At 73.4% G+C, this 43,765-nt stretch carries 31 protein-coding genes; 12 read left to right on the top strand and 19 right to left on the bottom strand.

The genetic code is table 11. The features are described 5' to 3' along the window. The first annotated feature begins 150 nt into the window (after positions 1 to 150). A complete protein-coding gene (locus tag ACFWIC_RS21045) occupies positions 151 to 789 on the top strand; it encodes a DUF6114 domain-containing protein (protein ID WP_380357215.1) in 639 nt (212 codons plus the stop codon). Continuing rightward, a complete protein-coding gene (locus ACFWIC_RS21040; protein WP_380519697.1) occupies positions 786 to 2,309 on the top strand; it encodes a hypothetical protein in 1,524 nt (507 codons plus the stop codon). The genes ACFWIC_RS21045 and ACFWIC_RS21040 overlap by 4 nt, the downstream gene beginning before the upstream one ends. Before the next feature lie 94 nt (positions 2,310 to 2,403). On the opposite strand, the gene pyk is transcribed toward ACFWIC_RS21040, so the two are convergent. The 8 genes from pyk to ACFWIC_RS21000 all read right to left on the bottom strand — a co-directional run bounded on the left by pyk (position 2,404) and on the right by ACFWIC_RS21000 (position 16,321). Next, complete coding sequence (pyk, locus tag ACFWIC_RS21035) at positions 2,404 to 3,834, bottom strand: pyruvate kinase (RefSeq protein WP_355408526.1); 1,431 nt, start codon at positions 3,832 to 3,834, stop codon at positions 2,404 to 2,406. A gap of 94 nt (positions 3,835 to 3,928) precedes the next feature. Continuing rightward, positions 3,929 to 5,143 (bottom strand): acetate kinase, encoded by a 1,215-nt coding sequence (locus ACFWIC_RS21030; RefSeq protein WP_355408528.1) that lies wholly within the window; start codon positions 5,141 to 5,143, stop codon positions 3,929 to 3,931. Beyond that, positions 5,140 to 7,302 (bottom strand): phosphate acetyltransferase, encoded by a 2,163-nt coding sequence (gene pta, locus ACFWIC_RS21025; RefSeq protein WP_380357208.1) that lies wholly within the window; start codon positions 7,300 to 7,302, stop codon positions 5,140 to 5,142. The genes ACFWIC_RS21030 and pta overlap by 4 nt, the downstream gene beginning before the upstream one ends. A gap of 109 nt (positions 7,303 to 7,411) precedes the next feature. Then, on the bottom strand, positions 7,412 to 8,092 hold the full coding sequence (locus tag ACFWIC_RS21020) for a hypothetical protein (protein ID WP_380519696.1): 681 nt from the start codon (positions 8,090 to 8,092) through the stop codon (positions 7,412 to 7,414). Positions 8,093 to 8,239: 147 nt separating this feature from the next. Continuing rightward, entirely contained in the window at positions 8,240 to 10,762 is a 2,523-nt protein-coding gene (gene glgB, locus ACFWIC_RS21015; RefSeq protein WP_380519695.1) for a 1,4-alpha-glucan branching enzyme, read from the bottom strand. A 151-nt stretch (positions 10,763 to 10,913) separates the two neighbouring features. After that, positions 10,914 to 12,404: a phosphotransferase gene (locus ACFWIC_RS21010; protein WP_380357199.1), complete on the bottom strand. Its 1,491-nt coding sequence runs from the start codon at positions 12,402 to 12,404 to the stop codon at positions 10,914 to 10,916. A 240-nt stretch (positions 12,405 to 12,644) separates the two neighbouring features. Beyond that, entirely contained in the window at positions 12,645 to 14,369 is a 1,725-nt protein-coding gene (gene treS / locus ACFWIC_RS21005) for a maltose alpha-D-glucosyltransferase (RefSeq protein ID WP_329882976.1), read from the bottom strand. Beyond that, positions 14,366 to 16,321, bottom strand: a complete 1,956-nt coding sequence (locus tag ACFWIC_RS21000; RefSeq protein ID WP_355409016.1) for an alpha-1,4-glucan--maltose-1-phosphate maltosyltransferase — start codon at positions 16,319 to 16,321, stop codon at positions 14,366 to 14,368. The genes treS and ACFWIC_RS21000 overlap by 4 nt, the downstream gene beginning before the upstream one ends. A gap of 1,035 nt (positions 16,322 to 17,356) precedes the next feature. Between ACFWIC_RS21000 and glgP the strand changes: the two genes are divergently transcribed. Then, positions 17,357 to 20,131 carry an alpha-glucan family phosphorylase gene (gene glgP / locus ACFWIC_RS20995; RefSeq protein WP_380519694.1) on the top strand — a complete coding sequence of 925 codons (2,775 nt, stop codon included), beginning with the start codon at positions 17,357 to 17,359 and terminating at the stop codon, positions 20,129 to 20,131. Between the two features lie 110 nt (positions 20,132 to 20,241). Here the strand turns inward: glgP and ACFWIC_RS20990 are convergent, their stop codons facing one another. The 4 genes from ACFWIC_RS20990 to glgX all read right to left on the bottom strand — a co-directional run bounded on the left by ACFWIC_RS20990 (position 20,242) and on the right by glgX (position 27,405). Continuing rightward, a complete protein-coding gene (locus ACFWIC_RS20990) occupies positions 20,242 to 20,994 on the bottom strand; it encodes a class I SAM-dependent methyltransferase (protein ID WP_329952200.1) in 753 nt (250 codons plus the stop codon). Positions 20,995 to 21,115: 121 nt separating this feature from the next. Continuing rightward, positions 21,116 to 23,095, bottom strand: a complete 1,980-nt coding sequence (locus tag ACFWIC_RS20985) for an ABC transporter ATP-binding protein (RefSeq protein WP_380519693.1) — start codon at positions 23,093 to 23,095, stop codon at positions 21,116 to 21,118. After that, positions 23,092 to 24,918 (bottom strand): ABC transporter ATP-binding protein, encoded by a 1,827-nt coding sequence (locus ACFWIC_RS20980; protein WP_380519692.1) that lies wholly within the window; start codon positions 24,916 to 24,918, stop codon positions 23,092 to 23,094. Before ACFWIC_RS20980 ends, ACFWIC_RS20985 begins: the two co-directional genes overlap by 4 nt. A 225-nt stretch (positions 24,919 to 25,143) precedes the next feature. Further along, positions 25,144 to 27,405: a glycogen debranching protein GlgX gene (gene glgX / locus ACFWIC_RS20975; RefSeq protein WP_380519691.1), complete on the bottom strand. Its 2,262-nt coding sequence runs from the start codon at positions 27,403 to 27,405 to the stop codon at positions 25,144 to 25,146. Between the two features lie 777 nt (positions 27,406 to 28,182). On the opposite strand from glgX, the gene ACFWIC_RS20970 reads away from it, so the two are divergent. The 4 genes from ACFWIC_RS20970 to ACFWIC_RS20955 all read left to right on the top strand — a co-directional run bounded on the left by ACFWIC_RS20970 (position 28,183) and on the right by ACFWIC_RS20955 (position 33,230). Next, entirely contained in the window at positions 28,183 to 29,514 is a 1,332-nt protein-coding gene (locus ACFWIC_RS20970) for an Ig-like domain-containing protein (RefSeq protein ID WP_380519690.1), read from the top strand. Between the two features lie 244 nt (positions 29,515 to 29,758). Then, positions 29,759 to 31,048: an Ig-like domain-containing protein gene (locus tag ACFWIC_RS20965; protein WP_380519689.1), complete on the top strand. Its 1,290-nt coding sequence runs from the start codon at positions 29,759 to 29,761 to the stop codon at positions 31,046 to 31,048. 211 nt (positions 31,049 to 31,259) lie between these two features. Continuing rightward, entirely contained in the window at positions 31,260 to 32,555 is a 1,296-nt protein-coding gene (locus ACFWIC_RS20960; protein ID WP_380519688.1) for an Ig-like domain-containing protein, read from the top strand. 177 nt (positions 32,556 to 32,732) lie between these two features. Then, positions 32,733 to 33,230 (top strand): ATP-binding protein, encoded by a 498-nt coding sequence (locus tag ACFWIC_RS20955; RefSeq protein WP_329882967.1) that lies wholly within the window; start codon positions 32,733 to 32,735, stop codon positions 33,228 to 33,230. 356 nt (positions 33,231 to 33,586) lie between these two features. On the opposite strand, the gene ACFWIC_RS20950 is transcribed toward ACFWIC_RS20955, so the two are convergent. The 3 genes from ACFWIC_RS20950 to ACFWIC_RS20940 all read right to left on the bottom strand — a co-directional run bounded on the left by ACFWIC_RS20950 (position 33,587) and on the right by ACFWIC_RS20940 (position 34,910). After that, positions 33,587 to 34,069, bottom strand: coding sequence for a hypothetical protein (locus ACFWIC_RS20950; protein WP_329882966.1), 483 nt, complete (start codon positions 34,067 to 34,069; stop codon positions 33,587 to 33,589). Further along, positions 34,069 to 34,485 (bottom strand): helix-turn-helix transcriptional regulator, encoded by a 417-nt coding sequence (locus tag ACFWIC_RS20945; protein WP_329882965.1) that lies wholly within the window; start codon positions 34,483 to 34,485, stop codon positions 34,069 to 34,071. Before ACFWIC_RS20945 ends, ACFWIC_RS20950 begins: the two co-directional genes overlap by 1 nt. Positions 34,486 to 34,547: 62 nt before the next feature. Next, a complete protein-coding gene (locus tag ACFWIC_RS20940) occupies positions 34,548 to 34,910 on the bottom strand; it encodes a type II toxin-antitoxin system RelE/ParE family toxin (protein WP_329882964.1) in 363 nt (120 codons plus the stop codon). Between the two features lie 342 nt (positions 34,911 to 35,252). Between ACFWIC_RS20940 and ACFWIC_RS20935 the strand changes: the two genes are divergently transcribed. After that, on the top strand, positions 35,253 to 35,825 hold the full coding sequence (locus ACFWIC_RS20935) for a dihydrofolate reductase family protein (protein WP_329952193.1): 573 nt from the start codon (positions 35,253 to 35,255) through the stop codon (positions 35,823 to 35,825). 43 nt (positions 35,826 to 35,868) lie between these two features. Here ACFWIC_RS20935 and ACFWIC_RS20930 read toward each other — a convergent pair whose 3' ends face one another. The 3 genes from ACFWIC_RS20930 to ACFWIC_RS20920 all read right to left on the bottom strand — a co-directional run bounded on the left by ACFWIC_RS20930 (position 35,869) and on the right by ACFWIC_RS20920 (position 39,540). Beyond that, entirely contained in the window at positions 35,869 to 37,248 is a 1,380-nt protein-coding gene (locus tag ACFWIC_RS20930; protein ID WP_380357176.1) for a pyridoxal-phosphate dependent enzyme, read from the bottom strand. 159 nt (positions 37,249 to 37,407) lie between these two features. Further along, a complete protein-coding gene (locus ACFWIC_RS20925; RefSeq protein WP_329952191.1) occupies positions 37,408 to 37,983 on the bottom strand; it encodes a DUF4240 domain-containing protein in 576 nt (191 codons plus the stop codon). Between the two features lie 159 nt (positions 37,984 to 38,142). After that, positions 38,143 to 39,540: a helix-turn-helix domain-containing protein gene (locus ACFWIC_RS20920; protein WP_380519687.1), complete on the bottom strand. Its 1,398-nt coding sequence runs from the start codon at positions 39,538 to 39,540 to the stop codon at positions 38,143 to 38,145. Positions 39,541 to 39,753: 213 nt separating this feature from the next. Between ACFWIC_RS20920 and ACFWIC_RS20915 the strand changes: the two genes are divergently transcribed. Together ACFWIC_RS20915 and ACFWIC_RS20910 are read left to right on the top strand one after the other, a co-directional pair. Next, complete coding sequence (locus ACFWIC_RS20915) at positions 39,754 to 40,545, top strand: hypothetical protein (protein WP_380519686.1); 792 nt, start codon at positions 39,754 to 39,756, stop codon at positions 40,543 to 40,545. Between the two features lie 98 nt (positions 40,546 to 40,643). Then, positions 40,644 to 41,456 carry a S1 family peptidase gene (locus ACFWIC_RS20910; RefSeq protein ID WP_380519685.1) on the top strand — a complete coding sequence of 271 codons (813 nt, stop codon included), beginning with the start codon at positions 40,644 to 40,646 and terminating at the stop codon, positions 41,454 to 41,456. Positions 41,457 to 41,547: 91 nt separating this feature from the next. Here the strand turns inward: ACFWIC_RS20910 and ACFWIC_RS20905 are convergent, their stop codons facing one another. Then, on the bottom strand, positions 41,548 to 42,291 hold the full coding sequence (locus ACFWIC_RS20905; RefSeq protein WP_380519684.1) for a TetR/AcrR family transcriptional regulator C-terminal domain-containing protein: 744 nt from the start codon (positions 42,289 to 42,291) through the stop codon (positions 41,548 to 41,550). A gap of 160 nt (positions 42,292 to 42,451) precedes the next feature. Between ACFWIC_RS20905 and ACFWIC_RS20900 the strand changes: the two genes are divergently transcribed. Together ACFWIC_RS20900 and ACFWIC_RS20895 are read left to right on the top strand one after the other, a co-directional pair. Further along, positions 42,452 to 43,060: an NADPH-dependent FMN reductase gene (locus ACFWIC_RS20900; protein ID WP_380357157.1), complete on the top strand. Its 609-nt coding sequence runs from the start codon at positions 42,452 to 42,454 to the stop codon at positions 43,058 to 43,060. Positions 43,061 to 43,107: 47 nt separating this feature from the next. After that, the coding region (locus ACFWIC_RS20895) for an MFS transporter (protein WP_380519683.1) at positions 43,108 to 43,765 on the top strand (658 nt) is incomplete at its 3' end.

Here is a 43,765-nt window from a genome sequence, read left to right as displayed (position 1 = left end):
GGCCCACGGGGGGTGTTTCCGCTGGGTGGGGGGGGCGGGGGGGGGGCCCCCCGGGGGGGGGGTCCTTTGGGGGGGGGGGGGGGGGGCCCCCGCCCCCCCCCGGCCCCACGCCACTGTTTCTCCCTCGTAGAGACATCGAGGAGCTGCACCATGTCCAGCGCAACGGCCGACGCTCGGCCCGAACACCGGAACCCGGTCGGATGGCTCTGGCGGAACTTCCGCGAATTCCGCCGTACCCGGCCCTTCTGGGGCGGTCTGCTGGCCATGATCGCCGGCGTCCCGATCCTGTACTTCCCCTATGCGAACCTGTCGCTGGGCGGCGTCACCATCGCCATGTCGACCACGGCGGGCGCCGGTTCGCTGATCATCGGCGTGCTGCTGATCCTGCTCGGCTTCACCGCCTGGTTCCAGCCCGCCGTGCGGATCTTCGCGGGCGTCGCCACCACGCTGCTCATCCTCGTCTCGATCCCGGTCTCGAACCTGGCCGGCTTCGGCCTGGCCCTGCTGCCCGGGCTCATCGGCGGCGGGCTGATGATGGCCTGGGCGCCGGTGCCGGAGGCGGCGGTCGAGGCCGTCGACCCGGGTGCCGACCAGGGCGTCGCCGAGAGGACCGCCACCGGGACGGCTGCCGCCGGGGCGTTCGCCGCCGAGGGGACCGACGCCGAGGCCGCCACCGCGCCGCTCCCGGCCGTCCCCGCCCAGGGCGAACCGTCGGTCGGGGGCCCGGCCGGGCCCGCCGCCGAGGGAACCGTTCCGCCGCAGGCCGGCGAGCCCAAGGAGGTTCGGTGACCGAGCCCGACGAGCGGCAGGGGGATCCCGTCGTTCCCGCCCCGCGCTCCGCCCGGCACGCGGCGCCCCGGACACCCGTCCGGATCCGCCTGCGCGGCCGCGCGCTGGCGATGGCCGCGGTACCGACCGCCCTGCTGATGGCCGCCGCCTACACGCCGGGCTCGGCCATCGCCGAGACCTCGGCGAGCAAGCCGTGCGCCACCGCGCCGGACGCCGCGCCGCTGCCGCCGAAGGTGGCCGAGACGCCCGTCCCGAAGAGCGAGCTGCCGCCGCCGATCCCGGGCCCGTCGGTCCCGCTTCCCGAGGCGACCGCCCCGACGACCGCCCCGGCGACTCCACCGGCGAGTGTGCCGGCCACGGCCCCGACGGCCGTCCCCACGCCCGCCGTCCCCACGACGGCCGTCCCGACGGCCGTCCCGCCGACTGCCGCGCCGACCGCCGCGGCGACGAGTGCCGCGCCGTCGGCACCTCAGCCGAAGGCCGCGACCCCGCCGCCGGCCGCGACCGCCGGCACCGCGGGCGGGGCCACCCGGGCCGGGCTCATCGACGACATCGTCGGGGGCGTCATCGACCTCGTCCGCCCGGGCGGTGCGCCGAGCCCGACCGCGGCGCCGTCCGCCGGCCTCCACGCGGTGGCCCCGGCCGCTCCCGCGCCCTCGCCGACCGGACCCGCCCCGACCGCACCGGCGCCGACCGCCACCGCGCCTGCGCCCGTCACCCCGAGCGGTACGGCGAGCGGTGTCCCGAGCGGCACCCCGTCCGGAGCACCGTCCGGAGCACCGAGCGGTTCGGCCTCCGCCAAGCCCTCCACCAAGCCCTCCACCAAGTCCTCCACCAAGCCCACCGCCGGTTCCTCCGCGGGCTCCGGGGCGAGCTCCTCGCCGTCGGCCCCGGCCAGGTCCTCCGCGCCGGGTACCCCGACGCCCTCCGGTTCGGCCTCGGCCACGCCGACCAAGGACCCGAACTGCCTGGTCGACACCAAGGCGCTCAACCCGGCCGGCAAGCCGCCGGACAACCCGATCCTCGTCCCGGACCAGAACTGGACCCTGCAGACCTCCCGGCTGGTGCTGAACCACGCGGTGCTGCTCGGTGTGGTCAACGTCCAGACGCCCACCGGCACCAAGCGGGTGCTGAAGTTCGAGGTCGAGAGCGTCGACATCGAGAACCTGCACATGTCGACGCTGGAGGGCAACGACAAGACCTTCCACGTCAAGGGCGCGCCCGGCTCGGTCTCGACCATGCGCAGCGGCACCGTCACCATGTACGTGGAGCGGCTCTCCGGCCACCTGTCCAAGGTGCTGGGCCTGCCGATCCCGATCGACCTGGGGGAGCTCACCCTCACGCCGGACGGGCCCCTGCCACAGTGGCTGTACGACCTGATAGGTCAGCTCCAACTGCCGCTCTGGCTGGAGCTGACCGGCGTCACCGCCGTCCAGGCCGGTCAGTTCGGCGGCACCCTGACGATCCCCGGTATGCAGCTCTACAACGACGACACCCCGTACGTGGGCAACGCGAAGTAGCCCCGGGCGGGCTCCGGCCCGGACACCGGAACCGAACGCCCGTGGGGCGGCCCCTCCGACCGGAGGAGCCGCCCCACGGGCGTCGTGCGGGGGACTACTTGTCGCTGCGGGTACCGAGGTGGTGGACCTGGACCATGTTGGTGTTGCCGGGGACGCCGGGCGGGGAGCCGGCGGTGACGATGACGGTGTCGCCCTCGGCCAGCTCGCCGATGCGGAGCAGTTCGCCGTCGACCTGGGCCACCATCTCGTCGGTCGAGCCGACCTGCTCGGTCACGTGGGCCTCGACGCCCCAGCTCAGCGAGAGCTGGTTGCGGGTGGCGTTGTCCGGGGTGAACGCGATCACCGGGATCGGCGAGCGGTACCGGGAGAGCCGGCGCGCGGTGTCACCGGACTTGGTGAACGCGACCAGCGCCTTGCCGTTGAGGAAGTCGCCCAGCTCGCACGCGGCGCGGGCGATCGAGCCGCCCTGGGTGCGCGGCTTGCGGCCCGGGTTGAGCGGCTGGAGACCCTGGGAGAGCAGCTCCTCCTCGGCCTTCTCGCAGATCCGGCTCATGGTGCGGACGGTCTCGATCGGGTACTTGCCCACGCTGGACTCGGCGGAGAGCATGACCGCGTCGGTGCCGTCCAGGATGGCGTTGGCGACGTCGGAGACCTCGGCGCGGGTCGGGCGCGAGGCGTGGATCATCGACTCCATCATCTGGGTGGCGACGATGACGGGCTTGGCGTTCCGGCGGGCCAGCGTGATGAGCTGCTTCTGGACCAGCGGCACCCGCTCCAGCGGGTACTCGACGGCCAGGTCACCGCGGGCGACCATGATGGCGTCGAAGGCGAGGACGATCTCCTCCATGGCCTCGACGGCCTGCGGCTTCTCGATCTTGGCGATGACCGGCACCCGGATGCCGACCGCGTCCATGACCTCGTGGACGTCCTTGACGTCGGCCGCGTTGCGGACGAACGAGAGGGCGACCATGTCGACGCCCAGCTCCAGCGCGAAGCGCAGGTCGTCCTTGTCCTTCTCGGACAGCGCGGGCACGTTGACGGCCGCGCCGGGAAGGTTGATGCCCTTGTTGTTCGAGAGCACGCCGCCCTCGACGACCACGGTCCGCACCCGCGGGCCGTCGACGCTGACGACCTCCAGGGCGATGACGCCGTCGTTGATCAGGATCGGGTCGCCGGCCTTGACGTCGCCGGGCAGGCCCTTGTACGTGGTCCCGCAGATGTGCTGGTCACCGGGGACGTCCTCGGTGGTGATGGTGAACTCGTCGCCGTTGTCGACGGTCACCGGGCCGTTGGCGAAGGTCGCCAGACGGATCTTGGGACCCTGGAGGTCGGCCAGGACGCCGATGGCCTTGCCGGTGTCCTCCGAGACCTGGCGGACCTTGCGGTACCGCTCCTCGTGGTCCGCGTGGGTGCCGTGGCTCATGTTCAGTCGGGCGACGTTCATGCCCGCCTCGACGATGGCCTTCAGCTGTTCGTAGGAGTCCGTCGCCGGACCCAGGGTGCAGACAATTTTCGCTCGGCGCATATCGATCAGTCTATCCGTTCGTGTTATAGGTGCATTCGGCCCGAATCGAGAGGAATCGCCGACGAAGGATTCCGGGGAGCGAGACGACGGGGGGTCAGTTTTCGGACGACCGGTGCACCAGGGCGAAGGCCTGCCGGGCGATCTCCAACTCCTCGTCGGTGGGCACGACGGCGACCGCCACCCGTGCGTACTCGGGGGAGATCAGCCGGGGCTCGCGCGAGCGTACCGAGTTGAGTTCCGGGTCGACCGCGATGCCCAGCCCGTCCAGGCCGGCCGTGGCGGCCGCCCGGACCGGTGCCGCGTTCTCCCCGACACCCGCCGTGAAGGCGATCGCGTCCACCCGGCCGAGCACCGCGTAGTAGCCGCCGATGTACTTGCGCAGCCGGTGGATGTAGGCGTCGAACGCCAGCCGCGCGTCCTCGTCGCCCTCCTCCGAGCGGCGCATGATCTCGCGCATGTCGTTGTCGCCGCACAGGCCCAGCAGGCCGCTGCGACGGTTGAGCAGGTCGTCGATCTCGTCGATCGAGAGCCCGCCGACCCGGTGCAGGTGGAAGACCACGCCCGCATCGATATCACCCGAACGAGTGCCCATCACCAGGCCCTCCAGCGGGGTCAGCCCCATCGAGGTGTCCACGCACCGGCCGCCCGCGACCGCCGACGCCGAGGCGCCGTTGCCCAGGTGCAGCACGATCACGTTCACCTCGGCCGGGTCCTTGCCGAGCAGCCGCGCGGTGGCCCGCGAGACGTACTGGTGCGAGGTGCCGTGGAAGCCGTAGCGGCGCACCCGGTGCCGGTCGGCGACCTCCTTGTCCACCGCGTACCGGGCGGCGTGCTCCGGCATCGAGGCGTGGAAGGCCGTGTCGAACACGGCGACCTGGGGCAGGTCGGGCCGCAGCGCGCGGGCCACCTCGATGCCGGTGATGTTGGCCGGGTTGTGCAGCGGGGCGACCGGGATCAGCCGGCGGATCTCCCGGAGCACGTCGTCGGTGATCACGGTCGGCTCGGTGAACCGCAGGCCGCCGTGCACCACCCGGTGGCCGATCGCGGCCAGCTCCGGGGAGTCCAGCCCGAGGCCGTCGGCGGCCAGCTCCTCGGCGACCGCCTTCAGCCCCGCGCCGTGGTCGGGGAAGGCCTGGACGCTCTCCCGCTCGGCGCCGCCGCGCGGGGTGTGCACCAGCCGGCCGCCGGCCTCGCCGATCCGCTCGACCAGCCCGGAGGCCAGCCGGGCGCCGTCCAGCATGTCGATCAGCTGGTACTTGACCGACGAGGAGCCGGCGTTCAGCACCAGGACGCGGGTACCTTCACTCATGCCGTTGCTCCTTCGCGGCGTTCCTGGGACTGGATGGCGGTGATCGCCACCGTGTTGACGATGTCCTGCACCAGCGCGCCGCGCGAGAGGTCGTTGACCGGCTTGCGGAGCCCCTGGAGCACCGGGCCGACGGCGACCGCGCCGGCCGAGCGCTGGACGGCCTTGTAGGTGTTGTTGCCGGTGTTGAGGTCCGGGAAGATCAGCACGGTGGCCCGGCCGGCCACCTCGGACCCCGGCAGCTTGGTGGCCGCGACGTGGGCGTCGACCGCCGCGTCGTACTGGATCGGCCCCTCGACCAGGATGTCCGGGCGCAGCTCGCGGACGAGTTCGGTGGCCTTGCGGACCTTGTCGACGTCCGCGCCCGAGCCGGAGGTGCCGGTCGAGTAGGACAGCATCGCGACCCGCGGCTCGACGCCGAACTGGGCGGCGGTGGCGGCCGACTGGATGGCGATGTCGGCCAGCTGCTGGGCGTCCGGGTCCGGGTTGACGGCGCAGTCGCCGTACACCAGCACCTTGTCGGCCAGGCACATGAAGAAGACGCTCGACACGATGGCCGCGCCCGGCGAGGTCTTGATCACCTCGAAGGCGGGCCGGATGGTGGCCGCGGTGGAGTGCACCGCGCCGGAGACCATGCCGTCGGCGATGCCCTCCTGGACCATCAGGGTGCCGAAGTAGGAGACGTCGGTGACCACGTCCAGGGCCAGTTCGACGGTCATCCCCTTGTGCGCCCGCAGCTTCGCGTACAGCTCGGCGAACTGGCGGCGCAGCGGGCTGGTGGTCGGGTCGACGATCCGGACCTGGGCGCGGTCGGCGGCCGGGTTCTCGGCCGGGAGGTCGATGCTCAGGCCCGCTGCCTTGCGGCGGACGGCGTCGACCTCGCCGAGCAGGGTGAGGTCGCAGATGTTGCGGCGGAGCAGGATCTCGGCGGCGCGCAGTACCCGTTCCTCGGTGCCCTCCGGCAGCACGACGTGCCGGCGGGCGCCCCGGGCCCGCTCCAGCAGCGCGTGCTCGAACATCATCGGGGTCACCCGCTCGGACCGGCCGACCTCGATCAGGTTGGTCAACTCGGCCGTGTCCACGTGAAGTTCGAAAAGGCCGAGGGCGAGGTCGGCCTTCCGCGGGCTGGCTGCGGAGAGCTTGCCCTCCAGGTGGGTGAGCGCGGCGGCGGTGAGCCAGCTGCCCTCCGGCACGACCGCGACCGGGGTGCCGGGGGCCAGCCGCGCGGCGAGTGCCATCACGTTCGGCCCCGGGTGCTGGCCGAGGGTGAGCAGCACGCCGGCGATCGGCGGCGCGCCGGCGGCGTGCGCGGCCAGCGAGCCGATCACCAGGTCGGCGCGGTCCCCGGGGGTGACCACCAGGGCGCCCTCGGTCAGCGCGTCGAGGAAGGTCGGCAGCATGGCGCCGCCGAAGACGAAGCCGCGGACGTCCCGGGCCAGGCCCGCGGCGTCCCCGATCAGCACCTCGGCGCCGGTCGCCTCGACCAGCTGGGCGACGGTCGGCGCGGCCAGCGCCGGCTCCTCGGGGATGACGTACGCGGGGATCGGCAGCTTCTCGGTGAGCTTGCGCTGGACCGGCTGCTTGGCGCCCGGCGCGACCCGGTTGGCGACCATCGCCAGGGTCTCGCAGCCCAGGTCGGTGTAGGCCCGGTGGGCGTTGCGGACCTCGGCGACCACGGTGGCGGCGTCCTCGCCGTGCCCGCCGACCACCGGCAGGACGGCGGCGCCGAACTCGTTGGCGAGCCGGGCGTTGAAGGCCAGCTCGTCCGGGATGTTGGTGTCCGCGAAGTCGGTGCCCAGCACCAGTACGGCCTGGCAGCGCCGCTCCAGTGCCCGGAACCGGTCCACCAGGACCGAGACCAGCTCGTCCTGTCCCTGGGCGGCCTGGAGCGCGGCGGCCTCCTCGTACGTCAGCCCGTACAGCTCGCCGGCCGGCAGGTCCAGCCGGTACCGGGCCCGCAGCAGCTCGACCACGTGGTCCGACCCGGGCCCTCCCCCGGCCGGGCGGCCGGAAGCCGCTCCCACGGGCGCGTGCGCGTGTACCAGCGGACGGAACACCCCGACCCGGTCCACCTGGCGGGTGAGCAGCTCCATGACCCCGAGCTCCACCGCCTGTCGCCCGTCCCCCCGGTCGATCCCGGTCACGTACACGCTGCGCGCCACGTGGCTCTCTCCGTCCCGTCGTCTCAGAAAGTGGTCATATCGACCATACCTTCGCACCCTGAACGCCCGTCCGCGAGCAGAGTGGTCGTACCCCGGCAAGGGTCGAAGGTCACAGGGGCGAGAAGCGGTCCGGGCCGACGAGCTCGACCACGGCTCCCCGGTCGAGCTCGTCGAGGCGGAGCACGGTCACCCGCTTGTCCAGCAGCCAGCCGTGCCGGCGGCGGAGGGTGTCGTTCGGTCCGGGCCGCCAGCCGTCGGCGGCGAGCCGTTCGCGCACCCGGCGGCCCACCTCGGAGCCGGGCAGGCCCTCGGGGCTGCCGAGGGTGAGTTCGCGGACGCAGAAGTGCAGGGCGCAGCGGGGATCGTCGCCGCTGTCGTGTTCGACGGTGAGTCCGGCCGGCAGCGAGAACTCGGCCCGGGCGGGGGAGTACGGCTCGTGGACGGCCAGCTGGTAGAGGAGGCCGATGACGAGGCCGATCAGGCTGTGGGCGGCGGTGGCGAGGGTCGCGACGGCCACCGGGCGGCTGTACTCCGGGGACGGCCGGGGGCCGCACCGCCGCCGCTCGACCAGCGCACCGGCCAGGACGACCAGGCCGGCGGCCAGCGGATAGCCGGCCTCGGACTCGGCGGTGGCCCGGCTGTGGAACCAGCCGTGTTCCAGTCCGACCGGGACGGCCGCCAGGCCGGCGAGGACGGCGCCGACCGCCGCTCCGGTCGTGCGGGTGCGCGCCAGCACCGCCCAGCAGGCCGGGGGCAGCAGAACGTAGGCCCACCCCAGGAACGTTGCCACGCGCGAGGCCCCCCAGCCGCCGACGATCGGTAACCGCCCGGGGGAGCCTAGGGGCCACCGCCGCCAGGCACAACGGCCCCTGCCGCGGGGCGCGACCGCGCCGCGGGGGCGGGTGCCGGGCCCGCGGGCCGGCACCCGCCGGGAGCGTCAGACGGGGCGCAGCCAGAGGGTGGCGAGCGGGGGGAGGACCAGTTCGGCGCTGCGGGGCTGGCCGTTCCACTCGACGGGCTCGGACTTCACGGGGCGGGAGTTGGCGATGCCGCTGCCGCCGTAGGTCTCGGCGTCGGTGTTGAGGACCTCTTCCCAGAGCTGGTCGCGGCCGTCGAGGGCGGGCAGGCCGACGCGGCGGCCGTGGCGGACCACGGGGGAGAAGTTGCAGACGGCGACCAGCGGGGTGCCGTCCGCGGCGTACCGGACGAACGAGAGCAGGTTGTCCTCGGCGGCGCCGCCGTCGAGCCAGCGGAAGCCGGCCGGGGTGGTGTCCAGCTCCCAGAGGGCGGGGGCGTCGAGGTAGCGGCGGTTGAGGTCGCGGACGAGGCGGCGGACGCCCAGGTGGTCCTGGTGGGCGGGCCACTGCTCGTCGAGCACCCACCACTGCGGGCCCTGCTCGTGGTCCCACTCGGCGCCCTGGGCGAACTCCTGTCCCATGAAGAGGAGCTGCTTGCCCGGGTGGGCCCACATGAAGCCGAGGTAGGCGCGGTGGTTGGCGCGCTGCTGCCACCAGTCGCCGGGCATCTTGGAGACCAGGGCCTGCTTGCCGTGCACCACCTCGTCGTGCGAGATCGGCAGGATGTAGTTCTCGGAGTAGGCGTACACCATCGAGAAGGTGATCTCGTTGTGGTGGTACCTGCGGTGCACCGGTTCCTTGCCGATGTAGACCAGCGAGTCGTGCATCCAGCCCATGTTCCACTTGAGGCCGAACCCGAGGCCGCCGCTGTCGGTGGGCCGGGTGACGCCGTCCCAGGCGGTGGACTCCTCGGCGATGGTGATGACGCCGGGGCAGCGGCGGTAGACGGTGGCGTTCATCTCCTGGAGGAACGAGGCCGCGTCGAGGTTCTCCCGCCCGCCGTACTGGTTGGGGGTCCAGGCGCCGCCCTCGCGCGAGTAGTCGAGGTAGAGCATCGAGGCGACGGCGTCGACCCGCAGGCCGTCGATGTGGAACTCCTCGCACCAGTAGACCGCGTTGGCGACGAGGAAGTTGCGCACCTCGACGCGGCCGTAGTCGAACTCCAGGGTGCCCCAGTCGGGGTGCTCGGCACGCAGCGGGTCGGCGGGCTCGTACAGCGGCTCGCCGTCGAACCGGGCGAGGGCGAAGTCGTCCTTGGGGAAGTGCGCCGGCACCCAGTCGACGATGACGCCGATGCCGTGCCGGTGCAGGGTGTCGACCAGGTGCCGGAAGTCGTCGGGGGTGCCGAGCCGGGCGGTGGGCGCGTAGTAGCCGGACACCTGGTAGCCCCAGGAGCCGCCGAAGGGGTGCTCCATGACCGGCATGAGCTCCACGTGGGTGAAGTTCAACTCCTTGAGGTACCCGGGGAGTTCCTCGGCGATGGCGCGGTACGAGGTGAGGTCGGGGCGCCAGGACGCCAGGTGCAGCTCGTACACCGACATGGGGGCGCGGTGGTGTGCGGTGCGGGCCCGGCCGGCCATCCACTCGTCGTCCTGCCAGCGGTGGGCGGAGGTGGTGACGACCGAGGCGGTGCCGGGCGGGATCTGCGCGGCGCGGGCGAGCGGATCCGCCTTGTCGAGGATCCAGCCCTGCCGGGTGCGGATCTCGTACTTGTACTGGGTGCCCTCGCCGAGGCCGGGCACGAACAGCTCCCAGATGCCGGAGGAGCCGAGCGAGCGCATCGGGTGGCCGGAGCCGTCCCAGTGGTTGAAGTCGCCGATCAGGCGGACCCCGGCGGCGTTCGGCGCCCAGACGGCGAAGGCGGTGCCGGCGACCCCGTCGACGGTGCGCACGTGGGAGCCGAGGGCCTGCCAGAGCTGTTCGTGCCGGCCCTCGGAGATCAGGTGGAGGTCGAGGTCGCCGAGGGTGGGCGGGGTGCGGTAGCCGTCGTGCTGGCGGATCGGCTCGATGCCCGGGTAGCTGACCAGCAGCCGGTAGTCGACCGGGTCCGGCGCGGCGGGTCCGGCGCCGGGGAGCAGTCCGGTGAAGAGGCCGCTCTGCTGGTGGGTGAGCTCGGCGGGTCCGAGCGCGGTCTCGACGACGACGCGTTCGGCGAACGGGCGGAGCACCCGGATGGCGGTGCCGCCGTGCACGGGGTGGGCGCCGAGCAGGGAGTGCGGGTCGTGGTGCTGTCCGCCGACCAGCCGGTCGACCTCGGCGGGCGGCAGCGGCGCCTCGGGCAGCCGCAGTGCCCCGGACGGTGCGGCGGCCTCGGCGGCGGCACCCGCCCGGTCGGTGGTCCCGGTGTCGGCCGGGCGCCCGGCCGAGACCCCGGCTGCCGCGGCGGCGGTCCTGGTGCCGGCGGGGGCGTCGCGGGCCTCGGGGCCGGCGACCGGGGCCGGGGCGGCGTTGGTCGGGGCGGCGTTGGCCGGGGCCGGTACGGCCGGCGGCCGCGGCTCGGCCCGCCGGGCGGTCGCGGGCTCGCGCTGCGGGGAGTCCGGGCCGGCCAGGAAGGTGGCCGGCACGGTGCGGGTGGTGCGGCCTGGCGGGTCGAGCGGCGTCACTGCGAGGACCTCCTGGATCGGGGCCGGCGGGTTCGGAGGGGCGTCGGTGAACTCGCCGGCGGCTGGTTCCGGCGGATGAGGGCGGACTCGGGTGGAGCGGGGGACAGCGGGTGGCGACAGGTGGAGCCGGACGGAGCCGGACGGAGCGGGATCAGACGGTGAGCGCCAGGCGGTTGATGGCGGCGAGCGGGATCGGCAGCCAGCTCGGCCGGTGCCGGGCCTCGTACACGACCTCGTACACCGCCTTGTCGATCTCCAGGGCGCGCATCAGTTCGGGGGAGGCGGCCGGGTCGGTGCCGCCGCCGGCGGTGTAGCCGGCGCTGTAGGCGGTGCGGTTGCGCTGCGCCCAGGCGGCCGCGAGGTGGGCCAGTTCCGGGTCGGACGGTCCGCCGGCGAGCAGGTGGGCGGCGGCGTAGTCGAAGGAACGGAGCATCGCTGCCACGTCCCGCAGCGCCGTCTGCGGTTCGCGCCGCTCGGTCACCGACTTGGCGGGTTCGCCCTCGAAGTCGAGCAGCACCCAGCCGTGCGGGGTGCGCATGGCCTGGCCGAGGTGCAGGTCGCCGTGGATCCGCTGGACCGGCAGGCCGTCGGGGTGGGCGTCGGCCATCTGCTGGAAGGCGGAGCGCAGCGCGGCCCGGTAGCGCATCAGCCCGGGGACGGCGGCGACCGCGCTGTCGAGGCGGTCGGTCATCGCGGAGGCCAGCCGTCGGGTCTGCGCGCGGTCGAGGCGGGCGACGGGCATCGAGCGGGCCAGTACCCGGTGGACCTCGGCGGTGGCCCGGCCGAGCCGGTGGGCCTCGATGGCGAAGTTGCCGGGGGACGGGTCGCCCTTGAGGCGGCCGACCTGGTCGAGCGCGAGCTCCCAGCCGTCCTCGGCCTCGGGCAGGTAGCGCTGGAGCAGCCCGAGGGTGGCCGGCTCGGCGCGCTCCAGACGGCTCTCGAACCAGGCGGCGACCCGGGGGATGCGGGTCGAGCCGGCCCGGGAGAGCGCCAGCGAGAGTTCGAGGTCGGGGTTGGTGCCGGGGTGGATGCGCCGGAACAGCTTGAGGATGTAGGAGGTGCCGTAGATGACCGAGCTGTTGGACTGCTCGGCGGTGGAGGCGCGGCCCGGGAGGTTGGTGGGAAGCCCGGAGCCGGGGGTGCGGCGGAACGACAGCGAGCCGAACCGGTCGCCGGTGGCGAGGTGTTCGAGCAGCCGACCGGTGAGTTCGGGGTCGTGCACGGCGTCGTAGAGGGCCGCACCGTCGTACGGGCCCTGGGTGAGCCGGCCGAGGACGGCGGTCGGCTCGATGCCGGCCGGGCCCTGCGAGCGGATGCCGAGCAGCAGCTGGTACAGGTCGCCGTGCGGCGCGCCGGCGGTGGTGGCGTGCTCGACCCGGAGCAGCAGGTGCAGCAGGGCGGGGTCGCCGACCTGGAGGGGGGTGCCGACGAGGGGGGTGAGGCCGGTGATCGGCCGTCCCTTGCCGGCGTACCAGCGCTGGGTGGGGAGCCACTCGGCGATCAGGGGCAGAGCCGCCTGGACGAGTTCGCTGACCCCCAGGGCGGTTCTCCGGGCCCCGGTGCCTCGCGTGCCGACCGGCACGGCGGAGCCGGCGGGGGTGTCACGGTGCAGTGGAGCTTGAGAACGGGAGGTTTCGGACATGACTCCCTTTCCCCGGAAGAGGCGGGCGGACTGCCCGACGGGTCTGGCCGGGTCCGTCAGTCTTCCGGATTGCGGCGGCGCGGCGGCGACGGCACGCGAGCGTTGCGCCCGGGTGTCACGCCTTCGTGTGGGTGGCCGTTGGGCTGTTCTCCGTACGCGGTGGTGCAGAGAACTCCGGGGGCGCGGGTTCGAACTCGCGCCCCCGGAGGGTTCGATGAGCTTCCGGCGGCTGCCGGATCGTTACTTCGGATGCCTGGTTCCGCTCAACCGGGGGGGCCGGCGGAGCTGGAACCAGTAGAAGCCGTGCCCGGCGAGGGTGAGCAGGTACGGCCACTCGCCGATCGAGGGGAAGCGCACTCCGCCGATCAGCTCGACCGGGTAGCGTCCTCCGAACTGCCTCAGGTCCAGTTCGGTCGGCTGTGCGAACCGCGAGAAGTTGTTCACGCACATGACCAGGTCCCCTTCGTGCTCACGGACGAAGGCCAGCACCGCGGGGTTGCTGGAGGGCAGTTCGGTGTACGTCCCGAGGCCGAAGGCCGGGTTGAGCTTGCGGATCTCGATCATGCGACGCGTCCAGTGCAGCAGTGAACTCGAACTGCTCTGCTGTGCTTCGACGTTGGTCACCTGGTAGCCGTACACCGGATCCATGATGGGCGGCAGACTGAGCCTGCCCGGGTCGGCGGACGAGAAACCCGCGTTGCGGTCCGGGGTCCACTGCATCGGGGTCCGGACGCCGTCCCGGTCGCCGAGCCAGATGTTGTCCCCCATGCCGATCTCGTCCCCGTAGTAGAGCACCGGCGAGCCGGGGAGGGAGAGCAGCAGCGCGGTGAACAGCTCGATCTGGTTGCGGTCGTTCTCCAGCAGCGGGGCGAGCCGGCGGCGGATGCCCACGTTGGCGCGCATCCGCGGGTCCTTGGCGTACTCCGCGTACATGTAGTCGCGCTCCTCGTCGGTGACCATCTCCAGGGTCAGCTCGTCGTGGTTGCGCAGGAAGATGCCCCACTGGCAGCCGCGCGGGATGCTCGGCGTCTTGGCGAGGATCTCCGAGACCGGGTACCGGGACTCCCGGCGGACCGCCATGAAGATCCGCGGCATCACCGGGAAGTGGAACGCCATGTGGCACTCGTCGCCGCCGGAGGCGAAGTCGCCGAAGTAGTCGACGACGTCCTCCGGCCACTGGTTGGCCTCGGCGAGCAGCACGGTGTCCGGGTAGTTGGCGTCGATCTCCTTGCGGACCCGCTGGAGGAACTCGTGGGTCTCCGGCAGGTTCTCGCAGTTGGTGCCCTCGCGGGCGAACAGGTACGGCACCGCGTCCAGCCGGAAGCCGTCGATGCCGAGGTCGAGCCAGAACCGGAGCCCGGCGATCATCTCGTCCTGGACGCGCGGGTTGTCGTAGTTGAGGTCCGGCTGGTGCGAGAAGAACCGGTGCCAGTAGTACTGCTTGCGCACCGGGTCGTAGGTCCAGTTGGAGGTCTCGGTGTCGACGAAGATGATCCGGGCGTCGGGGTACTGCTTGTCGTCGTCGGCCCACATGTAGAAGTCGCCGTACGGGCCGTCCGGGTCCTCCCGGGAGGCCTGGAACCACGGGTGCTGGTCGCTGGTGTGGTTCATGACGAAGTCGATGACCACGCGCATGCCGCGCAGGTGGGCGGCGTCGACGAACTCCATGAAGTCGGCGAGGTCCCCGAACTCGGGCAGGACCGACTTGTAGTCCGCCACGTCGTACCCGCCGTCGCGCAGCGGTGAGGCGAAGAACGGCGGCAGCCAGAGGCAGTCGACCCCGAGCCACTGCAGGTAGTCGAGTTTGGACGTGAGCCCCCGGAGGTCCCCGACCCCGTCGCCGTTGCTGTCCTGGAAGGACCGCACCAGCACCTCGTAGAAGACCGCACGCTTGAACCATTCCGGGTCCAGGTTCTTCTTCGAGGTCTCGGGGAAGGTGTCGGGAACGGGCTCGTTCACTGTCACGCTGGGTTCCTCCGAACCGTGAGGAGGTGAGCCGGCTCGGTTGAGGGATCGAGCCGGACGTAGTTGTGCCGGCCCCAGGTGTAGGCGGCGCCGGTGAGCTCGTCGTGGACCGCGTACGGCCCCTCCCCGTCGAGGGTGACGGTGGCCTCCTGGGCGTGGTGCGGGTCCAGGTTCACCACGGTGATGACGTGGTCGGTGAGGCCGTCGGGCGTCAGGGCGGTCTTGGAGTAGGCGAGCACCTGGTCGTTGTCGGTGGGGTGGAAGCGCAGGGAACGCAGCTGCTGGAGGGCCGGGTGACGGCGGCGCAGCCGGTTCAGGACGGTGAGCAGCGGGGCGAGGGTGTCGGTGCGGCTCCAGTCCCGGGGGCGCAGTTCGTACTTCTCCGAGTGCAGGTACTCCTCGGAGCCGGGGTGTGCCGGCTCGTTCTCGTACAGCTCGTAGCCGGCGTACACGCCGTAGCTGGGGGAGAGGGTGGCGGCCAGTACGGCGCGCACCGCGAACGCGGCCGGACCGCCGTGCTGGAGGAAGTCGTGCAGGATGTCCGGCGTGTTGGGGAAGAAGTTGGGCCGCATGTAGGCGGCCGCGTCACCGGAGAGTTCGGTGAGGTACTCGATGAGTTCCTGCTTGGTGTTGCGCCAGGTGAAGTACGTGTACGACTGGTGGAAACCGATCTTCCCCAGGGTGTGCATCATCGCGGGGCGGGTGAACGCCTCGGCCAGGAACACCACGTCCGGGTCGGTGCGGGCGATGTCGGCGAGCACCTTCTCCCAGAACGCCACCGGCTTGGTGTGCGGGTTGTCGACCCGGAAGATCCGCACGCCGTGGGCCATCCAGAACCGGAGCACCCGGATCGTCTCCTTGACGATTCCGTCCATGTCCTGGTCGAAGTTGATCGGATAAATATCCTGATACTTTTTCGGCGGGTTCTCGGCATAGGCGATGGTGCCGTCGGTGCGGTGGCTGAACCATTCCGGGTGCTTGTTCACCCACGGGTGGTCCGGCGAGCACTGCAGCGCGAAGTCCAGCGCCACCTCCAGGTGCAGCGCCGCCGCCTCGGCCACGAAGTGGTCGAAGTCCTCGATGGTGCCGAGGTCCGGGTGGACGGCGTCGTGGCCGCCCTCCGGCGAGCCGATCGCCCACGGCGAGCCGACGTCGTGCGGACCGGCCGTCAGGGTGTTGTCCGGCCCCTTGCGGAAGGCTCGCCCGATCGGGTGGACCGGCGGCAGGTAGACCACGTCGAAGCCCATCGCGGCGACCGCCGGAAGCCGCTCGGCCGCCGTCCGGAGACTGCCGGACCGCGGCGGCTCGACGCCCGACGGGTCGACCACCGCCCCCTCCGAGCGGGGGAAGAACTCGTACCAGGAGCCGAACAGCGCCCGCTCCCGGTCCACCTGGAGCGGGAGCGGGCGGGAGGCGCTCAGCAGCTCGCGCAGCGGGAACCGGGCCAGCAGCTCCTGGACGTCCGGGGCGAGCGCGGCGGCCAGCCGGGAGAGCGGCGGCAGACCCGGGTCGCGCAGCGCGTCGACCGCGGCCAGCACCTGGGCCCGGCCGTCCTTCTTCGGCACCCCGGAGGCGGCCCGCTCCAGCAGCTGGGCGCCCTCCTCCAGGACCAGCGCGGTGTCGATCCCGGCCGGCAGCTTGATCGACGCCGTCCGGCGCCAGGTGGCGACCGGGTCGGACCACGCCTCCACCAGGTACGACCAGCGGCCCGGCGCGGTCGGGGTGACGTGCGCGCCCCAGCGGTCGGTGCCCTCGGCCAGCTCGCGCATCGGCGTCCACGGGCCGCTGCGGCCGCGCGGGTCGCGCAGGACCACGTTGGCGTTGACCGCGTCGTGGCCCTCGCGGAAGACGGTCGCGGTGACCAGGAAGGTCTCGCCGGCCACCGCCTTGGCCGGGCGGCGGCCGGCGTCTACGAGGGGGCTGACGTCCAGGACGGGGATGCGGCCGATCACGGTGTCGCTCTCTGTCGTCTTGCGGGCGGCGGGCTTGCGGGCGGCGGGTTTGCTCGTGACGGGTTTGCCGGCGGCGGGCTTGCGTGTCGCGGCGCCGCGGCCGACCGGCTCGGTGCCGGTCCCGGCCTTCGCGGTGGCGGGCTCGGCGGCGGTCGCGCTGCGCCGTGTGGTGGTGGTGCGCTTGCGCGGTGCCGCGGGTCGGCTCTCCTCGGCCCCGGGTTGTCGGGCCGGTTCGTCCGCTCGCTCCGTACGGATAGCCCCGGCTCCCCGGGGACCCGGCATCGACGCGTCTGTCCGGATGTCAGAATCCATCCGTCCGGACGATTCCGCGACCGCTGCGTCGGGGCTGTCGGCCACCGGTGTGGACTGGTCCCGCGTGTCGCCGTGCATGCCAAACTCCTGCCCGAGATCGGCGGCAGCTCCCGCGGGCCGGCGGGGCCAGGGGAGTACCGGGAGGACTGCTGGGTGGGGAGGACGTGCGACCGGAAGCCTGCCCGCGCCGCCGTCCCCGGCAACCTGCCCCGCTCCCGCCGAGCCCGTGGCGGGACCCTCGAGAGCCCGCGCGCGTCCCGGCGCACGCCTCTCGGGGCACACCCCTGGGTGACCCAACCCACCCGTGAACGAGCAGGCCGAGTCCGAGGACACGCGTCGGTGCGCGGTGAGCGCCGAATGGACCAAGGAAGAAGGGGAACGGTCAACGCGAAAAGGATTCGGACGTGCTGCTTCTCGGGGGAGCGCCACCCGTCTCCGCACACCCCGAAGCATCAACGACCTTGGCTCATCGTCGCATCGGCGACACGACTTTCGCAGCGGTATGACAGTAGTTTCGGGCGTGATCGGGGTCGGAACCGTCACCGGAAAAGGATCTTTTCCGCCGTGTTCACGTATTGGTGGCGCGGCCCCCGGAAAAGTGCGCCTCGTGCGCCCCCCGTGCAGCCCAATGCGCCGAATGCGATCTCATCAATAGGCCGAACGGAGGTCGAATAGACCAACTGACGCACCATCATGCCAGTGGCCGCGGCTACGCTTCACGCCGTGAAGGCAATCCGCAGATTCACCGTCCGCACCGTCCTGCCCGAACAACTCCAGCCGTTGCACGAGCTGGCCCTCAACCTGCGCTGGTCCTGGCACCCCGAGACCAGGGACCTCTTCCGGTCCGTGGACCCGGAGGTCTGGGCCGCGACCGGCGAGGACCCGGTGCGACTGCTCGGGGAGGTCCCGGCCGCCCGGCTCGCCGCGCTCGCCACCGACCGGCGCTTCCTGCGCAGACTCGGAGACCTCGCCGACGACCTCCGGGAGTACCTGGCCGGCCCGCGCTGGTACCAGTCGGCCGGGCAGGCGGCCGACGTCCCGCTGCCCGCCGCCGTCGCCTACTTCTCGCCCGAGTACGGCATCGCCGCCGCGCTGCCCCAGTACTCCGGCGGCCTCGGCATCCTCGCCGGGGACCACCTCAAGGCCGCGAGCGACCTCGGCGTCCCGATCATCGGCGTCGGGCTCTTCTACCGGCACGGCTACTTCCGGCAGTCCCTCGACCGGGACGGCTGGCAGCAGGAGCGCTACCCGCTGCTCGACCCGGACGAGCTGGCCGTCACCCTGCTCCGCGAGACCGACGGCACCCCCTGCCGGATCGACCTCGCGCTGCCCGGCGGCCGCACCCTGGCCGCGCACGTCTGGAAGGCCCAGGTCGGGCGCGTCCCGCTGCTGCTGCTCGACTCCGACATCGAGGCCAACTCGCCCGCCGAGCGCGACGTCACCGACCGCCTCTACGGCGGCGGGAGCGAGCACCGGCTCCTTCAGGAGATGCTGCTCGGGATCGGCGGTGTCCGCGCCGTCCGCGCCTACGGCCGGCTCACCGGCCACCCCGCCCCCGAGGTCTTCCACACCAACGAGGGCCATGCCGGCTTCCTCGGCGTCGAGCGGATCCGCGAGCTCGTCGCCGACGCCGGACTCGACTTCGCGGCGGCCCTGGAATCGGTCCGGGCCGGCACCCTCTTCACCACCCACACGCCCGTCCCGGCCGGCATCGACCGGTTCGACCGCGACCTGGTCGCCCGGCACTTCGGCGGGGACACCGCCCTGCCCGGCGTCCCGGTCGAGCAGGTCCTCGCACTCGGCGCCGAGAGCTGGCGCGGCGGCGACCCCAAGCTGTTCAACATGGCTGCCATGGGTCTGCGGCTCGCCCAGCGCGCCAACGGCGTCTCCACCCTGCACGGCGAGGTCAGCCGGTCCATGTTCAGCGGTCTCTGGCCAGGGTTCGACACCGCCGACGTCCCGATCACCTCCGTCACCAACGGCGTCCACGCGGCGACCTGGATCGACCCGGCGGTGGTCCGGCTCGGCGCCGCCGAGATCGGCGCCGACCGCGCCGAGGCGGCCATGACCACCGGCGACACCCAGCGCTGGACCGGCCTGGAGCGGATCGGCAACACCGAGATCTGGGAGCTGCGCCGCACCCTGCGCGCCCAGCTGGTCGACGAGGCCCGCCGCCGGCTGCGCGCCTCCTGGCGCCAGCGCGGCGCCGGTGAGGCCGAACTCGGCTGGGTCGCCTCGGTGCTCGACCCGGACGTCCTCACCATCGGGTTCGCCCGCCGGGTGCCCTCGTACAAGCGGCTCACCCTGATGCTCCGCGACCCGGAGCGCCTGCGCGCCCTGCTGCTGCACCCGACCCGGCCGGTCCAGATCGTGGTGGCCGGCAAGGCCCACCCGGCCGACGACGGCGGCAAGCGGCTGATCCAGCAGATGGTGGCCTTCGCCGACGACCCGGCCGTCCGGCACCGGATCGTCTTCCTGCCCGACTACGACATGGCGATGGCCCGGCACCTCTACCCGGGCTGCGACGTCTGGCTCAACAACCCGCTCCGCCCGCTGGAGGCCTGCGGCACCTCGGGGATGAAGGCGGCGCTCAACGGCTGCCTCAACCTGTCCGTGCTGGACGGCTGGTGGGACGAGTGGTTCGACGGCCAGAACGGCTGGGCGATCCCCACGGCCGACACCGGCGACGGGGTGCTCGATCCGGAGAGCCGGGAGGCCGAGCGGCGGGACGACATCGAGGCCGCCGCGCTGTACGACCTGATCGAGGAGCAGGTGGCCGCCCGCTTCTACGACCGGGGCGGCGACGGGCTGCCGCACCGGTGGATCGCGATGGTCCGGCACACCCTGGTGACCCTCGGTCCCAAGGTGCTGGCGGGCCGGATGGTCCGCGAGTACGTGGAGCGGCTCTACGCCCCGGCGGCGGTCGCCCAGCGCGAGCTGGCGGCGGCCGGCCCGGCCGTCGGGGCGGCAGGGATCGTCGGGGCGGCAGGGGTCGTCGGAGCGGTGGCGGAGACGGGCGTCGTCGGTGAGGCGGGGGGCTTGGAGACCGGGCCGACCGCCGTCCCGCACGCCGGAGCGCGTGAACTGGCCGCCTGGAAGGCCAGGGTCCGGGAGGGCTGGCCGGCCGTCCGGGTGGAGCACGTCGAGGCGGACTGCCCGGACGAGGCGCAGGAACTGGGGAGTTCGCTGGCGTTGCGGGTGCAGGTCGCGCTCGGTCCGCTGGAACCCGCGGACGTCGAGGTGCAGGCCGTCTCCGGCCGGGTCGACGAGTCGGACCGGATCTCGGACGGCTGCCTGCTCGCCCTCAAACCGGTCGGCGGGCCCGACCTCGACGGGCGGACGAGGTACGAGGGTTCCCTGGAGCTCTGCCGCACCGGTCCGTTCGGCTACACCGTCCGGGTGCTGCCGGCCCATCCGAGGCTGGCCTCGCCGGCCGAGCTGGGACTGGTCGCGCTGCCCCCGGAGGCGTCCGGGATGGACGCCGGGCTGCTGCGCTGAACCCGCCGGGTGTCGCGCGCCGCCCCGCCGCCCCGTCCGCGGTGGCTCACCGCCGGGCCGGGGGCCGTGGCCGACGGCCCCCGGTGGCCGGGGACCCGCCGTTCGCGGCGTCAGCGGACCGCCGCGACCAGGGCGTCACTGACGGAGCGCCACGCCACCCCGGCCTCGCGGAACCCGGCCTCGACCAGCCGCCCGGTGTGCCAGCCGGCCGGATGCGACGCGCCGTCGGCGTGCGACCCGTACATCGCGTTCCGCGCGGCCACCTGCTCGGCGAGCAGCGGGTCGGCCGCGGCGGCGATCCACCAGCCCTCCCAGTCGAGGACGCCCTCGGCCGTCTCGCGCTCCTGGCGCCGGTGCCGGAGGGCCGCGTCGGCGGCGCTGAGCAGCGGGATCGACGCCTCGGGGGTGTGGTCGGCGTTGAGGAAGACGCCGCCGGGCCGGACCAGCCCGGCGAGATCGCCGTAGAGCCGGACCAGGTCGTCGGTGGGCAGCCAGTGCAGGGCGGTCGCGGTCACCACGGCGTCGAACGACCCGGGCGGCAGCGCCCGGGCCCACTCCGGGTCCTTGAGGTCGGCGGTCACGAGGGTGAACCGCCGGTCGTCGCCGAGGACACCGCGGGCGATGGTCATCAGCGCCGGGTCCTGGTCGACGCCGACGCTGACGGCGCCGGGCAGCCGGGCGAACAGCCGCTCGGTGATGCTGCCGGTCCCGCAGGCGAGGTCGAGGACGCGGGGCTCGGGGCCGGTCACCGCCTCGACGACGTCGAGCATCACCCGGAACCGCTCCTCGCGGTCGGGCAGGTACCACTCCTGCTGGCGGTCCCAGCTGCGCTGCCACTGCTCCCAGTGCTGTCGGTCGACCATGGTCGCTCCTTCGGTCCCGAACACGGATCGGTAAGGCCCGGAAAAGACTCTAGACCCTTTCGGTAATGGATGAAAGGGTCCAGAGTCTCTTACGGGCTTCGAAGGGGGCGGCAGGTCGGAGTCAGACCAGGCTGTCCCGCCAGGCCTGGTGGAGCTCCGCGAAGCGGCCGGCGCCGTCGATCAGTTCGCGCGGCGTGCCGTCCTCGACGATCCGGCCCTGATCCATCACCAGGACCCGGTCGGCGATCTCCACGGTGGAGAGGCGGTGCGCGATGATCACGGCCGTCCGGCCCGCCAGCACGGTGCGCATCGCCCGCTGCACCGCCTGCTCGCCCGGCACGTCCAGCGAACTGGTCGCCTCGTCCAGGATCAGCACCGCCGGGTCGGCGAGCAGGGCGCGGGCGAAGGCGACCAGCTGGCGCTGGCCGGCCGAGATCCGCCCGCCGCGCTTGCGCACGTCGGTGTCGTAGCCGTCCGGCAGCTCGGCGATGAAGGCGTGCGCGCCGATCGCCCGGGCGGCCTCCTCGACCTCGTCCCGGGTGGCGCCGGGCCGGCCGATCGCGATGTTCTCCGCGACCGTGCCGGAGAACAGGAAGGACTCCTGGGTCACCATCACCACCCCGCGCCGCAGCTCGGGGCCGGCCAGGTCGCGCAGGTCCACCCCGTCCAGGGTGATCCGGCCTTCGGTCGGGTCGTAGAACCGCGCGAGCAGTTTGGCCACCGTCGACTTGCCGGCCCCGGTCGCGCCGACCACGGCGACGGTCCGGCCGGCGGGCAGCACCAGGTCGAAGGGCGGCAGCACCTCCTTGCCGGTGCGGTACGCGAACCGGGTCTTCTCGAAGTGCACCTCGCGGCCCAGGGAGGACGTCGCGGGCAGCTCCTTCGGCTCGGTCGGCTCCGCGACGGTCGGCTCGTGGGCCAGCAGTCCGGCGATCTTCTCCAGCGCGGCGGCGGCCGACTGGTAGCTGTTCAGGAACATCGCCAGCTGGTCGATCGGGTCGTACAGCCGGCGCAGGTAGATCACGAACGCGGTCAGCACGCCCAGCGCCACACTGCCGTCGGTCACCAGGTAGGCGCCGAGCAGCACCGTCCCGGCGGTCCAGACGTTGGCGGTACCGCGGGAGAGGCCGACGTACCGGGCGATCTCCAGGAGGCCGTCCGCGGTGGCGGTCGCCGACTGGCGGTTCACCACGCCGAAGGCGGCGTCGTTGGCCCGCTCGCGGCGGAACGCCTTCACCGGGCGGATGCCGTTCATCGTCTCGGTGAAACGGACGATCAGTGAGGCCGCCGAGGTGCGCGAGCGGCGGTAGACCCGGCGCGAACGGCGCCGGAACGACCGGGCGACCAGCCAGAGCGGCAGGAACGAGGCCAGCGTGACCAGGCCGAGCCGCCAGTCGAGCACCAGCAGGATGACCGAGATCGAGCAGACCGAGAGGAAGACGGTGAGCAGCTCCTGGAGCCCCTCGGAGAGCAGCTCGCGCAGCGCGTCCACGTCGCTGGTGGCCCGGGAGATGATCCGCCCCGAGGTGTAGCGCTCGTGGAAGTCGAGGCTGAGCCGCTGGGCGTGCCGGAAGATCCGGCCGCGCAGCTCCAGCAGGATGTCCTGGTTGACCCGGGCGCTGATCTTGATGAACGTCCACTGGAGCACGGTGCCCAGGAGCGCGCAGCCCAGGTACGCGCCGATCACCGCGATCAGCGGTCCGGCGTCGTCGTCGCGCAGCGCGGGGATGCCGCGGTCCATCGCGACCGCGACGAGCAGCGGTCCGGCCTGGAGGGCGGCCTGCTGGAGCAGGATCACCGCCATGGCGGCGACGACCCGGCCCCGGTGCGGGCCGAGCAGCGAGCGGAGCAGCACCCCGGGTGCGCCCGGCGGGACGGGGATGTCCTCCTCGTCGGCCGGTGGGGGCGGCAGCTCCTCCTCGTCGCCCGGGGCGCCCGGACCGGCGGACTTCGTGCCGGCGGACTTCACGTCCACCGACTTCGCGTCCACCGACGTCCTGCCGGGGGCCTCGGCGTCGGTCGGGTTCGGGTCGGCGGCCTTCGGATCGGCCGTCCCGGTATCGCCCGCCTTCCGGCCGGCGGGTTCGACGGTGGTGGTCATCGGGCGGTGCTCCCCTCGGGGACGAGGGCGGCCTCGCCCGACATCAGTTCGCGGTAGTGCGGGGAGCCGTGCAGCAGCTCCTGGTGGGTGCCGACCGCCTCGATCCGGCCGTCGACGAGCACCGCCACCCGGTCGGCGAGCATGACGGTGCTCGGCCTGTGGGCGACCACCAGGGCGGTCGCGGAGCCGAGGACCTGGCGCAGCGCGCGTTCGACCAGCGCCTCGGTGTGCACGTCCAACGCGGAGAGCGGGTCGTCCAGGACGAGGAAGGCCGGATCGCCGACCACCGCGCGGGCCAGGGCGAGCCGCTGGCGCTGGCCGCCGGAGAGGCTCAGGCCCTGCTCGCCGACCTCGGTGCCGACGCCCTCCGGCAGCTTCTCGACGAAGCCGGCCTGGGCGGTGGCGAGCGCGGCGTGCAGCCGGTCGTCCCCGGCGCCCGGAGCACCCATCAGCACGTTCTCCCGGACGGTGGCGGAGAACAGGGTGGGTTCCTCGAAGGCCACCGCGACCAGCTCGCGCAGCCGGGTCCGGTCGAGCTCGCGGATGTCCCGGCCGTCCAGGGTGATGGTGCCGCCGGTGGCCTCGTACAGCCGGGGGAGGAGGGCGGTGAGCGTGGTCTTCCCGCTGCCGGTGGCGCCGACCAGGGCCATCGTCTCGCCGCTGCGGATGTGCAGGTCGATGCCGCGGAGCAGGTCGGGGGTGTCGGCGGGGGCGTCGGGGTAGCGGAAGCGGACGCCGGTGAGCCGGATGCCGTCGAGTCCGGCGGCCGTGGCGGCGGCCGTGGTGGCTGCGGCGAGGTCGGCCCCGGGGGCGCCGGCCTCGGTCTCGGGTTCGTCCATGACCTCGAAGAACCGGTCGGTGGCGGTCGCGGCCTCGTTGGCGTACGCGAGCAGCCAGCCCAGCGACTCGACCGGCCAGCGCAGCGCGAGCGCGGTCGAGAGGAAGGCGACCAGGGTGCCGGCGCTCAGCTCGTCGTGGGCGACGAGGTAGGCGCCGGCGGCGAGGGCGCAGCCGAGGGCCAGCTCGGGCAGCCCGACGATGAGCGCCCAGAGGTTGGCGAGCAGTCCGGCCTTCTTCAGCTCGGTGCGGCGCAGGTCCCGCGAGTGGTCGCGGAAGCGCTCGGCCATCGAGCGGTGGCGGCCGAAGGCCTTGAGGATGCGGATGCCGAGGACGGACTCCTCGACGACGGTCGCGAGGTCGCCGTTCTGGTCCTGCGCGAGGCGGGCGGCACCGGAGTAGCCGGACTCGAAGCGGCGGGTGAGCAGGAACAGCGGCACCACGGGGACGAGCGCGATCAGGGCGAGCCGCCAGTCCTGGGTGAACATCAGGCCGGTGCCGGCGAGGAAGGTGACCGAGTTGACGATCAGGAAGACCAGCGGGAACGCCAGGAACAGCCGCATGGTGTACATGTCGGAGGTGGCGCGGGAGAGCAGCTGGCCGGAGCCCCAGCGGTCGTGGAAGGAGACCGGCAGCCGCTGGAGCTTGGCGAAGAGGTCGCCGCGCATCGCCGTCTCCACCCTGGACAGCGGTCTGGCCAGCACCACCCGGCGGGTGTAGAAGAGGGCCGCTTCGGCGAGGCCCAGCACGAGCAGCAGGCCGACCAGCGGCCAGAGCCCGCCGAGGTCGTGCTCGGCGATCGGCCCGTCGACGATCCGTCCGAGCACGATCGGGACGAGGAGCACGCTGAACGCGGCGAGCAGTGCGGCACTGACCGAGACGGCCAGCCGGGCGCGGATCGGGCGGACGTAGGGCCACAGGCGCAGCAGTGAGCGCACCGTCGACCGGTGGGCGGGCGCGGAGTCGGGAGTCTGGTTCTCGGCCATCGCCGTGAGGGTAGGCCGGGTGGCCGTCATTTCTCATCCGGTTTTTCGGACCTGTCGTCGAATACCGGCCACGGACCCGGCGGCGGCGGTGTTCCGGCCGTGGTGCTCCGGCGGCTCCGGTGACGGGGTGACGGGTGACCCTCGGTGGGCCTCCGCGGCTCTCCGCGGCTCTCCGCGGCTCTCCCCGGCTCTCCGTGGCCTCCGGGGGCGGTGGGGCGTCCGGGGTCAGGCGCCGTCGGGCGGCCCGGACGGGCGGCCGCCTCCGTCCGGTGTCCGCAACAGCCGCAGCGAGCGTCCGGCCAGGACGACCGCGTCCTGCGGGAGGTGCGTGCCGGTGTCGTCCGCCGCCGTCTCCACGACCGTCTCGTACCGTGCGCCGGGCGCCGCCCAGGGCTCCCCGGGAAGGGTGAAGGTGACCGGTTCGGGCCCGGAGTTGAGCAGCAGGAGGAAGCTGTCGTCGCGCAGGGGCCGGCCGTACCGGTCCCGCTCGGACATCGCCGCGCCCGAGAGCAGCATGCCCAGGCCGGCGGTCGGGGTGAACCAGTCGGCCTCGGTCATCTCCTTGCCGAGCGCGGTGAACCAGGCCAGGTCCGGCTGGCCGCCGGGGGCGGGGGCGCGGCCGGAGAAGAACGCCCGCTGCCGCAGCACCGGGTGGGCGCGCCGCAGCCGGACGAGGCGCGCGGTGAACTCGTACAGCCCGCGCCAGGCCGGGTCGGCCAGCAGCGACCAGTCCACCCAGCCGACCTCGTTGTCCTGGCAGTAGGCGTTGTTGTTGCCGCCCTGGGTGCGGCCGAACTCGTCGCCGGCGGTGAGCATCGGGACGCCGGCCGAGAGCAGCAGGGTGGCCGTCAGGTTGCGCAGCTGGCGTTGCCGCAGGGAGTTGACGGCCGGGTCGGCGGTCTCGCCCTCGGCGCCGTGGTTCCAGGACCGGTTGTCGTCGGTGCCGTCCCGGTTGGCCTCGCCGTTGGCCTCGTTGTGCTTGCGGTCGTACGAGACGAGGTCGCGCAGGGTGAAGCCGTCGTGGGCCGTCACGAAGTTGACCGAGGCGTAGGGCCGCCGCCCGCCGCGCTGGTAGAGGTCGGAGGAGCCGGTGAGCCGGTAGCCCAGCTCCCGGACGTCCGGGCGGGCGCCGCGCCAGAAGTCCCGCACGGTGTCCCGGTAGCGGTCGTTCCACTCGGCCCACAGCGGCGGGAAACCGCCGACCTGGTAGCCGCCGGGGCCGACGTCCCAGGGCTCGGCGATCAGCTTCACCCGGCTCAGGACCGGGTCCTGGGCGACGGCGGCGAGGAAGGGGTGGTCCATGTCGACGGCGTCGCCGCCCCGGGCCAGCGCGGCCGCCAGGTCGAATCGGAAGCCGTCCACGCCCATCTCGGTGACCCAGTACCGCAGCGAGTCGGTGATCAGCCGGATCACCTGCGGTCGGCGGGTGTCGAGGGTGTTCCCGCAGCCGGTGTAGTCGGCGTAGCCGCGCGGGCGGTTGGGCGGCAGGCGGTAGTAGCCCGAGTTGTCGATCCCGCGCAGCGAGAGCGAGGGGCCGAGCTCGGCGCCCTCCGCGGTGTGGTTGTAGACCACGTCGAGGATCACCTCGATCCCGGCCGCGTGCAGCGCGCGCACCATCCGTTTGAACTCGCCCACCTGGCCGCCGCGCGAGCCTGCGGCGGAGTAGCCGGCGTGCGGGGCGAAGTAGGCGGCGGTGTTGTAGCCCCAGTAGTTCACCAGCCCGCGGGCCTGGAGGTGGTCCTCGCTGACGTGCTGGTGGACGGGCAGCAGTTCGACCGCGGTGACGCCCAGGCCGGTGAGGTGGGCGACGGCGGCCGGGTGCGCCAGACCGGCGTAGGTGCCGCGCAGTTCGGGCGGGACCCCGGGGTGGCGGAGGGTGAAGCCCCGCACGTGCACCTCGTAGAGGACGGTCTCGGCCCACGGGGTCTTCGGGCGGTGGTCGTCGTACCAGTCGTCGTCGTCCTGGACCACGACGGATCTGGGCACGTACGGGGCCGAGTCGCGGTTGTCCCGGACGGTGTCGGCGACCTCCGCCTCGGGCCAGCCGCGGGCGGCGGCGCAGGCCGCGTCGTGGGAGGTGTAACAGCCGTCGACCGCGCGGGCGTACGGGTCGAGCAGCAGCTTGGCCGGATTCCAGCGGGCGCCGGTCCACGGGTCCCAGCGGCCGTGCACGCGGAAGCCGTACCGGGTGCCGGGGAGCACGCCCGGGACGAAGCCGTGCCAGACCTGGAAGTCCTGCTCGGTGAGCCGGTGCCGGGTCTCCCGGTCGTCCTCGTCGAAGAGGCAGAGCTCCACGGCCTCGGCGCCGGCCGCCCAGAGCGCGAAGTTGGTGCCGCGGAGGCCGTCCGGCTCGGTGCGGAACCGGGCGCCGAGCGGTTGCCAGCTGCCCGGCCACGGCGGCCCGTCGCCGTGCGCCGCGCCGTGTGCCGCTCCGCGCGCCGTGCCGTGTGCGCGCGCGGCGGTTTCCAGCTCCTGCCCTGACGCCATGGCGGTGCCCTCCCTGGCCGGGGTGTCCCGTACCCCGTGAGGGGTCTCTTTCCCTGATCGCACCGGGTGGATGCGGCTGAACGGTTTCTTACCGGCGGATGGCGGGCGGGCGCACGGAAAGTCGGCGGGTCCGACTTCCCCCGCAGCAGCCACCCGCGTCGGCCGCCTCCGCGGTGCGAGCGGACCGGCCGACCCGCCGTGACCGGCGGGCGGGGACCGGCGGGAAGGGGCACGGCCCGCGTCCACGGGCCCTGCGCGCGTATGCGTCGGGACCCCTCTCGGAGGCCGCCCGGTCCTCGTCGAGGAGGACGGGTTCGAGCACGCGAAGATCGGCGTCGAACGCCGCGTCCCCGAAGAGGAGGAGGAGTAGGAGCCGGAGCACGGAATCCCGGCATCCGCCCACGACAGCGGACCGGGAGGTCGGCGAGGCCGACTTCCCGTGCGGGGAAGCGGGTCGGCCCTCACCGGGAGGCGCGGGGAGGAGGCAGACGCGTCGGTCGTTCCACGTGCCCGGCGTCAAGGCTCGGTGTGCTCTCGGCCACCGGGGTGGGATTCTCCGGCGTGTCCGCGTGTCCCGCCGGGACTGCCCTCGTTGTGGGAGGTATCGGACGGAAACGGCGGGAGGCCCCGGGTATGCGGCCCCGAGGACTGATGTGGGCGCGGCGGGCGGCGGCGTCGTGGTGCTGCCTGGTCGTGCTGGCCGGTTGCTCGGGCGGCGGTGCACCGAGGACCCCGAGCGGCGACGCCGCCCCGCCGGGCGCGGGGGGTCCGCCGCCCGTGTCCCGCGCGGTGATCACCGCGCTGCCCGCCGACAACGCCCAGAACGTCCCGCCGGAGGGCCCGGCCCGGGTGACCGTCGCCCAGGGCCGGCTGGTCTCCGTCCGGCTGGCGGACACCCGGGGCAACGAGGTGGCGGGCGCGATCGCCGAGGACGGCACGAGCTGGGCGCCGTCCGGCCCGCTCCCGCTGGCCACCGCCTTCACCCTGGACGCGGTGGCCGAGGACGACCAGGGCCAGAAGGCCGCCCAGCACTCCGACTTCTCGACGATGGCCCGGGCGCACACCTTCGTGGCGTTCTTCACGCCCGAGGACGGTTCGACGGTGGGCGTCGGCATGCCGGTCTCGCTGCGGTTCAGCAGGACGATCACCGACCGGGCGGCGGTGGAGCGCGCGGTGGTGGTGACCGCGGACCCGCCGGTGGAGGTGGCCGCGCACTGGTTCGGCGGCCAGCGCCTGGACTTCCGGCCCAAGGCCTACTGGGCGGCGGGGACCAGGGTGTCGGTGGCGCTGCGGTTGAAGGACGTGCAGGGCGCGCCGGGCGAGTTCGGCACCCAGACGAAGGACGTCCGGTTCACGATCGGCCGGGCGCAGGTCTCCACCGTGGACCTGGACGCCCACACCCTCACCGTCCGGGCCGGCCAGGGCGGCAAGGTGGTGCGCACGCTCAAGGTGTCCGGCGGCGACGCCAAGCACACGACCTACCGGGGCGTGCTGGTGGTGTCGGAGAAGTACCGGGTGACGAGGATGAACTCGCAGACGGTCGGGATGGGCGACGAGTACGACATCAAGGACGTGCCGCACGCGATGCGGCTGACCAACTCGGGCACGTTCGTGCACGGCAACTACTGGGCGAACCCGGGGGTGTTCGGTACCGCGAACACCAGCCACGGCTGTATCGGGCTGGCGGACGTGAAGGGCGGTGCCAGCAAGGAGAGCCCGGCGGGCTGGCTGTTCGAGCACACCGTCCCGGGGGACGTGCTGGAGGTGAAGGCCTCGACGGGGGACACCGTCCCGCCGAGCAACGGACTGAACGGCTGGAACCTGCCCTGGGCGCAGTGGGTGGCGGGAAGCGCCCTCCAGCCCTCCGCGAGCCCCTCCGGTGCCGCGGCCGCCCCTTCCGTCGGGCCGTCCCCTGCCGCGGGCGCGCCGACCGGTGCGGCCGGGGTGACCGGTGCGCCGACCGGTCCGTCGTCGGCCCCGGCGGCCGGCCCGTCCACGAGCCCGTCGACGAGCCCGTCCGTGAGCCCCTTCGCGTCTCCCGCCGCGAGCCGTCCGGCGAGCCGGTCCGCGGGGCCCTCGCTGTCCGGGGCGCCGGTCACCGACCCGTAGGTCACGGACCTGCGGGCCGTCGGGCCGAAGGCCGTCGACGGCGCCCGGCCACGTGTGGCGATCCTGTGCAGGGGATCTTCACCCGCATTCACCCGCATTCACCGGGATCCTCCCCGGGGTTCACCCGTTCGGCCGAGCTATCCTGCTTGCCGCGCCGAAGCCCGGCGCGGAAGATCACCGGTCCGGTGCAACCCACCCGGGCGGAAGCGCGTCCATCAGGGTGGACACCGGGAGGGGAGAAACCGTGAAGCCGGTTAGGGCGGCCGACGCCGCGATACGTACCACCACCAGCCGCCGTCTGCGTCGCAGTGCGGTGGCGCTGGCGATGGGCGGGGTACTGCTGCTCACTGCGGCCTGCAACGACGACAAGAGCGGCGGTGACAAGGCGGCCGGGGGAGGCGACGCTGCCGCGACGGCCGGCGCCGACGGCGGGGCCGGCGGCAACGGCGGGACGCCGTCTCCCGCGCAGACCTCGACGGCGCCGAAGACCTCGACGGCGGTGCTGACCGTCGAGCCCAAGGACGGCGCCCAGGACGTCGCGCCGACCAACGCGCTCCAGGTGTCGGTGGCCAACGGCAAGCTCACCACGGTCGAGGTGACCGACAAGGAGGGCAAGCCCGTCGCGGGCGCCATCACCCCGGACGGCCTGGGCTGGAAGCCGGCCGGCGCGCTGGCCGTCGGCATGGCGTACAAGGTGAACGCGCAGGCCGCGGACGCCGAGGGCCTGGTGGCCGCGTCCACCACCTCGTTCACCACACTGACGCCGGACAAGAAGGTCTCCACCAACGACAACATCGCCGACAACGCCACCTACGGCGTCGGCATGATCGTCTCGGTGGTCTTCAACAAGGACATCAAGAACAAGGCCGAGGTCCTCAAGGGCATCTCCTTCGAGACCAACAACGGCACCGAGGTGAAGGGCCACTGGTTCGGCAGCCGCCGGGTGGACTTCCGCCCCGAGAAGTACTGGACGCCGGGCACCAAGGTGACCATCAAGTACCGGCTGAAGAACGTCGAGGTGGCCCCCGGCGTCTACGGCGACGTCGAGAAGGACGAGCCGTTCGTCATCGGCCGCGCGCAGGTCTCCGTGGCGGACTCGGCCTCGCACCAGATGACGGTGACCCGGGACGGCGTGAGCCACACCGTGCCGGTGACCCTCGGGGACGAGAAGAACCCGTCCTGGAACGGCACCATGGTGGTCTCCAGCAAGGAGAAGGTCACCCGGATGAACTCGCAGACCGTCGGTCTCGGCGGCGAGTACGACATCCCGGACGTGCCGCACGCGATGCGGCTGACCACCTCCGGCACCTTCGTGCACGGCAACTACTGGGCCAACCCGTTCGGGAAGAGCAACGCCAGTCACGGCTGCATCTCGATGCAGGACGAGAAGGGCGGCAGCGACACCTCGGTGGCCGGCAAGTTCTTCAACGACTCGATCATCGGTGACGTCATCACCGTGAAGAACTCCAAGGAGAAGACCGTCGCCCCCGACAACGGGCTGAGCGGCTGGAACATCCTCTGGCCCAACTGGTAGCTCCTACCCGCCGGTAGACCGGTGCAGTCCCGGTTCGGCAACCGACCGGCCCGATCCTCACTCGTTGGGGTCGGGCCGGTCGTGTTTTCCGGGCCGATCGCCCCCCGAACGGCGCAACCTTTCCGGTGGCTGCCGCGTGTATCTGTCGGGTCCCCCGACACCCCGGCACCGGGGCGGGGTCGCGCGCGCGGGACCGAGGGAGGGAGCGACGGTGAGGTCGATACGCAGGACGGTGGCCGCCGGTCTGGTCGGCGGTGCGCTGGTGCTGACCAGCGCCTGTGGCGGCGGGGGGAACGGGAGCGCGGCCAGGGCCGAGCTGGGTGTCGGCGGGGCCGCGGGGGCCTCGTCGGCGGCGGCTCCGGCCTCGGGCGGTCCGGACGCCGGGGCCGCCCCGGCGGGCACGGGGACGCCGGGTGCGGCTGCGCCGGGCACCGGGACGCCGAGCGCCACGCCGAAGGTCTCGCAGGCGGTGGTGGACGTCCAGCCGAAGAGCGGGTCCGTGGACGTCGCCCCGGACGGCGCGCTCAAGGTCGCGGTGGCCGGCGGGAGGCTCACCACCGTGAAGGTGAACGACCGGACCGGCAAGGAGGTGGCCGGTGTCATCGCCGCCGACGGGTCGAGCTGGAGCCCGTCCGGTCCGCTGGCGGTCGGCACCGCGTACCAGGTCAGCGCGCTCGCGGTGGACGCCGGCGGCGTGGTCGCGTCGGCGGACAGCAGCTTCAGCACGTTGACGCCGGAGCGCGAGGCGAAGGCCGGCGACAACATCGTCGACGACGCCACCTACGGCGTCGGCATGATCGTCTCGGTGACCTTCGACAAGGACGTCAAGAACAAGGAGGCGGTCGCGAAGGGCATCACCTTCAAGACCGACAACGGCACCGTGGTGAAGGGCCACTGGTTCGGCAACCGCCGGCTGGACTTCCGCCCGGAGAAGTACTGGACGCCGGGGACCAAGGTCACGGTCCAGTACCGGCTGAAGAGCGTGGAGATCGCCGCGGGCGTCTACGGGGGCGTCGACCGGGACGAGCCCTTCACTATCGGGCGATCCCGCGTCTCGACGGTTGACGCCAAGTCCCACCGGATGACGGTGGTCCAGGACGGTCAGAGCTCGGTCGTCGACATCACCTCCGGCTCGCCCGAGCACCCGACCTGGAACGGCACCATGGTCGTCATGTCGAAGGAGGGCGTGGTGCGGATGCAGTCCAGCAGCATGCCCGGTATGACCGGCGACCCCTACGACCTGCAGGTGCCGCACTCCATGCGGCTCACCGACTCCGGTACGTACGTGCACGGGAACTACTGGAGCAACGCCTTCGGCGCCGACAACGTCAGCCACGGTTGCGTGGGCCTGAAGGACGTCAAGGGCGGCGGTGCGGGCACCTCGGCGGGCACGTTCTACGACGGCTCGCTGATCGGGGACGTCGTGTCGGTGAAGAATTCCTCGCGCGGTCAGGTCGCCCCGGACAACGGCCTCAGCGGCTGGAACCTGGACTGGAGTGCCTGGTAGGAGGCGGTACGCGGCAACCCGGGCTTGACGTCCGCCGGACCCGGGTTGCTCGCGGCATATGCCCGGCGGGTAGTGATCGTTTGGTCATTGTCCGTACGCGGCCGCTTGCGTTCCGCAATGATGGACCGCATGGCGGGTTGGGGCGAAACAGATCAGTCATCACTTCTCGCGTCCAGCTTGATTGCTGACGCGTCGTGGGCGTGCTTCCAGGACGCGCTGGCGGCCCTGGAGCGGCTCAGCTCGGAGGAGCTGGAGCGGATGTACGTCGGCAGGCTGTGCGACCAGTCGGCGTCCGGTGAGGTGCGGTTGCCTTCCCGGCCGGAGTCCGGCCCGGTGGCGCGCCGGCTGGTGCTCTCGGTGCTGGAGACCTGGGAGCTGCACCAGCAGCTGGAGGTCGGCGAGTTACTGACCAGCGAGCTGGTGGCCAACGCGGTGCGGCATGCCGCCGGGCGCACCATCGGACTCCAGGTGTCGCGGAAACCCGGCTGGCTCCGGGTCGAGGTGCGGGACTCGTCGCGGGCGTTGCCGTGCATGATCCTGGCCGAGCCGCTGCCGATCAACGAGCGCGGGCGCGGACTCAAGGTGGTCGACGACCTGGCGGACCGCTGGGGTGCCGACCTGATGCCGCGCGGCAAGGGCGTCTGGTTCGAGCTGAAGGTGCGCGAGCGGCACTGAGGGCCGGGGTTCGAACGGACCGGGGGCTCGAACGGCCCCTGCGGCTCGAACGGGCCCGGGAAACACGCAGGGCCCCCGATTCACCGTGGTCCGGTGGCTGGGGGCCCGTGCAGGTCATCGCGCCGGCCAAGGGGGTGCGTGCCGCGCGATGGGCGACGGCTGCGCCAGGTCGGGCCAGCCGTGGTCTCGGTGTGCCTGCGGCGAGTTGTCGTCGCCCGCCGTCGGACATGTCGACTATCGCACGGATCTCAGCATGTGGGCAAACCGAGTGGCTTCGATTGCAAGGTTTGTAACTTAGTTCACCTTGGGAATTTGCATAGGTTCACGCTGGCGCCTGAGATTATTCACGATCGGAGCTATTCACGGCCGGAGTGACCCGTGTGTGCGGCGTGTGCGGGATGTGCCGACGGCCACGTGCTGCGCACCGAGAGCAACGGGGTGTCGATTCCCAGCTTGGCGGCCGTGCTGTGCACCGACTCCCGGAGGTACGGGTAGAGCACCGTCACGCCGATCTGGTCGACGAACCACTGCTGCGCCTCGGCCCCCAGCTCGAACGGCCCGCCGAGCGAGAACGCCGCCACCGCGTCGACGACGAAGTCCGCCTGGGCGGCGGCCAGCTCCAGCCGGCAGCGCACCTCCAGGGTGGCGCCGTCGTCGCCCTGCCGGAGCCAGACCGACAGCGCGGTGCGCAGCTCCTCCTCCGGCCGGGGCTCCGGCCGGTCGAACAGTCGCCTCCCGCCCACCTCCAGGAAGACGACGTCGTCCAGCTGGGCGGCCTCGGCGAGCTCCTGGAAGCTCCCGAACCGCCGGACCGGGCGGCGGGCGGCGGGCGGCGTCATCAGACGGTCACCGACCGGGCGTCGCCGTCCGTCCAGACCGTCGTCCGGGGTCGTCGAGCGCCCTCGCGGGTCGCCACCCGGACCTGCACCCGCACCTCGACGGGCGCGGGCGTCCAGACCGGCGTCAGGTCGGCGGAGGTGTGGTCGACCAGCGTGTGGAGCCGGGCGCCGACGGCCCGGGCGTAGCGCTGGAGCGTCGAGTAGCGGGCGTCGCCGCCGGCGCGCTCGAACTCGGAGACCGTCGACTGGGAGGTGCCCATCAGCTCCGCCACGTCGCGCTGGGTCAGCCCGCACTTCCGGCGGGCCACCACCAGGGTCTCGATCAGCTCGGCGTAGGCCGTCGCGTCGTCCAGCGCGGCTGCGGTGCGGGGATCGTCCGGGTCGATGCCGAGAAGATCATGCAGTGTCGATGCCATGGCCGCCTCCCCTCCGAGTGCTCCCACAGTATCGCCCAAAACCGATACCGAGAACCGGGAACTCATCCGTTCGGTGACCTCCGCCGCCACTCCCGGAGTCGTTTCGAGGCGGTGCCGCGCTCGTTCGACGGGGTCTTCTGGGACTTCTTCTGGAAGAACGACAGGGCGAGCAGGACGAGGCCCCCCGACTCCTCCGCGTAGAGCAGGCGGAAGGTGCGGTGATCGCCGGTGAGGCGCACCTCCAGCAGGTCGTCGCCCAGGTCCTTGACGTCGCCCGGCAGCGTCTGCCGCTCCTTGACGCGGTTCAGCAGGACGAACAGCCGGGCGCGCTCGTGCGGGGCGAGATCGGCCTTCTGCAGTTCCTTCTGCACCGGCGCCGATCCGTCGACGCCTTGGTAGAACGCCCAGTCCCGTGCCGTCGACACCCCGCCCCACCCCCTCCGTCCGCCCTTCCGGGCAGTCTAGGCGGCGGGCCGATCAACGTCTGTGCGCCGGTTCCCGGTTGAGGGCGGCCCGGACGCGCCCGGGCGCGTCCGGCACGCCGGCACGCCGGCACGCCGGTACGGGCGGACCGCCCTGCGCCGGTCCGCGAATCCGGCGAAGACTCCCGGCGAAGGCTCCCGGCGAAGAAACACCGTGCGGACCGATGACTTCGTCCCTGATCGGCAGTCATAGATCATGACCGGTAAGCCGACGGCCGCCGACGCCGTCGGGGCGCACCGGTCGGACATGCCGGGAAGCGGACACGAGTCACCGAGGACCTTCAGATGCGAACCCTGATCAGCACCGCCTTCATCTCGCTCGACGGCGTCGTCGAGGCTCCGGGCGGCGAGCCCGGATACCGGAACTCCGGCTGGACCTTCAAGGACGTCGAGTTCCTCCCCGACGCCTTCGAGATCAAGGGCCGGGAGCAGCAGGAGGCCGCCGCGATGCTGCTGGGCCGGACCAGCTACGAGGCGTTCAGCGCGGTGTGGCCGGACATGGCGGACTTCGCCGAGTACAAGGTGATGCCGAAGTACGTCGTCTCGACCACGCTCACCGAGGACGGCCTGGTCACCGGCTGGGGCGAGACCACGATCCTGCGCTCGGTCGACGACGTGGCCGCGCTCAAGGAGACCGAGGGCGGACCGATCATCATCCACGGCAGTGCCTCCCTGACCCGGAGCCTCTCCGACGCCGGTCTGATCGACCGCTACCACCTGCTGGTCTTCCCGCTCCTGCTCGGCGCCGGGAAGCGGCTGTTCAGCGCCACCGACAAGGACGTCCAGAAGCTGAAGCTGGTCGAGCACGAGGTCTACGCCAACGGCCTGCAGAAGAACGTGTTCGACGTCGTCCGCTGACCGGGGACCCGGCCACGACCGGGCGGTCCGCGCCGGGCCCGTCCTATCCGCTGCCGAGGGCCGACCTCGGCAGCACCCCGGCCGCCCGGCCGTCCACCAGGACCAGCACGCCCGGATGCGCCTCCCCCAGCGCCGCGCGGGCCTCGGCCGCCGACTGCCCGACGCCCACCGTCGGCAGCGCAGGCCCGATCAGTGCGCCCAAGGGGGCGTCCGGCTTGGCGGTGCCGTCCGCGAGCGCCGCCGCCAGCACCTCCCGGGACACCGAGCCGACCACCTCCATCACGCTCACCCCGTACGGGCGCGTCGCCCGCGCCAGGACGGCCGGGGCCACGCCGTCCGGCACCGCGCGCAGCGCCCGCGCCGCCTCGCCGACCGTCGCCGCGGCGTCGACCGTGACCAGCGGCCCGGCACCGGCCAGGAGCGGCCGCAGGCCGTCCGGCTCCTCCAGGAAGCCCCACTCCCGCATCCACGCGTCGCTGTGCACCTTGGACAGGTACGAGCGGCCCGAGTCCGGCAGCAGCACCACGACCAGGTCGTCCGGGCCCAGCCGCCGCGCCACCCGCAGGGCCGCCGCCACCGCCGTGCCGGACGACGGCCCGGCCAGGATGCCCTCCTCGCGGGCGAGTCTGCGCACCGTCAGCAGCGACTCGCGGTCCGGGACGCGTTCGAAGGAGTCCGCGACGTCCGGCCGGTAGGCCTCCGGCCAGCGGTCCTCGGCGGTGGCGGGGTGGACGAAGTGGCCGATGCTCTCGACGAAGTACGGGCTGCCGTCCCCGCCTCCGTAGACCGAGGACTCGGGGTCGGCGCCGACGACGGTCACCGCGCCGCCCGAGACCTCCTTGAGGTACTCCCCGGTACCGGTGATGGTGCCGCCGGTGCCGACCCCCGCGACGAAGTGGGTCACCCGGCCGCCGGTCTGCTCCCAGACCTCCGGCCCGGTGGTCCGCACATGGGCGTCGGGATTCGCCGGGTTGTCGTACTGGTTGGCGAACCAGGCTCCGGGAATCTCCTCGGCGAGCCGCCGGACGACGTTGAACAGGTGCGCCGGGTCCTCCAGCGGCAGGACGGTCGGCGCGAGCACCACCTCCGCGCCGTACGCCCGCAGGATGTCCGACTTCTCCGGCGCGGCCTTGTCGGCCACCCCCACGATCACCCGGTACCCGCGCTGTTGCCCGATGAGCGCCAGGCCGATGCCGGTGTTGCCGGAGGTCGCCTCGACGATCGTCCCGCCGGGCTTCAGCAGGCCCTCCCGCTCGGCGGCCAGCACCATGGACAGCGCGGCGCGGTCCTTGACGCTGCCGCCGATGCCGAGGAACTCGACCTTCGCGTAGACCGGCGCGGCGAGTCCGGCGCCGAGTCGGGCGAGACGGATCAGCGGTGTCCCGCCGATCGCGTCGAGTACGGATTCGTGCACTGCGGCCATCGCCGGCTCCTCAGCTCGTTCTGCGACCGTCGTCGACCCGACGTCCGACCGAGCCTGCCCAGCCCCGCGCACCGTTAGGCCGCTTCCCGGCGATCGTTCGATCGCCGCAGGGAACGGCCGGTGGGCGGACGGCGGACGGCGGCGGTCCGAGGGCGGACCCTAGGCCAGGAACAGTGCGGCCAGGCCGGGGAGCCTGCGGCCGACCTCGTCCTCGTCGTCGAAGTCGAACCCCTCGCCCATGTCGGGTGCGGTGCGCCCGGAGGGCGGTCCGCCGGCGGTCAGCGCGTCCCGGTCCTCCTCGCCGGGGGTCCGCTCGAACGCGCGGTGCGCCGCGTAGTTGGCCTCCTCGTCGAAGAGCAGCTCCTCCAGCTCCTCCGGGTCGCTGCCGCGCGCCACCGGGTGCCCGGCGAGGCTGTCGGGGGAGGCGAGCACGCGCTCGTACCAGTCCCGGCCGAGCGAGATCACCCCGGCGCGGAAGTCCGTGAACGCGTCGTCGGAGCAGCCGCCGCCGATGACGTAGGCCGCGCCCCACACGTCCCACCGGTACAGCGCCCCGTGCAGCTCGCCGAACCGCCGCTCGAACGCGGCGATCTCCGGGCGGGGCCGGGAGGCGAGCAGCGCGGCGAGCCGGCCGGCGAACGGCCGCTCCGCCGAGGCCCGGGCGGCGGCGGTCTCGACGATCGCCCAGAAGTCGTCGAGCGGCATGGCGGGGAGCGGTCGTGCACCGGTGGTCATGGCCGCACTCAACCAGGGAGGTCCGACAGTCACGGACGGAGCGGAGGGGGTTGACGGAGCGGAGGCGGCTGACGGAGCAAAGAGGGCGGAGGGAACGGAGGGGGAGCGGGGACGGGGGGTGGCAGGCCGGTCCCGTCCGGCGTTCTGCTCCCGGCGGGCTCAGTCGTCGGTGGGCGTGCGGGTCCAGCCACGGGTGCCGTCGGCCCAGAAGTAGCCGGGGGCACCGCGCAGGCCGACCGTGCGGAAGGGCTTGCCGTGGTCGTTGACGGTGAGGGTGCCCTGGCGGTCGCCGCTGCTCCACACCACCTCCAGGTACCAGCTGACGTCCTGGCCGGCCGTCGAGGCGTCGACGTTCAGCACCTGCGGGTCGGTGGACGAGACCCGGAACGGGAAGTCGGAGGACTTTCCCCTCGTGTTGCCCTCCGTCGCCGGGACGGGCACGGGCCGGGGCGCGGCCGCGTCCAGGTCGACGGCGAAGGCCGCCGGGGTGAGGCCGCCGCCGCAGCCCGAGCCCATGGTGTAGGCGTTCCACCTGGGCGCCGGGCGGGTGCCGACCACCTGCACGTAGAGGGCGTGCAGGACGACGGGCTTGTCCTCGGAACCCTGCGCGGTCAGCTGCAGCCGCAGGTGCCCGCCGGGGACGGCGTGCTGGGAGGCTGCCCAGGAGTCCGTCCGCCGGCCTCCCGGCGGCGCGGGCGTCGTGCCGGGCGGCTGGGCGGACAGGAACCACTGGCCGCAGGGGCTGCCCCAGTTGTCGGTCAGCACGTTCACGTGGAAGGGCGGCGCGTCGTCCTCGGTGGGCGTCGGCGTGGGCGTGGGCGTCTGCGCGGGCGCGGGTGTGGACGGCGGGGCCGTGGTGGGCGGGGGCGTCCCCGCCGGGTCGGCCGGAGGGACGGCGGCTGCCGACGGTCCGGGGCCCGCCGCAGGGGTCCCGGACCGTCCGGACAGGACGACCACCGGGACCAGCGCGGCCACGACGGCCACGGCGGCTGCGCTCAGCAGGATCCGGGCGACGCGTCGGCGGCGTCGGGGCTCCTGTGGGGGTTCGTCCCCGGCCCTCTCGTCCCCGGCCCGCTCGTCCGGGGCCCGCTCGTCCGGGGCCCGCTCGTCCGGGACCGGAGCCTCCTGGCTGCTCGGCGCGGAGGCCGGTCGGATCGCCGGAGGCCGCGGGCCTCCGCCGGGCCCGGGCGCGGACGGCGACTCCGGCAGAGCCGCCTGCCCGGTCTCCGGCTCGGGCTGCGGCTGCGGTTCAGGCAGCGGCTGCGGCACCGGCGCGGGCACCGGCCGGGCGGCCGGGGCTACGGGATCCCGGCGGCGGGACGCGTCCGCCAGGATCCACCGGCGGTGCAGCTCGACGAGCTCGTCGGTGCTCGCCCCGCAGACCCGGGCCAGCCGCTCCACCGGCGCGTACTCGTTGGGTACGGCCGCGCCGTTGCAGTAGCGGTGCAGGGTGGAGGTGCTGACGTGCAGCCGGGCGGCGAGCGTGCCGTAGCTGCGCCCCGAACGGTCCTTCAGCTCCCTCAGCAGCTCCGCGAACCGCTCCGTCTCGACACTCATCCGGTGCCCCCCTTGTCCCGTGACGGCGTTCCAGGCCCCGCCGAACGCGCAGCTCACGGTACCCGTAGGCGTTCCGGCGTCCCGAATCGCCCGGAAGCTCTGGCGGCCGGGACAGGACCCGGGCGAGTCTGCGGTCCGGCGGCAGACCGACGCCCCGGCCGAGCGGATCCGCCCGACCGGTCGACGCCCTCCGGCGGAGAAGAGGACCCACCCGTGACCGTCCACCGCATCCTGATCCCGTGCACCCTGGCCGTCCTCGGCGCGGTCGCCCTCACCGGGTGCTCCGGCGATCGACCGGCCGGCGGGACGACCGCCGCGGCGACCGCCCCGCACTCCGCGGTCACGCCGAACGCCACGGCCACGGCGGGAGCTGTGGACGCACCGGCCGCCGTCCCGGCGCCCCCGGCCGCCTCGGCCCCGCCCGCCCCTCCGGCGTCGGCCGCTGCTCCCGCAGTGCCCGCCGTGTCCGCTGCTCCCGCCGGGGCCGGCGGTGGAGGGGCGGGCGCACAGGGCGGCGCGCCCCTTCCGTCCCCCTCCACGCCGGGCAAGACCGCACCCGCCGTGCCGCGACCCGCGCCCCCGGCGGCCCGACCCGCCACCCCCGCAGCCGCGCCCGACCGGGCACCGAGCTGCAAGCCCGGGCAGCTCGCCGTCACGGCGAAGCCCGTCTCCCGCCCGGCCGGGCGCCTGCTGCTCACCGCCCGCAACACCGGGACCGCCCCGTGCGATCTGGGCCTGGTCGGGGTCGTCACCTTCGCGGGCGGGATCAAGGCCGCCGTTCCCGGCGGCATCGGCGGCGGGCCGAATGTCCTGATGCCCGGACAGGCGGGATACGAAGCGGTCACGCTGGTCGGTGAGGGCGCCCCGGGCAGCGGCGCCACCTCGACGGCGCTCACCGTCGCGCTCGACGACGGCGCCACGGTGACCGTCCGCACCACGTCCTTCGTCCACGCCCCCTCGTCCGGCCTGTGGCGGTCGACCGAGGCCGAGGCCCTCCGGCAGTGACCGGGCGGGCGGCGACGCCGCCCCGCCGAAGCGAACCGACCCGGGCGAACCGCCCGGCGTCCCACCCCGTGAACCCGAACGAAAGAGGAGCACCCCGCATGCGCATCCCGAACCGCCGCCCGCACCGCACCGCCACCCCCCACCGCACCGACGCCCCCGCCCGCACCGGTCGGCGCCCGCTCGCCGTCCTGCTGGCCGCCGCCGGGCTCCTGGCGGTGGCCGCCACGCCCGCCGCCGCCGTCCACGGCGGGTCGGACACGACGACCAGGGCGCACCCGTTCGTGATCGCCCTGGAGACGGCCGACGGTCAGCAGTGGTGCACCGGCGCCCTGATCGCCCCGACCAAGGTCCTCACGGCCGGCCACTGCGTCACCGAGGCCGACGACCCGACCACCCTGCGGGTGATCGCGGGCCGGACCGACCTCACCGGCACCGGCGGCCAGGAGCGGAGGGTGAAGAGCTTCAAGGTCGACCCCCGCTTCACCTCCGCCCTGGCCCACGACTCGGCGGTGCTCACCCTCGACCGGCCGCTCCGGCAGCGGACGGTCCGGGTGGCGGGCAAGGGCGACGAGAAGCTCTACCGGTACGGCCGCACGGCCACCGTGTACGGCTACGGCCGCACCGGTGACGGGCAGCCGGGCACGCACCTGAAGCAGGCGGTGCTCAGGCTCGCGGCGCCGGTCGACTGCTTCCCGTACGCCGACGCGGAGACCTCGCCGCTGCTGAAGGTCTGCGGCATGCCCGGTCCCGGGACGACCGACAGCATCTGCAAGGGCGACTCCGGCGGGCCGCTCGTCGTGGACGGCGTGGTGATCGGCGTCGTCTCGACCGGCAACAAGTACTGCGACACCCAGATCCCGGTCTCGGTGTTCACCCGGGCCACCGACGTGCCCCGGTCGATCCTGAGGTAGACGGGGCCTCGGGGCCACCGGGCCCGGACGGGAGCGGGCTCGGGCCCCCCGTCCGGGCCCGGGCTCGGCGCTGAGCGGGCCGGCGTGCGGGTCAGATGCCGAGGCGGGCCGCGACGCCGTCCAGGACGCAGTCGAGGCCGGTCTCGAACTGCCAGTCGCGGTCGTCCTTGCGGGTGGCCTCGGCGAGGTAGCGGTGGTAGGCGGGGTAGCGGCCGGTGGCCATCAGCCAGGTCATCCGGGGGGCGAGGGCGGCGCGGGCCGCGTCGCCGTCCGGCCAGCCCTTCTCGTGCTGCAGGGTCTGCAGGGCGACCTCGGTGGCGACCGAGCCGCGCACGTAGTCGGTCACGGTGCGGAAGACGGCCATCGTGGTGTCGGCGTCCAGGCCGTGTTCGGCGAGGGCGGCGAAGGCGTGCTCGGGGACGGCGAGCTGGTGCGGGGTGAGGGCGAAGGTGCCGGCCCGGGAGGTCCACGGGTGGGCGAGGTTCATCGCGCGGAGGGCGAGGGCGAGGGCGCGCATGGTGGCGCGCCAGTCCGTGCCGGAGCGGTCCAGGGGGAGCTCGGCGTAGACGGAGTCGACCATCAGCTCCAGGAGTTCGTCCTTGCCGGAGACGTACCGGTAGGCGGCCATCGGGGCGACGCCCAGTGTGGTGGCGAGGCGGCGCATGGTGACGGCGTCCAGGCCCTCGCTGTCGGCGAGGGCGATCGCGGCCGCGGCGATCCGGTGCGGGGTGAGCGCGTTCCGGGGGGTGGGGGCCGGGCGGTCGAGGCGTTCCCAGAGTGAGGCGGGGGGCTGCTCCGCGGCGGCGTCCTCGGGAGGGGTCTCGGGCGGGGTCATGGGCGGCTCCTTCCGGTGGGGTCGGCCGCCGGGGGCCGGGGGTCGGTGGCTCCGGGTGACGGCGGCCGATGTGTACAACGTATCAGCAGTAGACGTTGTACGCGTCGATGTGTACGTTGTATCCATCAGCGATACGTTGTACACATCGAGGGGGATCCCCATGTCCGCGAGCCCGTCCACCACCGTCGAACAGCTCCGCGTCGCCGTCATCGTCGGCTCCACCCGGGGCGGACGCTTCGCGCCGGTCGTCACCGGCTGGCTGCGCGAGCACCTCGACGCCCGGGGCGACCTGGAGGTCGACGTCGTCGACCTGCTCGAAACCCCGCTGCCCGCCGAGCTGCCGGACTTCGGGGGCACGGCCGCGCCCGGGACGGAGGAACTGCTCGCCGCCGTCTCCCCCCGGCTGGCCGCCGCCGACGCCTTCGTGATCGTCACGCCCGAGTACAACCACAGCTACCCCGCGCCGCTGAAGAACGCCCTCGACTGGCACAACCACGAGTTCCACGCCAAGCCGGTCGCCTTCGTGTCGTACGGCGGGATCTCCGGCGGCCTGCGCGCCGTCGAGGCGCTGCGCGTCGTCCTGGCCGAGTTGAACGCCGTGACCATCCGCAACACCGTCAGCTTCCACGGCGCCTGGGAGCGGTTCGACACCGACGGCAAGGCCGTCGACCCGGCCGCCGACGCCGCCGCCAAGACCCTGCTCGACCAGCTGACCTGGTGGGCCCAGGCGCTGCGCGACGCCAAGCGCGTCCGGCCGTTCACCGGCTGAGGGCCGGGACGAGGAGGGGACGAGGACGAGGAAGAGGGGGCGGAACCATGGAGCGGTTTCCCTGGCTGGGAGTGATCGGGCTGATGCTCGGGATCTTCCTCGGCGCGCTGGACGGCCAGATCGTCTCGACCGCGCTGCCCACGATGGTGGGCGATCTCGGCGGGCTCGACCATCTCTCCTGGGCGGTGACCGCGTACCTGCTCACCTCCGCCGCCGCCACCCCGCTCTGGGGCAAGCTCGGCGACCTGTACGGGCGGAAGGGCGCGTACCAGGGGGCGGTGGTGCTGTTCCTGGCCGGCTCGGTGCTCGTCGGGCTCGCCCGGTCGATGGAGCAGCTGATCGCCTTCCGGGCCCTCCAGGGGGTGGGCGCGGGCGGACTGATGGTCGGCGCGCTGGCGGTCGTCGGGGTGCTGGTGCCGGCCGAGGGGCGGGGGCGGGTGCAGTCGGTGATCGGTGTGCTGATGCCGGTCGCGTTCGTCGGCGGGCCCCTGCTCGGAGGGTTCCTCACCGACCACCTCAGCTGGCGCTGGGCCTTCTACGTCAACGTGCCGGTCGGGGTGTTCGCCCTCGCCGCAGTCGCGGGGGGGGGGGGGGGGGCGGGCCCCCCCCCCCCGCCCCGGGGGGGGGGGGGGGGGGGCCGCGGGGGGCGGCGGTCCCGCGGGGGGCGGGGGGGGCCCCCGGGGGGGCGCGGGGGGGGCCCCCCCG

The organism is Kitasatospora sp. NPDC127035 (assembly GCF_042726075.1).
GTDB lineage: Bacteria > Actinomycetota > Actinomycetes > Streptomycetales > Streptomycetaceae > Kitasatospora.
This window is presented reverse-complemented; position numbering and strand designations above follow the sequence as displayed.

Bases quoted from the DNA above. Each gene is read 5' to 3' on its own strand.
- ACFWIC_RS21045 (WP_380357215.1), top strand. From the start codon at position 151: ATGTCCAGCGCAACGGCCGACGCTCGGCCCGAACACCGGAACCCGGTC.
- pyk (WP_355408526.1), bottom strand. From the start codon at position 3,834: ATGCGCCGAGCGAAAATTGTCTGCACCCTGGGTCCGGCGACGGACTCC.
- ACFWIC_RS21030 (WP_355408528.1), bottom strand. From the start codon at position 5,143: ATGAGTGAAGGTACCCGCGTCCTGGTGCTGAACGCCGGCTCCTCGTCG.
- ACFWIC_RS21010 (WP_380357199.1), bottom strand. From the start codon at position 12,404: ATGTCCGAAACCTCCCGTTCTCAAGCTCCACTGCACCGTGACACCCCC.
- ACFWIC_RS20990 (WP_329952200.1), bottom strand. From the start codon at position 20,994: ATGGTCGACCGACAGCACTGGGAGCAGTGGCAGCGCAGCTGGGACCGC.
- ACFWIC_RS20985 (WP_380519693.1), bottom strand. From the start codon at position 23,095: ATGACCACCACCGTCGAACCCGCCGGCCGGAAGGCGGGCGATACCGGG.
- ACFWIC_RS20980 (WP_380519692.1), bottom strand. From the start codon at position 24,918: ATGGCCGAGAACCAGACTCCCGACTCCGCGCCCGCCCACCGGTCGACG.
- glgX (WP_380519691.1), bottom strand. From the start codon at position 27,405: ATGGCGTCAGGGCAGGAGCTGGAAACCGCCGCGCGCGCACACGGCACG.
- ACFWIC_RS20950 (WP_329882966.1), bottom strand. From the start codon at position 34,069: ATGACGCCGCCCGCCGCCCGCCGCCCGGTCCGGCGGTTCGGGAGCTTC.
- ACFWIC_RS20945 (WP_329882965.1), bottom strand. From the start codon at position 34,485: ATGGCATCGACACTGCATGATCTTCTCGGCATCGACCCGGACGATCCC.
- ACFWIC_RS20935 (WP_329952193.1), top strand. From the start codon at position 35,253: ATGCGAACCCTGATCAGCACCGCCTTCATCTCGCTCGACGGCGTCGTC.
- ACFWIC_RS20930 (WP_380357176.1), bottom strand. From the start codon at position 37,248: ATGGCCGCAGTGCACGAATCCGTACTCGACGCGATCGGCGGGACACCG.
- ACFWIC_RS20925 (WP_329952191.1), bottom strand. From the start codon at position 37,983: ATGACCACCGGTGCACGACCGCTCCCCGCCATGCCGCTCGACGACTTC.
- ACFWIC_RS20920 (WP_380519687.1), bottom strand. From the start codon at position 39,540: ATGAGTGTCGAGACGGAGCGGTTCGCGGAGCTGCTGAGGGAGCTGAAG.
- ACFWIC_RS20910 (WP_380519685.1), top strand. From the start codon at position 40,644: ATGCGCATCCCGAACCGCCGCCCGCACCGCACCGCCACCCCCCACCGC.
- ACFWIC_RS20905 (WP_380519684.1), bottom strand. From the start codon at position 42,291: ATGACCCCGCCCGAGACCCCTCCCGAGGACGCCGCCGCGGAGCAGCCC.
- ACFWIC_RS20900 (WP_380357157.1), top strand. From the start codon at position 42,452: ATGTCCGCGAGCCCGTCCACCACCGTCGAACAGCTCCGCGTCGCCGTC.